The organism is Salmonella sp. SAL00670, assembly GCF_046552235.1.
Taxonomy (GTDB): domain Bacteria; phylum Pseudomonadota; class Gammaproteobacteria; order Enterobacterales; family Enterobacteriaceae; genus Salmonella; species Salmonella enterica.
This window is the reverse complement of record NZ_JBGDUO010000006.1, coordinates 1-57,671: the sequence shown is the minus strand read 5'-3', so window position 1 is coordinate 57,671 and position 57,671 is coordinate 1. Positions and strand designations below refer to the sequence as shown.

Annotated in this window: 49 protein-coding genes (1 of these 49 running past the window's edge); 28 read left to right on the top strand and 21 right to left on the bottom strand. The window is 52.4% G+C overall.

Annotation, left to right across the window (positions count from 1 at the left end; genetic code table 11):
* The 7 genes in view from arnF to arnB are tightly spaced (at most 2 nt apart) and all read right to left on the bottom strand, a layout consistent with a single transcriptional unit that may run on beyond the window.
* Window positions 1-97, bottom strand: partial view of a 4-amino-4-deoxy-L-arabinose-phosphoundecaprenol flippase subunit ArnF gene (arnF, locus tag ACLJRS_RS18360; RefSeq protein ID WP_000538694.1) — the beginning only. 281 nt of this gene lie to the left of the window's left edge; 97 of the gene's 378 nt are visible here — the first part of the coding sequence; its start codon is at window positions 95-97; the stop codon falls past the left edge of the window.
* The gene (gene arnE / locus ACLJRS_RS18355) at window positions 97-432 is read right to left on the bottom strand and encodes a 4-amino-4-deoxy-L-arabinose-phosphoundecaprenol flippase subunit ArnE (protein ID WP_000580578.1); all 336 of its coding nucleotides are present in this window, start codon (window positions 430-432) and stop codon (window positions 97-99) included. The genes arnF and arnE overlap by 1 nt, the downstream gene beginning before the upstream one ends.
* Window positions 429-2,075: a lipid IV(A) 4-amino-4-deoxy-L-arabinosyltransferase gene (gene arnT, locus ACLJRS_RS18350; RefSeq protein WP_000978062.1), complete on the bottom strand. Its 1,647-nt coding sequence runs from the start codon at window positions 2,073-2,075 to the stop codon at window positions 429-431. Before arnT ends, arnE begins: the two co-directional genes overlap by 4 nt.
* Window positions 2,072-2,971: a 4-deoxy-4-formamido-L-arabinose-phosphoundecaprenol deformylase gene (arnD, locus tag ACLJRS_RS18345; RefSeq protein ID WP_000169765.1), complete on the bottom strand. Its 900-nt coding sequence runs from the start codon at window positions 2,969-2,971 to the stop codon at window positions 2,072-2,074. The genes arnT and arnD overlap by 4 nt, the downstream gene beginning before the upstream one ends.
* A complete protein-coding gene (arnA, locus tag ACLJRS_RS18340; RefSeq protein ID WP_000648772.1) occupies window positions 2,968-4,950 on the bottom strand; it encodes a bifunctional UDP-4-amino-4-deoxy-L-arabinose formyltransferase/UDP-glucuronic acid oxidase ArnA in 1,983 nt (660 codons plus the stop codon). Before arnA ends, arnD begins: the two co-directional genes overlap by 4 nt.
* On the bottom strand, window positions 4,947-5,930 hold the full coding sequence (gene arnC / locus ACLJRS_RS18335) for an undecaprenyl-phosphate 4-deoxy-4-formamido-L-arabinose transferase (protein ID WP_000458894.1): 984 nt from the start codon (window positions 5,928-5,930) through the stop codon (window positions 4,947-4,949). Before arnC ends, arnA begins: the two co-directional genes overlap by 4 nt.
* Before the next feature lie 2 nt (window positions 5,931-5,932).
* Window positions 5,933-7,072 (bottom strand): UDP-4-amino-4-deoxy-L-arabinose aminotransferase, encoded by a 1,140-nt coding sequence (arnB, locus tag ACLJRS_RS18330; RefSeq protein ID WP_001279284.1) that lies wholly within the window; start codon window positions 7,070-7,072, stop codon window positions 5,933-5,935.
* Between the two features lie 297 nt (window positions 7,073-7,369).
* On the opposite strand from arnB, the gene pmrG reads away from it, so the two are divergent.
* Window positions 7,370-7,975, top strand: a complete 606-nt coding sequence (gene pmrG / locus ACLJRS_RS18325) for a lipopolysaccharide core heptose(II)-phosphate phosphatase PmrG (protein WP_000879258.1) — start codon at window positions 7,370-7,372, stop codon at window positions 7,973-7,975.
* Between the two features lie 44 nt (window positions 7,976-8,019).
* On the opposite strand, the gene nudI is transcribed toward pmrG, so the two are convergent.
* Entirely contained in the window at window positions 8,020-8,445 is a 426-nt protein-coding gene (nudI, locus tag ACLJRS_RS18320) for a nucleoside triphosphatase NudI (RefSeq protein WP_001249902.1), read from the bottom strand.
* Window positions 8,446-8,723: 278 nt separating this feature from the next.
* On the opposite strand from nudI, the gene ACLJRS_RS18315 reads away from it, so the two are divergent.
* The 7 genes from ACLJRS_RS18315 to ACLJRS_RS18285 all read left to right on the top strand — a co-directional run bounded on the left by ACLJRS_RS18315 (window position 8,724) and on the right by ACLJRS_RS18285 (window position 15,184).
* The gene (locus ACLJRS_RS18315; RefSeq protein WP_001670658.1) at window positions 8,724-9,266 is read left to right on the top strand and encodes a YfaZ family protein; all 543 of its coding nucleotides are present in this window, start codon (window positions 8,724-8,726) and stop codon (window positions 9,264-9,266) included.
* A gap of 114 nt (window positions 9,267-9,380) precedes the next feature.
* Window positions 9,381-10,577, top strand: a complete 1,197-nt coding sequence (locus ACLJRS_RS18310) for a nicotinamide mononucleotide deamidase-related protein YfaY (protein ID WP_000935689.1) — start codon at window positions 9,381-9,383, stop codon at window positions 10,575-10,577.
* Window positions 10,578-10,826: 249 nt separating this feature from the next.
* The gene (locus ACLJRS_RS18305; protein ID WP_000894173.1) at window positions 10,827-11,609 is read left to right on the top strand and encodes an IclR family transcriptional regulator; all 783 of its coding nucleotides are present in this window, start codon (window positions 10,827-10,829) and stop codon (window positions 11,607-11,609) included.
* Window positions 11,610-11,622: 13 nt separating this feature from the next.
* Complete coding sequence (gene rhmD / locus ACLJRS_RS18300; protein WP_001530644.1) at window positions 11,623-12,828, top strand: L-rhamnonate dehydratase; 1,206 nt, start codon at window positions 11,623-11,625, stop codon at window positions 12,826-12,828.
* A 55-nt stretch (window positions 12,829-12,883) separates the two neighbouring features.
* Window positions 12,884-14,173 carry an MFS transporter gene (locus ACLJRS_RS18295; protein ID WP_000028931.1) on the top strand — a complete coding sequence of 430 codons (1,290 nt, stop codon included), beginning with the start codon at window positions 12,884-12,886 and terminating at the stop codon, window positions 14,171-14,173.
* 25 nt (window positions 14,174-14,198) lie between these two features.
* On the top strand, window positions 14,199-15,002 hold the full coding sequence (yfaU, locus tag ACLJRS_RS18290; RefSeq protein WP_000992943.1) for a 2-keto-3-deoxy-L-rhamnonate aldolase: 804 nt from the start codon (window positions 14,199-14,201) through the stop codon (window positions 15,000-15,002).
* A 5-nt stretch (window positions 15,003-15,007) separates the two neighbouring features.
* The gene (locus ACLJRS_RS18285) at window positions 15,008-15,184 is read left to right on the top strand and encodes a hypothetical protein (protein WP_001112763.1); all 177 of its coding nucleotides are present in this window, start codon (window positions 15,008-15,010) and stop codon (window positions 15,182-15,184) included.
* 109 nt (window positions 15,185-15,293) lie between these two features.
* Here ACLJRS_RS18285 and sseL read toward each other — a convergent pair whose 3' ends face one another.
* The 4 genes from sseL to glpA form a co-directional block, all read right to left on the bottom strand.
* A complete protein-coding gene (gene sseL / locus ACLJRS_RS18280) occupies window positions 15,294-16,316 on the bottom strand; it encodes an SPI-2 type III secretion system effector deubiquitinase SseL (RefSeq protein ID WP_001017739.1) in 1,023 nt (340 codons plus the stop codon).
* Between the two features lie 425 nt (window positions 16,317-16,741).
* Window positions 16,742-17,932 carry an anaerobic glycerol-3-phosphate dehydrogenase subunit GlpC gene (glpC, locus tag ACLJRS_RS18275; protein ID WP_001285723.1) on the bottom strand — a complete coding sequence of 397 codons (1,191 nt, stop codon included), beginning with the start codon at window positions 17,930-17,932 and terminating at the stop codon, window positions 16,742-16,744.
* Window positions 17,929-19,188 (bottom strand): glycerol-3-phosphate dehydrogenase subunit GlpB, encoded by a 1,260-nt coding sequence (glpB, locus tag ACLJRS_RS18270; RefSeq protein WP_000667146.1) that lies wholly within the window; start codon window positions 19,186-19,188, stop codon window positions 17,929-17,931. Before glpB ends, glpC begins: the two co-directional genes overlap by 4 nt.
* Window positions 19,178-20,806: an anaerobic glycerol-3-phosphate dehydrogenase subunit A gene (gene glpA / locus ACLJRS_RS18265; RefSeq protein WP_000857295.1), complete on the bottom strand. Its 1,629-nt coding sequence runs from the start codon at window positions 20,804-20,806 to the stop codon at window positions 19,178-19,180. The genes glpB and glpA overlap by 11 nt, the downstream gene beginning before the upstream one ends.
* A 272-nt stretch (window positions 20,807-21,078) precedes the next feature.
* Between glpA and glpT the strand changes: the two genes are divergently transcribed.
* Both glpT and glpQ read left to right on the top strand, forming a co-directional pair.
* Window positions 21,079-22,437, top strand: a complete 1,359-nt coding sequence (glpT, locus tag ACLJRS_RS18260; RefSeq protein ID WP_000948739.1) for a glycerol-3-phosphate transporter — start codon at window positions 21,079-21,081, stop codon at window positions 22,435-22,437.
* A gap of 4 nt (window positions 22,438-22,441) precedes the next feature.
* The gene (glpQ, locus tag ACLJRS_RS18255) at window positions 22,442-23,512 is read left to right on the top strand and encodes a glycerophosphodiester phosphodiesterase (protein ID WP_000858952.1); all 1,071 of its coding nucleotides are present in this window, start codon (window positions 22,442-22,444) and stop codon (window positions 23,510-23,512) included.
* 114 nt (window positions 23,513-23,626) lie between these two features.
* Here glpQ and ACLJRS_RS18250 read toward each other — a convergent pair whose 3' ends face one another.
* Complete coding sequence (locus tag ACLJRS_RS18250) at window positions 23,627-24,505, bottom strand: LysR family transcriptional regulator (protein ID WP_000176719.1); 879 nt, start codon at window positions 24,503-24,505, stop codon at window positions 23,627-23,629.
* A gap of 161 nt (window positions 24,506-24,666) precedes the next feature.
* On the opposite strand from ACLJRS_RS18250, the gene ACLJRS_RS18245 reads away from it, so the two are divergent.
* Window positions 24,667-25,857 carry an MFS transporter gene (locus ACLJRS_RS18245; protein WP_000660245.1) on the top strand — a complete coding sequence of 397 codons (1,191 nt, stop codon included), beginning with the start codon at window positions 24,667-24,669 and terminating at the stop codon, window positions 25,855-25,857.
* Between the two features lies 1 nt (window position 25,858).
* Here ACLJRS_RS18245 and yfaE read toward each other — a convergent pair whose 3' ends face one another.
* From yfaE to ACLJRS_RS18220, 5 genes are all read right to left on the bottom strand, one after another.
* Window positions 25,859-26,113 carry a ferredoxin-like diferric-tyrosyl radical cofactor maintenance protein YfaE gene (gene yfaE / locus ACLJRS_RS18240; protein WP_000533921.1) on the bottom strand — a complete coding sequence of 85 codons (255 nt, stop codon included), beginning with the start codon at window positions 26,111-26,113 and terminating at the stop codon, window positions 25,859-25,861.
* A complete protein-coding gene (gene nrdB / locus ACLJRS_RS18235) occupies window positions 26,113-27,243 on the bottom strand; it encodes a class Ia ribonucleoside-diphosphate reductase subunit beta (RefSeq protein ID WP_000332026.1) in 1,131 nt (376 codons plus the stop codon). The genes yfaE and nrdB overlap by 1 nt, the downstream gene beginning before the upstream one ends.
* Before the next feature lie 112 nt (window positions 27,244-27,355).
* Entirely contained in the window at window positions 27,356-29,641 is a 2,286-nt protein-coding gene (nrdA, locus tag ACLJRS_RS18230; protein WP_001076499.1) for a class 1a ribonucleoside-diphosphate reductase subunit alpha, read from the bottom strand.
* A 355-nt stretch (window positions 29,642-29,996) separates the two neighbouring features.
* A complete protein-coding gene (gene ubiG, locus ACLJRS_RS18225) occupies window positions 29,997-30,725 on the bottom strand; it encodes a bifunctional 2-polyprenyl-6-hydroxyphenol methylase/3-demethylubiquinol 3-O-methyltransferase UbiG (RefSeq protein ID WP_001091009.1) in 729 nt (242 codons plus the stop codon).
* Between the two features lie 82 nt (window positions 30,726-30,807).
* Window positions 30,808-31,692 (bottom strand): GntR family transcriptional regulator, encoded by an 885-nt coding sequence (locus tag ACLJRS_RS18220; RefSeq protein WP_000944714.1) that lies wholly within the window; start codon window positions 31,690-31,692, stop codon window positions 30,808-30,810.
* Window positions 31,693-31,741: 49 nt separating this feature from the next.
* On the opposite strand from ACLJRS_RS18220, the gene ACLJRS_RS18215 reads away from it, so the two are divergent.
* From ACLJRS_RS18215 to rcsC, 4 genes are all read left to right on the top strand, one after another.
* Window positions 31,742-33,067 (top strand): MFS transporter, encoded by a 1,326-nt coding sequence (locus tag ACLJRS_RS18215; RefSeq protein ID WP_000098073.1) that lies wholly within the window; start codon window positions 31,742-31,744, stop codon window positions 33,065-33,067.
* Window positions 33,068-33,081: 14 nt separating this feature from the next.
* The gene (locus tag ACLJRS_RS18210) at window positions 33,082-34,284 is read left to right on the top strand and encodes a mandelate racemase/muconate lactonizing enzyme family protein (RefSeq protein ID WP_000705590.1); all 1,203 of its coding nucleotides are present in this window, start codon (window positions 33,082-33,084) and stop codon (window positions 34,282-34,284) included.
* A 409-nt stretch (window positions 34,285-34,693) separates the two neighbouring features.
* Complete coding sequence (gene gyrA / locus ACLJRS_RS18205; RefSeq protein WP_001281271.1) at window positions 34,694-37,330, top strand: DNA topoisomerase (ATP-hydrolyzing) subunit A; 2,637 nt, start codon at window positions 34,694-34,696, stop codon at window positions 37,328-37,330.
* A 117-nt stretch (window positions 37,331-37,447) separates the two neighbouring features.
* Window positions 37,448-40,294, top strand: a complete 2,847-nt coding sequence (gene rcsC, locus ACLJRS_RS18200; protein WP_000876086.1) for a two-component system sensor histidine kinase RcsC — start codon at window positions 37,448-37,450, stop codon at window positions 40,292-40,294.
* A gap of 102 nt (window positions 40,295-40,396) precedes the next feature.
* On the opposite strand, the gene rcsB is transcribed toward rcsC, so the two are convergent.
* Together rcsB and rcsD are read right to left on the bottom strand one after the other, a co-directional pair.
* On the bottom strand, window positions 40,397-41,047 hold the full coding sequence (rcsB, locus tag ACLJRS_RS18195; protein WP_001061919.1) for a response regulator transcription factor RcsB: 651 nt from the start codon (window positions 41,045-41,047) through the stop codon (window positions 40,397-40,399).
* A gap of 16 nt (window positions 41,048-41,063) precedes the next feature.
* Entirely contained in the window at window positions 41,064-43,733 is a 2,670-nt protein-coding gene (gene rcsD / locus ACLJRS_RS18190; RefSeq protein WP_000083201.1) for a phosphotransferase RcsD, read from the bottom strand.
* Between the two features lie 728 nt (window positions 43,734-44,461).
* Here rcsD and ACLJRS_RS18185 point away from each other — a divergent pair.
* From ACLJRS_RS18185 to ACLJRS_RS18165, 5 genes are all read left to right on the top strand, one after another.
* On the top strand, window positions 44,462-45,598 hold the full coding sequence (locus tag ACLJRS_RS18185) for a porin OmpC (RefSeq protein ID WP_000865526.1): 1,137 nt from the start codon (window positions 44,462-44,464) through the stop codon (window positions 45,596-45,598).
* Between the two features lie 114 nt (window positions 45,599-45,712).
* Window positions 45,713-46,765, top strand: coding sequence for an FAD:protein FMN transferase ApbE (gene apbE / locus ACLJRS_RS18180; protein ID WP_000784304.1), 1,053 nt, complete (start codon window positions 45,713-45,715; stop codon window positions 46,763-46,765).
* 80 nt (window positions 46,766-46,845) lie between these two features.
* Window positions 46,846-47,907 (top strand): bifunctional DNA-binding transcriptional regulator/O6-methylguanine-DNA methyltransferase Ada, encoded by a 1,062-nt coding sequence (ada, locus tag ACLJRS_RS18175; protein WP_000975968.1) that lies wholly within the window; start codon window positions 46,846-46,848, stop codon window positions 47,905-47,907.
* A 2-nt stretch (window positions 47,908-47,909) separates the two neighbouring features.
* The gene (alkB, locus tag ACLJRS_RS18170) at window positions 47,910-48,560 is read left to right on the top strand and encodes a DNA oxidative demethylase AlkB (RefSeq protein ID WP_410957876.1); all 651 of its coding nucleotides are present in this window, start codon (window positions 47,910-47,912) and stop codon (window positions 48,558-48,560) included.
* 75 nt (window positions 48,561-48,635) lie between these two features.
* Window positions 48,636-50,279, top strand: a complete 1,644-nt coding sequence (locus ACLJRS_RS18165) for a multidrug ABC transporter permease/ATP-binding protein (RefSeq protein WP_000421572.1) — start codon at window positions 48,636-48,638, stop codon at window positions 50,277-50,279.
* Window positions 50,280-50,478: 199 nt separating this feature from the next.
* On the opposite strand, the gene eco is transcribed toward ACLJRS_RS18165, so the two are convergent.
* Window positions 50,479-50,973 (bottom strand): serine protease inhibitor ecotin, encoded by a 495-nt coding sequence (eco, locus tag ACLJRS_RS18160; protein WP_001550295.1) that lies wholly within the window; start codon window positions 50,971-50,973, stop codon window positions 50,479-50,481.
* 413 nt (window positions 50,974-51,386) lie between these two features.
* On the opposite strand from eco, the gene napF reads away from it, so the two are divergent.
* From napF to ccmA, 8 genes are all read left to right on the top strand, one after another.
* Window positions 51,387-51,878, top strand: a complete 492-nt coding sequence (gene napF, locus ACLJRS_RS18155) for a ferredoxin-type protein NapF (RefSeq protein ID WP_000228064.1) — start codon at window positions 51,387-51,389, stop codon at window positions 51,876-51,878.
* Complete coding sequence (gene napD, locus ACLJRS_RS18150) at window positions 51,868-52,131, top strand: chaperone NapD (RefSeq protein ID WP_001260058.1); 264 nt, start codon at window positions 51,868-51,870, stop codon at window positions 52,129-52,131. Before napF ends, napD begins: the two co-directional genes overlap by 11 nt.
* On the top strand, window positions 52,128-54,614 hold the full coding sequence (gene napA, locus ACLJRS_RS18145) for a nitrate reductase catalytic subunit NapA (RefSeq protein WP_000778097.1): 2,487 nt from the start codon (window positions 52,128-52,130) through the stop codon (window positions 54,612-54,614). The genes napD and napA overlap by 4 nt, the downstream gene beginning before the upstream one ends.
* A 6-nt stretch (window positions 54,615-54,620) precedes the next feature.
* A complete protein-coding gene (gene napG, locus ACLJRS_RS18140) occupies window positions 54,621-55,316 on the top strand; it encodes a ferredoxin-type protein NapG (RefSeq protein WP_000091682.1) in 696 nt (231 codons plus the stop codon).
* The gene (gene napH, locus ACLJRS_RS18135) at window positions 55,303-56,172 is read left to right on the top strand and encodes a quinol dehydrogenase ferredoxin subunit NapH (protein WP_000013529.1); all 870 of its coding nucleotides are present in this window, start codon (window positions 55,303-55,305) and stop codon (window positions 56,170-56,172) included. The genes napG and napH overlap by 14 nt, the downstream gene beginning before the upstream one ends.
* A 115-nt stretch (window positions 56,173-56,287) precedes the next feature.
* Window positions 56,288-56,737, top strand: coding sequence for a nitrate reductase cytochrome c-type subunit (napB, locus tag ACLJRS_RS18130; protein ID WP_000835182.1), 450 nt, complete (start codon window positions 56,288-56,290; stop codon window positions 56,735-56,737).
* A 9-nt stretch (window positions 56,738-56,746) separates the two neighbouring features.
* Window positions 56,747-57,349: a cytochrome c-type protein NapC gene (napC, locus tag ACLJRS_RS18125; RefSeq protein ID WP_410957875.1), complete on the top strand. Its 603-nt coding sequence runs from the start codon at window positions 56,747-56,749 to the stop codon at window positions 57,347-57,349.
* Window positions 57,350-57,369: 20 nt separating this feature from the next.
* On the top strand, window positions 57,370-57,671 hold a 302-nt coding region (gene ccmA, locus ACLJRS_RS18120), incomplete at its 3' end, for a heme ABC exporter ATP-binding protein CcmA (RefSeq protein WP_143552038.1).

The window sequence follows — 57,671 nt, the reverse complement described above, 5'->3', positions numbered from 1 at the left end:
GATGCGCTATCGATGGCAGTCGCATCATGGCGAATCCTAAACTCAACTGGGCGAGGGAGGCAATCGCAACGCTTATCAGTCCCCACATTACGCCCATTATGCCGCACTCCCCAGAATGATAATGCCGCTGATAATCAATGCGACGCCCAACCAGTGGCGGGGCGGAACCTGTTCATGCCAGATTTTCCATGCCGCCAGCGTGACCCAGACAAAATTCAGACTCAACATCGGGTAAGCAATTCCCACCGGCAGGGTTTGTAGCACCAGCAGCCACAGCACCATCGCTGCGCCCATGCATATCAGCGCCAGGCCCAGCCACAGCATCAGGTGACGGCGGCGTCCGCCCGCCGTCAATGGCCGTGTCGCTTGCTTCTGGCAGAGCTGACCGCCAACGCTGAGCAGACTGGCAAGCACCAGAATGACGCCGATCATTTAGGCCGATACTGAATTAACACCAGACGCCCCTGATAATCAACATTGTCCGCAGGGGGAAGGGAAAGAGCGCTGATGTCTTCGTCTTTGTCTATTGAAAGTACTAGCGTAATAATGCCCTCCTGACGATGCTGGTTGAGCCAGGCGTTAAAATCGTCGGCTTTAACGAATTTATTCTGTACATCAGGATAGCTAAGACCATACCGGAGTTCGCCCGCGTGTCCGTAGAGCATAATATCGTCTCGTTTCAGACTCCAGGCCAGCCCGGCGGCGACGCCCACGCTGTCGGCAAGAATATAGCGGCTTGATGCCAAAGGCGCCTGGGTCATTTCGACAAAAAACTGTGGCTGTTTGGACTCCATCACCCTGTCGGGGACGGAAAAGCCGAACAGCAGCGCCAGTCCCAGCGGACAAAACGCGGGTAATAGGTATTTTGGGCTATGACAGAGGCTATACCAGCCCACAAACGCCCAAACAGTAAAGACGCCCCAGACGCAAAACACTTTATAGGTTTCGATATGCGTCCACACCGGCGATTTCAGCGGGCCCCATGAGGAGACGACAAACGCCGCGACGATCCCGATTATCCCGAACACCAGGTTGATCCCGCCGTTGACACGTAGCGCGGCGACGCCTTCTTTTACGTTATGCAGGACGAAGCGCGCCATGAGTATCGCTATCGGTGCGAAACAGGAAAGAACATAGGTGGGCAGTTTCCCTTTCGCAATGCTGAAAAAGAGAAGCGGCATGATCGTCCATCCGAGCAAATAGAATGCGCCGTTTCGCTCGTGCCAGCCCAGTTTAAGCGCGCCAGGCAGTAACCCCAGCCACGGTAAACTTCCCGCGAGCAGCACCGGCAGATAGTACCAGAAAGGGGCTTTATGCTGGGCATCGCTCATGGCGAATCTCTGGATATGCTCCACCCAGAAAAAGTAATGCCAGAAATCGGCTTCGCGTCGCGCAATGGCGATCGCCCAGGGAAGGACAACCACAAAGCAGCTCAAGACCGCCAGCCAGCCGTATAGCAAAAAGTCCTTCCAGCGTTTCTGAACAATAACCCACGGCAGCACGCTCACCACCGGTACGGCCAGGGCGAGGAACCCTTTAGTTAATACACCCAGACCGCAGGTTGCGCCCAGTAGCAAAAACATCCCAATCTTGCCCGTTCGGGTCGTGGCCTGCATCCCCTGCCAGAAACAACACATCCCGGCCGTAAGCCAAAGCGCGATCATCGGGTCGAGTACCGCATACGTCCCGATACTGTAAACGGCAAAGAGGGAGAGAAAGATCACGGAGGCGAGCAACGCGGTACGTTTATCCCGCCATAAGCGGAACGTCAGCCACGCCACCAGCGCTGCGGCCAGCAATGTCGTTAAAATAGCGCCAGCCCGCACGCCAAAATTGGTAGCGCCAAAAAGCCACTGACCCAGACTGTTTATCCAGTAACCGGCTATCGGTTTTTCAAAATAACGTAATCCCAGAAAATGCGGCACGATCCAGTCGCCAGACACCAGCATCTCCCGACTTATTTCGGCATAGCGCGTTTCATCCGGCTGCCAGAGCAGGCGGCTGTTGACAGGAATAACATAGTAGAGCGCGATAAACGCGGCGAAAGCCAGATAATAGCGTATCGATTTCATCATGAGGCGCTCGCTGCCTGTTGACACCCCAGCCAACCTTCACGGCCAGGGATGTGTCCACGTACAATTTGCCCCAACGGCAGAGACTCAGGCGATGCCGGCAGCAGTTCGCCCAGAGGACAAAAGGTGATCCCCGCATCGCGTGCACGAACGAGCAAATCTTCAAACAGCGGCTGATGGACAATACCTTCGACTTCCGCATGGATGGTATATACCGGCGTGCCTTTGTCCTGCAACATACGGGAAATAATCCAGGTATTGAACGACTGCGCCTGAACGGCGGGGCCGATAACCTCATCCCACGTGGGTAAGGTGACCGGGATTTGCGGCGTCCCTGTCTGGCCCGGCATCAGTAGCGGACGGAATAAGGTGGTTCCACGGCAATCGCTGTTATACCGCAGGTTGAACGGCTCCTTCGCACGAACAACGCGCCCATCCGCTCGCCAGCCGGCCGCGGCTGAGCAGGTGACGGGTTTTCCGATAATGGCCTCAAGCGCCGTTATGCCGCGCGCAATATCTTCTTCAAGCTGGCGGATACTCCAGTGGCCGCTGTGAGTCTGCCACGCATGGTGATCCCAGGCATGTAGTCCCGTCTCATGGTATGTTGCCGTTTCACGAATGATCCCGGCATTAGCGTTGCCGATATTTTTTCCCGGCCAGGCGGTTCCGGCCAGCAGGATATCCCAACCGTAGAGCGAGGCGGCGTTTGAACGTAGCATTTTCCATAAAAATCGCGGTCTTATCAGACGCCAAAGATGACGTCCCATATTGTCCGGCCCGACGCTGAAGAAAAAGCTGGCCTGAACGCCGTGGCGATGCAATGTCGCCAGCAGCCGGGGAACACCTTCACGTGTTCCTCGCAAGGTATCAACATCAATGCGTAAACCGACTTTCGTCATGATGCGCGTTCCGCGACATCTACGCTGCGCAGGAAGAAGTCCAGCGTTTCTTCAACCGTATCACGCATCGCAATAGACGGTTCCCAGCCCAGACAGCGCCTGGCATTGTCGATACTGGGTTTCCGGTGTGCGACATCCTGATAACCCTTGCCGTAATAACTACGGCTTTCGACGACCTGGAAACCGGCAAATGGTGGGAAATGGCAGCGCAGCGGATGCTTATCAAAACTGTCGAGCAACAGCGTCGCCAGTTCCTGAATACTGGCTTCGTTGTCAGGGTTGCCGATATTAATGATTTTGCCATCGCACCGATCGCCCTCATTCACAATAATGCGGAATAATGCTTCGATCCCATCGCGAATATCGGTAAAACAGCGCTTCTGCTGACCGCCGTCGATAAGCTTGATCGGCGTCCCTTCTACCAGGTTCAGAATCAACTGCGTTATCGCGCGTGAACTGCCGATACGCGCCGCGTTCAGGCTATCCAGCCGCGGCCCCATCCAGTTAAAGGGACGGAAAAGCGTGAAGCGCAATCCCTCTTTTTCGCCATAAGCCCAAATCACCCGGTCGAGAAGCTGTTTGGAAACGGAGTAAATCCAGCGCGGCTTATTCACCGGCCCGACGATCAGATTCGATTTGTCCTCGTCAAAAGAGGCGTCCGTACACATGCCGTACACTTCAGAGGTAGACGGAAAAACCACGCGTTTACGGTATTTTACGCAATAACGGATAATCCGCAGGTTTTCTTCAAAATCAAGTTCAAAGACGCGCAGCGGGTTGCGGGTGTATTCAATCGGGGTAGCAATTGCTACCAGCGGCAGTACGACATCGCATTTTTTGACATGATATTCGATCCATTCTGAGTGGATGCTGATATCTCCCTCCACGAAATGAAAGCGAGGGTGGAGCAGGAATCGGCTAATGGCGTTGCTGCCGATATCCATACCGTAGACCTCGTAATTCTCTTCATTCAGTAACCGTTCGGTCAAATGATTGCCGATAAAACCGTTGACGCCGAGGATGAGAACGCGAATGCGACGTTTACCGCTGGTCGCTGGTGGACGATTCAAACGCGCGCCCGCCACCAGACCAAGCGTCTGTGCAAGCTGCGAGCCCTGTACAGTAATACCGTCTCCGGCCTGGCCGGTAATAATCTCCAGCGCGCCATCGGCGCAGGCGACCCGCAGCGGAGAGACCGAAATTACCGAGCCGGGAAGCGCGCCCTGCGCATCCGGACAAATTCGGGAAGACCAGATAGTGAATTTTTGCGAGCCGTTATAGCTGAACGCGCCGGGCCAGGGGGCGGCTACCGCCCGCACCAGGTTATGCACCGTGGAAACCGGTTTGTGCCAGTCGATAAGGCCATCTTCCGGCCTGCGGCGACCATAATATGTAGCGTCAGACTCACGCTGGGGAACAGAAGGTATATCGCCGCATTTCATGGTGGGCAGGATGCTATTAAGCAACTGGCGCGCGGCCTGACATAGCTTATGATGCAGGGTAAGCGCAACATCGTCCTGCGCAATAGCAACGCGTTGACTGGCGACAATCTCTCCGGCGTCGGCACGTTTGACCATACGATGCAGCGTTACGCCCGTTTCGCTTTCGCCGTTAACCAGAACCCAGTTTAGCGGCGCACGGCCACGATAGGCAGGCAATAGAGAACCGTGCAGATTGAACGCGCCAGCCGGGGCGAGGTGCAGAATTTCTTCGCTTAACAGGTTGCGGTAATAGAACGAAAAAATAATATCCGGCGCAAGCTCAGCGATGCGGTCGACCCAGATAGGATGGTTTACGTTATCCGGCGCATAAACTGGAATCCCTAATCCTGCCGCCAGCCGGGAGACGGAGCCAAAAAAGGTGTTTTCCGCAGGATTGTCGGCATGAGTGAAAATCGCGGCAATCTCATATCCTGCATCCAGTACGGCCTGCACGCCCTGACATCCCATATCGTGATAGGCAAAAATAACGGCTTTCATTGGTGACTTTCCTCAGTAAACGACGTGCTTTCCGGGTAGATAACTTGTTGAACAAAATAGCGGGGGCGGGCGCGGACATCGTTATAAATGCGACCAATGTATTCGCCCAGCAGCCCCATACCGATGAATTGCGCACCGATGAAGGTAAACAGGACGGCAAAGAGCATAAATACGCCTTCCGCCGCCCACTGCGGCCCCAGCGCCAGGCGAAGTACAATAAGCAATACCGACAGGCTAAACCCGCCGATGGCGATAACGCTGCCCAGCAGGCTCAACAGGCGCAGCGGCGTCGTCGTCAGGCAGGTCACCAGGTCATACATCAGGTTAATGAGACGCATAAAACTGTATTTAGAGTCGCCAAATTCACGTTCAGCGTGATGCACCGGGATCTCGGTAGCCCGACGAGCGAAAATGTTGGCCAGAATAGGGATAAAGGTGCTGCGTTCATGGCAGCGCAACATGGTATCGATAATAGGGCGGCGATAGGCGCGTAACATGCAGCCGTAATCGCCCATCGCTTTGCCCGTTGTGCGCTGGATCAGCAGATTAATGATTTTTGACGCCGATTTGCGAAACAGGCTGTCCTGTCGGTTCTGGCGCACGGTGCCTACCACATCGAACCCTTCATCGGCTTTCGCCACCAGGCGCGGGATCTCTTCCGGCGGGTTTTGCAGATCGGCATCCAGCGTAATGATAAGATCGCCGCTTACATGGCTAAACCCCGCCATAATCGCTGCATGTTGACCGTAGTTACGGTTGAGTAAAATAGAGATGATATGGCTATCGGCCTCCTGGGACGCCTTAACCATCAGCTCCGCCGAGCTATCGCTGCTACCATCATCTATCAATAAAATCTCCCACGCTTTGCCCAGGCTCTCGCAGGCGGTGGTGGTGCGTCTTATCAATTCCGGCAGGCTTTCCTGTTCGTTATAGACAGGAATAACCACCGAGACTTTTTTTATGGGGGCGGCGTCAAACATGCTTATTGTCCTGCTATCTGATGAAGGGCGGTAATGACTCGATCAAAGTCACTCTCGGTCATGTCCGGGAAGAGCGGCAGTGAGCAGATCCGCTCGCTGTTCCACTCGGTGTCAGGCAGCGTGAGCGTTGGGAAACGTTCGCGATAATATTTTTGCGTATGCGCGGCGCGGAAATGCAGCCCTGTGCCGATGCCTTTCGTTTTCAGCGATGCCATCAGAGCATCCCGGGTAATACCGCAGCGGGCTTCATCGACCCGGATAATGAATAAATGCCAGGCGTGAATATGTTCCCACGACGGAAGGCTCAGAGGCTGAAAAGGCAGGTCTGCCATTGCCTGGTGGTACTGCGCTGCGATGGCGGCGCGGCGAGCGTTAAGCGCATCCAGTTTCTGTAACTGAGCAAGCGCGATAGCGGCGTTGAGGTCGGGCAAATTATATTTGTAGCCCGGCGCCAGGACTTCCGCTTGTGGCGCGCGTCCCCCGCTCTGTCGATCCCAGGCATCAACGCCAAGCCCGTGAAACTTGAGACTGCGCAGTTTATCGGCGAATTGCGGGTTATCCGTGACGACGATACCGCCTTCAGCGCAGGTAATGTTCTTAATGGCGTGGAAGGAGAAAATCGCGGTGCCCCGGGCGCCAATGTGGCGACCTTTGTAGCTGGTTCCTGTCGCGTGCGCCGCGTCTTCAATCACTGGAATGCCATAACGCTCGCCAAGAGCGTAAATAGCGTCCAGATCGGCGGGCGCGCCAGCGTAGTGGACGGGGATAATTGCTTTGGTTTGTGGCGTAATCGCGGCTTCGATATGTTCAGGCGTGACCATCAGCGTATCGCGATCGACATCGACCATGACGGGGTTCGCGCCGAGTAAAACGATCATATTTAGCGTAGAAACCCACGTCATTGACGGTGTAATGACCTCGTCGCCTTCACCAATGCCCAGCGCCATCAACGCGATGTGCATACCGGCAGTGGCTGAACTGACGGCAACGGCATATTGATTGCCAGTTAGCCGACAAAACGCCGCTTCCAGTTCCTGATTTTTCGGGCCGGTTGTTATCCAACCTGAGTCCAGTACGGTCTTAACGGCAGCAAGCTCTTCCGCGCCCATCGCCGGACGGGAGAAAGGCAAAAAGTCCGACATCATTTTTCCTTCAGCCATTGAAAGCCGCTTTTCAAATATTTCGGCAATAGAAAAGGGCTTATTTTTTAACGCATTTAGCTGAACCCTACTGGATGAATATTAAATTAACATTAAGAAATTAAGGTGAAGTAAAAAGATAATTTTTAACGGAATTATGCTTTGCTTTCGCCGAAAGTTTAAGGCATTTTATGCATGCCAAAAGCTGTTTTTATGTTTCTGGCCTGGTCTTCCGTTGCGGAATTTCATTTTAATCGTATTGCTATTAAGTTAGCTGCACTGTCTGCCTGAGAGGTTAATGTGCTGGCATTTACCCTACGCTTTATTAAAAACAAACGCTATCTCGCGACTCTGGCGGGGGCGTTGGTTATTATCGCCGGGTTGACCTCACAACATGCCTGGAGTGGTAACGGTCTACCGCAGATTAACGGTAAAGCGCTGGCGGCGCTGGCGAAGCAGCATCCGGTAGTCGTGTTATTCCGCCATGCCGAGCGGTGCGATCGTTCCGATAATACCTGCCTGTCAGACAGCACGGGGATTACGGTCAACGGTGCGCAAGATGCCAGAGCGCTGGGTAAAGCCTTCAGTGCCGATATACAAAATTACAATCTCTATTCCAGTAATACGGTGCGCACCATCCAGTCGGCAACCTGGTTTTCTGCGGGCAGGTCGCTTACGGTGGATAAAAAAATGATGGATTGCGGCAGCGGTATTTATGCTTCAATCAATACGTTACTGAAAAAGTCGCAGAATAAAAATATAGTCATTTTTACCCATAATCATTGTTTGACGTATATTGCAAAAAATAAGCGCGGCGTAAAGTTTGATCCGGACTATCTTAATGCGCTCGTTATGCATGCGGAAAACGGAAAACTCTTTTTAGATGGTGAATTTGTTCCCGGCTAGCCGCATGTTAAAAGCGTAAAGACAGCCTGAAGCGGCTGTCGTCATTATAATAACCCTTTCAATGCTAATGTGTGGCGTGTCGCTACATTCAAATCATACAGCGCCAGTTCTTCTGGCTTGACCCAGGCGTAGTCCTGAAATTCGTCGTTAATACATATATCGCGGTTAGCGGAAACACAGTCGAAGATGAGATAAATCATATAAATCTCTTCTTGTCTGCCATCAGCGTAGGTTTTAACGCGGATATCGTCGCGGAAGGTCCACGGCGTAATATCGCTCAGAATCAGTTGTTCGCCGAGTTCCTCCCGAATCTCCCGACGCAGCGCCTCTTCAATGCGTTCGCCTGGCTCGACCCCGCCGCCCGACAGCGCCCACTGACCGGGAAAGACGCCGCGGTTGTCGGCCATTTTGCACAGCAGATAACAGCCATCATTTTGAATTAATGGGCAAACTATAGTTCGTTGACGCATAAGTCGCTTCCTTAAACCACCAGGCCATCAGCTTAACAAATCATTCTGCGAAATTCTTTGTGAAAAATGGAAGCGATAACGCAGACTGCGTTTTTTGTTAATTTTGTTGATGCAGGCGTCGCCATGTGATGGCGCAATGATGCGTCATGGCGAAAGTAGTATTTCGTTACAATATGTTTTTGGAATGGTTTCTTAGTGCATTGATTCCTCAGCGTCTGGCAGTACAATTCTGCCGTTTTGGGGAGTTTTTCTTTATGTGCTTGCTGGAAAGGGTAAAAATGAAAAAAAGCATATTATTAGGTTTTGCCGGAATGCTGTTCGTTTCTGCATCGGCGCAGGCCATCAGTATTAGCGGCCAGGCGGGCGAAGATTACACCAACATTGGCGTGGGTTTTGGTACGGAATCGACGGGACTGGCGCTAAGCGGCAACTGGATGCACAACGATGATGATGGCGATGCTGCGGGCGTGGGTCTGGGGCTGAACATTCCGGTGGGACCGCTGCTGGCGACGGTAGGCGGTAAAGGTATTTATACCAATCCGAAAGACAGCGATGAAGGCTATGCGGCGGCTGTCGGCGGTGGGCTACAATGGAAAATCGGCAACAGCTTCCGTCTGTTTGGCGAGTATTATTATTCACCAGATTCGCTGTCCAGCGGTATCGACAGTTATGAAGAAGCGAATGCAGGCGCGCGTTTCACCATTATGCGCCCGCTGAGCATTGAAGCCGGTTATCGTTACCTGAACCTGGCGGGTAAAGACGGCAACCGCGATAATGCGATTGCTGACGGCCCTTATGTTGGCGTAAACGCCAGCTTTTGATGCTAACGGCGCGGCAATCGTCGCGCCATATTCCTCCTTTTCCCGTCATTCTTCTTTCCACGTCCTATTCCTCTTTGCGTTATAGTGTTTTCATCATAAGAGCAGGAGAACACAATGCTAAATGTGGAAATGCTATCCACCGGGGATGAGGTGTTGCACGGACAAATCGTTGACACCAATGCCGCCTGGCTGGCTGATTTTTTCTTTCATCAGGGCGTTCCGTTATCACGGCGAAATACGGTAGGCGATAATCTGGACAGTCTGGTCGCTATCTTGCGTGAACGCAGTCAACATGCTGATGTTTTGATTGTTAATGGCGGGTTAGGGCCGACCAGCGATGATTTAAGCGCGCTCGCCGCGGCAACGGCAAAAGGCGAAGGATTAGTACTGCACCAGGCGTGGCTGACCGAAATGGAACGTTACTTTCAGCAGCGTGGTCGCGTGATGGCGCCGAGCAACCGTAAACAGGCGGAACTGCCTGCCAGCGCGGAGTTTATTAATAATCCGGTCGGCACTGCCTGTGGATTTGCGCTACAGCTCAACCGCTGCCTGATGTTTTTCACCCCCGGCGTACCGTCGGAATTTAAGGTTATGGTGGAGAAGGAAATCTTACCGCGGTTACGCGCGCGTTTTTCGCTGCCGGAGCCGCCGCTTTGCCTGCGGTTAACGACTTTTGGACGTTCAGAAAGTGACCTCGCGCAGCGTCTCGATTCACTGCCGTTGCCGCCCGGCGTGACGATGGGGTATCGCTCATCAATGCCGATCATTGAACTGAAATTGACCGGCCCGGCGACGCAACGGGAGGCGATGCTGGCGTTATGGCCAGAGGTCAAACGGGTTGCCGGGCAGAGTCTGATTTTTGAAGGTACGGAAAATCTGCCGGCGCAAATAGCCCGCCGCCTGCAGGAAAGGCAGTTGAGTCTGACGTTGAGCGAGCAATACACCAGCGGCTTACTGGCACTACAGCTTTCCCGCGCCGGGGCGCCTGTTCTTGCCAGCGAAGTCGTTCCTTCTCAGGAAGAGACGCTGGCGCAAACGGCGCACTGGACGACAGAACGACGCAGCAATCATTATGCCGGTCTGGCGCTGGCCGTGTCGGGGCTGGAAAACGAACATCTTAATTTCGCGCTGGCGACGCCGGATGGCACGTATGCCTTACGCGTGCGTTTTAGCGCCAATCGGTATAGTCTGGCAATACGTCAGGAGGTCTGCGCGATGATGGCGCTAAATATGCTGCGCCGCTGGCTTAATGGCGAGGACATTATCAGCGAGCATGGCTGGATAGACGTGGTTGAATCATTGACATCATAATCCCTTTCTCTTATCTGCGATGGGAACGACATCGTGAGCCGGATAAGGCCGCTATGCCATTATCCGGCAATATCATCTGCTTTTTTGTCCAGCCAATTGTACTGAATACAAAGTAATACGTGCGTTAATTCACATTTATATGGTTAACCCTTCCACTCCGTTGGAAGGCGGATAAGCTTTGACGCGCTTCACAATTTTTTCCCTGCTGACCTTTCACACTGATTCCAGTGTCTCAGACTGGAGTCCAATATGTTGGAATCAAGTAAAGTCCCGGCTCTTACTCGCGCAATCGACATCCTCAATTTGATCGCGCGTATTGGCCCATGCAGCGCGGCAATCATTATTGAAACGTTGCGTATTCCAAAAAGCACCGCGTACCTGCTGTTGAATGAATTAAAACGTCAGCGATTTATTAGCCTCGATCATCAGGAGAACTACTGCCTGTGGACTAAGCTCGTTGAATTGTCGGGTCATGCGCTCAGCAAGATGGATCTGCGGGAGCTGGCGCGTCCTCGTCTAACACAACTGATGGATGAAACCGGGCTGCTGTGTCACTTGGGGATCATCGACCACGAAAATGCGTATTACATACTGAAAGTGGAATCCTCATCCACTATCAGCGTGCGCTCGCATGAGGGGAAAAGCCTCTCTCTTTATCGTTCCGGCATCGGCAAATGCCTGCTGGCATGGCAGCCGGCCGCCGTACGCAAAGCCATTATTGAAAAAATGGTATGGGAGCGAGCCACGCTGACCACCATCACCGAGCCGCAACAATTGAATGATGAGCTGGAACGCATTCGCCAGCGAGGATGGAGCTTTGATAACGGGGAGGATTATCCGGATGTCCGCTGCGTTGCCGCACCGGTATTTAATGCCAGAAACGAACTGACCGCGGCAATTTCAGTGGTCGGCACGCGCCTGCAAATCAACGAAGAGAATCTAGATTATTTGGCCGGTAAAGCTATTGCCTGTGCCAAAGATATTTCACGCCTGTTGGGATGGAAAAGTCCCTTCGACTCACTCGCATCTTAAAATGGAGAATATTATGACTCTTCCTAAAATTAAACACGTTCGAGCCTGGTTTATTGGGGGCGCTACCGCAGAGAAAGGGGCTGGCGGCGGGGATTATCACGACCAGGGAGGAAATCACTGGATTGATGACCATATCGCCACTCCCATGAGCAAATATCGCGACTATGAGCAGTCTCGTCAGTCTTTTGGGATCAACGTGTTAGGGACGCTGATTGTCGAAGTAGAGGCGGAAAATGGGCAGACGGGGTTCGCCGTTTCGACAGCAGGGGAGATGGGCTGTTTTATCGTAGAAAAACATCTTAACCGGTTTATTGAAGGCAAATGCGTAAGCGATATCAAACTTATTCACGATCAGATGCTCGGCGCGACCATGTACTACTCCGGTTCCGGCGGTCTGGTGATGAACACGATTTCCTGTGTGGATCTGGCGTTGTGGGATTTGTTTGGCAAGGTGGTTGGGCTGCCGGTTTATAAATTGCTGGGCGGAGCGGTGCGCGATGAAATTCAGTTTTACGCCACCGGCGCACGCCCGGATCTGGCTAAAGAAATGGGCTTTATCGGCGGTAAAATGCCGACTCACTGGGGACCGCACGATGGTGATGCGGGGATCCGTAAAGATGCCGCGATGGTGGCGGATATGCGTGAAAAGTGCGGGCCGGATTTCTGGCTGATGCTCGACTGCTGGATGAGTCAGGATGTGAACTATGCGACTAAACTGGCTCACGCCTGTGCGCCATTTAATCTCAAATGGATTGAAGAGTGTCTGCCGCCGCAGCAGTATGAAGGCTATCGCGAATTAAAACGCAACGCGCCTGCAGGGATGATGGTTACCAGCGGCGAACACCATGGTACGCTGCAATCCTTCCGCACTCTGGCAGAAACCGGCATTGATATTATGCAGCCGGATGTTGGCTGGTGCGGCGGATTAACCACGCTGGTTGAGATCGCCGCGCTTGCCAAATCGCGCGGGCAACTGGTGGTGCCGCACGGTTCGTCTGTCTATTCGCACCATGCAGTTATTACTTTCACTAATACCCCTTTCAGCGAGTTCCTGATGACCAGCCCGGACTGCTCCACTCTGCGTCCGCAATTTGACCCGATTCTCCTGGATGAGCCGGTGCCGGTGAATGGACGCATCCATAAATCAGTGTTGGATAAGCCGGGCTTCGGCGTCGAGCTTAACCGTGACTGTCACTTGAAACGCCCTTATAGCCACTAATAACTCGTGCGTTGCCTTTGTACGGCAACGCCCTCATCCTGTTGAGGATATTGCTATGAGCATCACTTTACTTGACGGCGTAGTGAAGAAAAACCGCGCACGTTTAATTCCTTTTATGTTGGCGCTGTATGTACTGGCGTTTCTGGATCGTTCAAATATTGGTTTTGCCAAAGAGACCTATCAGATAGATACCGGGCTAAGTAATGAAGCCTACGCGCTAGGGGCCGGTATTTTCTTTGTGGTTTACGCTTTCCTTGGCGTACCGGCTAACCTGCTGATGCGCAAATTTGGCGCAAGAACCTGGATCGGCACGACTACCCTGCTGTGGGGCTTTCTCTCTGCTGCGATGGCCTGGGCGGATAGTGAAGCAAAATTTCTGATAATCCGCACGCTATTGGGCGCGGCGGAGGCTGGATTTTTCCCCGGCATGATCTATCTAACTTCACAATGGTTCCCGCAGCGTAACCGTGCCAGCATTATGGGGCTATTTTATATGGGCGCGCCGCTGGCGTTAACGTTGGGTTCGCCGCTCTCCGGCGCTCTGCTGGAGATGCATGGTTTTATGGGGCACCCGGGATGGTTCTGGATGTTCGTTATCGAAGGCCTACTGGCGATTGGCGCAGGGATATTCACCTTTTTCTGGCTTGATGACACTCCGCAGCAGGCGCGTTTTCTTAGCCTGGAAGAAAAGAACGCGCTTATCAGGCAACTGGCGAGCGAAGAAGAGAAAAAGGTCACGTCAAGGCTTGCGGATGCGCTGCGTAATGGACGCGTCTGGCAACTGGCTATTATTTATCTGACGATTCAGGTGGCGGTATACGGACTCATCTTTTTCCTGCCGACCCAGGTTGCCGCGCTATTGGGCACTAAAGTGGGCTTTACCGCTTCGGTGGTAACAGCGGTTCCCTGGGTGGCGGCTTTGCTTGGCACATGGCTTATTCCTCGCTACTCCGACCGTACCGGCGATCGCCGTAACGTTGCGGCAGTGACGCTACTGGCTGCGGGCATTGGCATTGGCCTGTCAGGTCTGGTTTCTCCGGTGCTCGCTATTCTGGCGCTCTGTGTTGCAGCAGTAGGATTTATTGCCGTTCAGCCCGTATTCTGGACCATGCCAACGCAGCTACTTTCCGGTACGGCTCTGGCGGCAGGAATTGGTTTCGTTAATCTGTTTGGCGCTGTGGGCGGTTTTATTGCCCCAATTCTGCGCGTAAAAGCGGAAACGTTGTTTGCCAGCGATGCGGCGGGCCTGCTGACGCTGGCCGGAGTCGCCATCATTGGCTCATTAATTATCTTCACGCTGAGCGTTAATCGTCCGGTGGCGCAATCTGGCGCTGCGCATCATTAATCTTATCTACGTTGTAAGGATCGCTATGAACGCATTGTTATCAAATCCTTTTAAAGAAGGATTACGTAAAGGGGATACGCAAATTGGTTTGTGGCTCAGTTCAACCACCTCTTATATGGCGGAGATTGCGGCGACGTCGGGTTATGACTGGTTGTTAATAGATGGCGAGCACGCGCCTAATACGGTGCAGGACTTGTATCATCAGTTACAGGCCATCGCCCCATACGCCAGCCAGCCGGTGATTCGCCCGATCGAGGGAAGTAAAGCGCTCATTAAACAGGTACTGGACATCGGGGCGCAAACGCTACTGATCCCGATGGTTGACACCGCAGAACAGGCGCGCCAGGTCGTTTCCGCTACCCGATACCCGCCGTTGGGGCAACGAGGCGTTGGCGCGAGCGTGGCGCGTGCGGCTCGCTGGGGGAGAATCGACAACTATATGGCACAGGCCAATGAGTCGCTCTGCCTGTTGGTGCAGGTTGAAAGCAAAGTGGCGCTGGAAAACCTTGACGCGATTCTGGAGGTTGAAGGCATTGATGGCGTCTTTATCGGTCCGGCAGATCTCTCTGCTTCATTGGGTTACCCCGATAATGCCGGACACCCGGAAGTGCAGCGAATCATTGAATCGTGTATTTATCGTATTCGCGCCGCCGGAAAAGCGGCGGGTTTTTTGGCGGTCGATCCGGCAATGGCGCAGAAATGTCTGGCGTGGGGCGCGAATTTTGTCGCGGTCGGGGTAGATACGATGCTCTACACCGAGGCGCTGGACAGCAGGTTGGCGATGTTTAAATCTGTTCAGTCAGTAAGCACGGCAAAACGTAGTTATTGAGAAAAATGCCGGATGGCACGTATGCCTTACGCATGCGTTTTAGCGCCTATCGGTATAGTCTGGCAATACGTCAGGAGGTTTGTGCGGTGATGGCGCTAAATATGCTGCGCCGTTGGCTTAATGGCGAGGACATTACCAGCGAGCATGGCTGGATAGACGTGGTTGAATCATTGACGGCATAGAACTTTTAGTGGGAAGGCCTGGCCTTCCCACCCTTATATACTTATAAATTCTTCGCAGAGCATCATTTCAGGATAAGAGCCTAATGGGATAGGCTCTAAGTACTCACCATTACTGGAGACTGTATTCATATATTTGCCGCCGGGTTTGGGTGTTAAATAGTGCTTGTTCTTCTACTGAAAGCGTTAAGAATTTTTCCGCAAATTCTCGTAGTGTGGTAACAGGATCGTTTTGTCCGGCATTCGATAAGAGTTGAATTGTATGGTAACAAAATAGACCACAGCCGTTGGGTACATTGTTCTGTAAATTCATTTCAATAAAATTAACCTCATCGCTTTCTGATATGCCTGCAATTTTTGCTGCTTCTATAATCTCTTGCTTAGTATTTTCATTTAAATCATAATAAGTATTAAATATAAGGCATTTTATTTTTTCTGCAAGTTTATAAAATAAACAGAGAAGCCAGTGATCTCCTGTATTTACCAGGAAGACTTCATTGTGAGATAATCCTGATTGAGCAATCTTTTCAAGTAGCTGAGTGCTTAATATATTTTCTTTGGTGGTAGGATGAATCAGCCCAATAGGATAGTTTACCGAGAGAAAAGGTGATTCTTGAACCAGACCTTGCGTTGCAGCTGCCAGCTCATCTGACGACAACATTCGCGCACTACACCAAAGATTTTCAACTCCTACCTGTTCTTGATCTGTCTGAGCGAACTGGTCGCCCATAATTTTATGTGCTATTCCTATTTTTTTAGAAAGGTCGGTTGTCGCTGAACCGGCCATATAAAGTAATCTGGAAGGGGCATGTAGCTTTTTCCACTCAGTATTATTTTTTGTTATATCGTTATTGGCGATTTGATGTAATACAAGGCAAGCCTGATTGATTTTTTTGTCTATATCTGGTGATCCCGATCTTTTTCCGCTAAAGAGATCAAAAAGTAATTTCTCAACTTTATGTCCCAGGTCATCGTTGCGTAACGCAAGATTGCATAACAGATCAATACAATTCTGATTACCGTTCTCTACTTCGCCAATCAACAACGCAAGCGCCTCATCGCTCACATCTTCTGAATATAAACTGTGAAATTGCGGTGTGCTCAATCGGTAAAGTGAATTTACACATATATTCATTTTGCTCTGTTTCCTGGTAGGTGAAAGTAACGAATATGATGTCATGTATAATTATTTGTAAAAATATTATTGTTAGTGGGAGATATATTAAATCAGGCATAGACCTGATTTTATTATTATTCACATAACACTCAATTATTATTGGAGATATTCAGTTATCCCCCTCTTTAAAGGAGGCTGGTAACGCGGCGATACAAGAGATATTGCTCTATAAACAGTAACGTCGTTATCTGTCATGCCACCGTGGGTTAGCGGTCATGGTTAACCAAATAGGGCAGGTTATTGCAAAGAGACATCCGCGTTTATACCCAAAATAATCCGTAGCCAACACATAAGCAACTTGAAGTATGAAGGGTATATGTCTGATGGAAAATCGTCCCTGGTGAGTAGGGTAATAGCGCCGGAGGGGCTCCGGCGCTATTTACTTAGCCGAGCGCCTGGGCCAGTAGCGTAATGGGGTGTTCGCAGCGTTTGCTTGTAGACATCTCAATTTGCCACTTACAGGTTTCACAATCGGTGACGATAATGTCGGCGCCGCTCTCTTCAATCTGGCGGAACAGTGGCGCGCCGATGGACTGTGATGTCGGATAGTTTTCCTTTTTAAATCCATACGTACCGGCAATGCCGCAGCACTGTGAATCAAGTACCGTCAATTCAAGCCCCGGAATTTGCCGCAACAGTTCAAGCGTGTAAAGCGTCCAGCCCATTTTTTCCATATGACACGGCGTATGGTAGACCACTTTCAGCGGTAAAGGATTAAGCGGCAGCGTTTTCCCGGCATCCAGTTTGCGCCATAGCCAGCGGGTGGCCAGCTCGATATGTTCGCGCAGCCCGGCGTTGTCCACGTCCAGCACTTCAGGATATTCATCGCGCAACGCAAACGTACAGGTGGATGACGTGGCGATGACCGGAATACCTTTGACGGCAATCGCCTCGCGTAGCGACTCCACATTGCTGATAGCCTGTTTGCGAGCTTTATCCGTAAAACCGTTAGCGATCAGCGGTACGCCGCAACACTTCTCTTTACTCAGTAACTGTACGCCAGTACCCATTGCGTTCAGCACCTTAATCAGATCTTTTCCGAGCTGCGGATGGTTGTAATTCACAAAACAGCCATGGAAAAAGGCGACCTGATCTTTGTATTTAGCCTGCTGCGCCGCCACGCTACGATACCAGCGGCGGAAGGTGCCGAAAGAGTATTTTGGTAAGGTGCGGCGATGATCGATTTTGAGCGCGTAATCAAGCAACTGGCGCACTGGCTTTAATGCGGTGGCGGTATTGACCACCGGCGCGAACGGCGTTGAAACGCTGCCCATCAGATCGGTATGGCTGAGAATAAAATTACGCAATGACGGGCGCGTCGTATCGTATTTCGCGCGGGCGCGCTGGATGATATCGCCAATCTTCACGTCCGACGGACAGGCGACCTCACACCGTTTGCAGTTAATGCAATATTTCAGCGCCTCATCATACAGTGCGCCGTCTTTCAGACGCAGGCGCTCGCCATCCGGTCCGGCCTGTTTAGGGCCAGGGTAGCCAGGATTAACGCGGCTGACCGGGCACGCGGTGGTGCACACCGTACATTTAATACAACTTTCAAAACGTGTGTCGCTCATTGCTGTTCTCCTGCACGCTCAGCGATATGGTGCGCGGCCTGGAGGGCGCTGACTGCGCAGACACCGCCGCCGCATCCCTCAGCTATAGGATCGAATCCCGCCAGCACAGAACCTATTGCATACAGATTTTCTACCGTGTTGCCCGCAAGGGAGGGGCGGAAGGCGTCATCCGTCACGACGCCAAACTGCTGCCAGGGCTGTGGGTCGAAGAAATGTTGTTGATACCATTCGGCGCGGGTGGCCGTTTGCTGTACGTCGAGCCCTAAAATAGGTTCGCGGATCCCTTCGCGCTCGGCAACCAGACCGCTACTAAAGAAGCTACCGCTGGCAAGTACGGCAAAACGCGGGCGCAGTGGGATATCGGCATGGTTGCGGGTCCATATTTCGCTCACGGTACCGCGACGGCAGGTGACTTTCTTCACTTCATCGCCCGGCATCCAGATGCCGCCCTGACGGACAAACTGGCGCTGGAGCTGATTGTGCAGACGAATACCGAGCACCGATGGCGGCAGCGTCGGCAGCAGCGTGAGCGCGCAGGGCAGACGTTCGTTAAGCCAGCGCCACAGCGTATCGTTCGCCAGCCCGAAACAGGCGGGCATGATGATCATGTCGCAGTTTGTCGCTATTGGCGACAGCGCGTCGTACAGCAGTGGCCATTTTTCTTCGTTATCAAGCAGACGCGCAATATTGACCGCGCGAAATTCCGTCGGGTTATCACGCAGTACGTCCAGTTCCGGAAGGTCGATTTCTGCGGTTTCCACGTTGAGGTCGCGTTGGCGCAGCGACGCTGCCGCAAGGTGCGCCTGGAAATCCAGTAATCCGCTAACGCCGACGACGCAAATTCGCTGTGCGGATAACGGCCAGACCGGTACTTCCGGCGAGCTAAGCCAGGTTGAACGCAATGTGCCAAGCGGCGTGACACGCTGGTGCGCCTGCTGTACGTCACCGTATAACTGCGCGCCGCTGGCGTTAAGTAGCGTTTGCGCCTGTTGCGCCAGCGTAAGGACTTTTTGCGCGCCTAAACGCGAATAAGGATGTTCAGGCGCCTGGCGGCACAGCGCATCAAGCCCGGCGGTAATGTCAGTCACCGGTTGGCCGTCGGGCAGGGCGCTGAGTAGATCCAGCGAGCCGGAGGAAAAATGCAGCGCGCTTTGTCCGCGGGTGACGATGGCGCAGCGTAATCCATGCTGCTGGAGTTGCAGTCCGCATAGCAAACCGGCGAGACCGCCGCCCATAATAACCGTATCAAATTTCATCCTGGTGCTCCTTCTCCAGACCGCATAATCCCTGATAAACCCAGCGCGTGAATTCGCTTTCGCGCAGCGCGTCTCCCCAGGCGACAGGTTGTACGCCTTTCCAGCGCTCATTCAGAAATTCAGAGAGTTGCGTAATAGATTGCGCCGCGGTCGTCACATTAAAACGCTGCAATAGCCCGGCCGCGCGGCAGGCGCATAGCTCGCCCTGGCAAGTGCCCATCCCTACGCGGGTGCGACGGCGCAGATCCAGCAGGCTGTTCACGGTTAAGTTTTCGACGGCATACTGCACTTCCCCCGCCGTGACGGCCTCGCATTCACAGACCAGGCTACGGTGTTGGCGGCCTTCACTCAGCCACCCCGGCGTGCGATCGCCATGCCGATAAACCGCCGATCCGCGTAGCGGCGCGGGAAGCGAGATAATGCGTTTCAGCGTATGTTCCGTAGACTCTTTTGAGCCAGGCAACGGCGTATCCGCCGTGATGCAGGGGCGAGTATTGCCCAACTTGCGGCACACGGCGTCGGTCGCCCATTCCGCCATCAGGCGGTAAGTCATTAGCTTCCCGCCGGTAATGGTAATGAAGCCTTCAAGCCCGTCGCGTTCGGCGTGGTCGAACAACACAATACCGCGGCTGACGTTACGACCGCTGGGATCGTCATCGCTGGCCACCAGCGGGCGGACGCCGGAATACGCGCGCAGAATACGCGTCTTCGCCATGACAGGGGCCAGTTTTTCCCCTTCACGCAGCAGGATATCGACTTCATCTGCGGTGACGCGGTTGCTGTCTATCTCATTGTAATCAATATGGGTAGAGGTGGTGCCGATCAGTGAAATCGTATCGCCAGGTACCAGAATGTCGGCATCCGATGGTTTCCGGCAGCGGTTAATGACATGCTGGTTGATCCGATGGTCCATGATCAACAGCGAGCCTTTCGCCGGGAACATGCGAATACTCAGGTCGGCGTATTCGGCGATCCGTTGCCCCCAGATACCTGCCGCATTGACCACCACCGGCGCGTGAAGCGTCTGGGTTTCGCCAGTGAGATGGTTGCGCACATGGACGCCGCAGACCGTTGCGCCTTCACGAATGAGCCCGGTCACTTCATGCGCCGTTAACACGATTGCGCCATGTTCTCTGGCATCCAGCATATTGGCGGCGGTAAGGCGGAAAGGGTCCACGGTGCCATCCGGCACTTTTACCGCACCGATGAGCGCAGGGTTAACGGAAGGTTCGATGATGCGAGCCTGCTGCGGATCGATGGCTTCAGCGCGAATGCCTGCCGCTTCACAGGCGCGAATAAAGGTGGCCTGAAACGCAAGATCATCTTCCGGCAACGTAATAAACAGACCATCCGTCGGTTCGACGCAATGGCGGGCGATCCGTTTTAAAATCTGGTTTTCACTAATGCACTCGCGCGCGGATTCCGCGTCGGTAACCGCATAACGAGCGCCGCTGTGCAGCAGCCCGTGGTTACGCCCGGTCGCGCCGGTCGCTATATCATGCCGCTCCACCAGAATGACACGTAAACCTCGCAGCGCGCAGTCGCGGGCGATCCCTGCGCCTGTTGCTCCACCGCCAATGATAATCACGTCACTTGTTTGCGAGTCGCGAGTTTTCATTGTTTTTCCTCACAGTTCGTTTTTTATCATTTAGCCATACAAATCATATGGAATGTTTGATTTCGCGCATAATCGCTCACTATTCGAAAATGAAACGTGATTTCGTGCGCCTTTCTGAACATTAGTCATAAATCTGTAACAATATGTGCTGTAATTCACATTAACGTGACGTATCTTTACTTAACATCGCGGCCACACTGGGAGCAGCGGGGTTGTTTGAACGAACTGCGGTGTTTACCTCTAAATAAAATATGGGCCACGGAGGCTACAATATGTTGAGTATTTTTAAACCAGCGCCGCATAAAGCGCGCTTGCCAGCGGCGGAGATTGATCCGACCTATCGCCGATTACGCTGGCAGATTTTCCTGGGGATATTCTTTGGCTATGCCGCGTATTATCTGGTGCGCAAGAACTTTGCCCTCGCGATGCCCTACCTGGTAGAACAGGGTTTTTCACGCGGCGATCTGGGCTTTGCGCTGTCCGGGATTTCCATCGCTTATGGTTTTTCGAAATTTATAATGGGTTCGGTGTCCGATCGCTCGAATCCGCGCGTTTTTCTGCCGGCAGGGTTGATTCTGGCCGCAGCAGTCATGTTGTTTATGGGCTTTGTGCCGTGGGCGACATCCAGCATCGCCGTGATGTTTGTACTGTTGTTCCTTTGCGGCTGGTTCCAGGGGATGGGGTGGCCGCCGTGCGGTCGTACGATGGTTCACTGGTGGTCGCAGAAAGAACGCGGCGGCATTGTGTCGGTCTGGAACTGCGCGCATAACGTCGGCGGCGGGATCCCGCCACTGCTGTTCCTGCTGGGGATGGCTTGGTTTAACGACTGGAAAGCGGCGCTCTATATGCCAGCCTTTGGCGCGATTGTGGTGGCGCTGTTCGCTTTCGCAATGATGCGCGATACGCCGCAATCCTGCGGTCTGCCGCCTATCGAAGAGTATAAAAACGACTATCCGGACGACTACAACGAAAAAGCGGAAGAAGAGCTGACTGCGAAGCAGATCTTCATGCAGTACGTACTGCCAAACAAACTGTTGTGGTACATCGCTATCGCCAACGTGTTTGTTTATCTGCTGCGCTACGGTATTCTCGACTGGTCGCCGACCTACCTGAAAGAAGTGAAGCATTTCGCACTGGATAAATCCTCCTGGGCCTACTTCCTGTATGAATACGCGGGTATTCCGGGCACGCTGCTGTGTGGCTGGATGTCGGATAAAGTCTTCCGCGGCAACCGTGGCGCGACCGGCGTGTTCTTTATGACCCTGGTGACTATCGCGACCATCGTTTACTGGATGAACCCGGCAGGGAACCCGAACGTTGATATGGCTTGTATGATTATCATCGGCTTCCTGATCTACGGCCCGGTAATGTTGATCGGTCTGCACGCGCTGGAACTGGCGCCGAAAAAAGCGGCGGGTACGGCGGCGGGCTTTACCGGTCTGTTTGGTTACCTGGGCGGTTCTGTCGCTGCAAGCGCCATTGTGGGTTATACCGTTGACTTCTTCGGTTGGGATGGCGGCTTTATGGTGATGATTGGCGGCAGCATTCTGGCGGTAATCCTGCTGGTGGTCGTGATGATTGGTGAAAAACGCCATCATGATGAGCTGCAGTTAAAACGCAACGGAGGCTAATAACATGAAAACCACACTGAAAAACCTTAGCGTGGCGTTAATGTTGGCAGGAATGACCATCGGAAGCGGCGCCGTGGCGGCTGAAAAAGTCGTTATCGCCCACCGTGGCGCCAGCGGTTATCTGCCGGAGCATACGCTACCGGCGAAAGCGATGGCGTATGCGCAAGGGGCAGATTATCTGGAACAGGATTTAGTGATGACAAAGGACGACCATCTGGTCGTCCTCCATGACCACTACCTTGACCGGGTGACTGACGTCGCTGACCGTTTTCCGGACCGGGCGCGTAAAGATGGGCGCTATTACGCTATCGATTTTACGCTGGATGAAATTAAATCCCTGAAGTTTACCGAAGGGTTTGATATTGAAAACGGCAAAAAAGTACAAACTTATCCGGGCCGTTTCCCGATGGGAAAATCTGATTTCCGCATTCATACCTTTGAAGAGGAAATTGAATTCGTTCAGGGATTAAATCACTCTACCGGTAAAAATATCGGTATTTATCCGGAAATTAAAGCGCCGTGGTTCCATCATCAGGAAGGGAAAGATATTGCCGCGAAAACGCTGGAAGTGCTGAAGAAGTATGGTTACACCGGCAAGCAGGACAATGTCTATTTGCAGTGTTTTGATGTCGCTGAGCTGAAACGTATTAAGAATGAACTGGAACCCAAAATGGGGATGGATCTCAATCTGGTTCAACTTATTGCGTATACCGACTGGAATGAAACACAGCAGAAACAGCCGGACGGTCGTTGGGTAAATTACAACTACGACTGGATGTTTAAGCCGGGCGCTATGAAGCAGGTGGCGGAATATGCGGACGGTATTGGTCCGGATTACCATATGCTGGTCGCGGAAGGCTCAACGAAAGGGAATATCAAGCTGACTGGAATGGTGCAAGACGCGCATCAGAATAAGATGGTAGTGCATCCTTACACTGTGCGTGCCGATCAATTGCCGGACTATGCCACAGACGTCAATCAGTTGTACGACATCCTGTATAACAAGGCGGGCGTCGACGGGCTGTTCACTGACTTCCCGGATAAGGCGGTTATGTTCCTGCAAAAAAATGACTAAAGGTTTGCCATAGTCGAAGTGACGCGCCGGATGAGGGCATAAACGCCTCATCCGGCCTGGCGCAACGTTTGCCAGCGTAAGTCTGGTAAACGCAATGCCATAGGCGGGGTTGTTTTATAGCAACCCCTCATCGGTCAGTGTTTCCATACATTTTTGTAATAAAAATAACGGACTTCCTTCTACCGGCGGTTCTTTTGCTAACAGGGAAATTTGTCGATAAAAGGTGGGTTCCAGCGCCACGGAGCATAATTTTCCTGTCGTGGCTTTTAAGGTTAATTCTGGCAATAAGGCGATACCTAATCCCTGGCGAATAAAATTCAGCGCAGTATCGGGATGGTTAAATTCATATTTAAATATCGGCTCAATACCCTTTTCTTTAAACAACGCCATAATGCTTAATTCATAACGACCTTTACTGACAATAAGTGGTTCGTCCATCAGTTCTTCGACCGTTACCGTACTATTGGCCGCCAGGGGATGATTTTCAGGCACCACTACGGTGAATTTATCCCGGTAAATGGGGACGCAATACATACCGTTGACCGGAAAAGGAACGAAACCGGCATCAATACTTCCGTCCTGCAGCGAATCAATAATAGCCGTACTGTTCTCTTCATAAGGGATAATTTTTACATTTGGATGATGGCTTTCAAAATAGCGAATGACGCCGGGTAAAATGCAGGCGCAGGCGCTGGGAAAACAGCCAATCCGTAGCGTACGGGCCGGGTTCTTTTTTTCTTGTTCGGCAATCTCTTTTACCGCGTTGACGTCGCGCTGGATCGCGCGTAAGTGCCTGACGATGCGGCTACCGGCGGCGGTAAGCTCAATCTCTTTACGACGCTCACGAATCAATATGTCAACGCCGAGCTCCTCCTCAAGCGCGGAGATGGCCTGGCTGACGGCGGATTGCGTCATGTATAGCCGTTTGCTGGCTTCGGTAAATCCGCCGTACTCCAGTACGGCAAGCAGGGCGTGGATTTGGGTTAGTGTCATTAGTAAAACCTAATCAATATAATTAAAACGATTAATTTTTCTAATAGAGTGCACTTGTTTATACTGTGATTCTATCGAATACATCACATTTTGACGCACCTGATAGGTGTTCAGTTGAGCTGAGCGTTGCCTGCGTGCGCCATCTGAGCGGGTCGTTAAGAATGAAAGAAAAATTATGGACGAAGGATTTTTGGGCTATCACCATAGTAAGTTTTATTATCTTTTTTGTTTTTTATGTACTGCTAACCTTATTACCCATTTATATCGCTGACCGCCTGCATGCTTCTGCAGATAAGGCAGGATTGCTAGTGACATGTTTCCTGGCCGCGGCAATTGTTATTCGGCCGTTTGCCGGACAGTGGGTGGGAAAATATTCGAATAAAAAGATTCTGGTGCTCTCTTCTCTGGCTTTTTTGGTGATTACCGCGCTGTATCCGGTTTGCCATTCTATCGAGTCGCTGCTCTTTATCCGCGTACTTCATGGGATTACGTTTGGTGTTATTACCACGGTAAAAGGAACTATTTCAGCGCGGTTAATTCCGGCCTCCCGACGTGGAGAGGGCATCAGCTTTTTCTCTTTAGCGATGGGCCTGGCGATGGTCGTCGGACCGTGGATCGGTTTGAATATGGCCCGCTGGAACGCGTTCACTGCCGCATTCTGGCTTTGTTCCGCTGTAGCGGCGTTAGGGATTGTACTTTCCCTGATTGTGACGGTCCCTCCGGTAATTCGTCATGCCGATGGTTCGAAACCGAATCTGGGTTTTGCCGCGATGTTTGACCGCGCCGCCTTGCCTTTTGCGCTGGTCACCTTTTTTATGACTTTCTCCTATGCCGGCGTATCGGCTTTCCTGGCGCTGTATGCGCGTGAGCTGGATTTAATGGCGGCGGCCAGTAATTTCCTGCTGTGCTACGCGATTTTCCTGATGATATGCCGTACCTTCACCGGGAATATTTGTGATAAAAAAGGGCCGAAATATGTTGTTTTCCCATGCCTGTTGGCTTTTACCATCGGTCTGGTGGCGCTGGGCTACACCAATGGCAGCATCATAATGATTATTTCCGGCGGTCTCATCGGTATCGGCTACGGTTCGGTCACGCCGGTTTTCCAGACGCAAATTATCAGCTCGGTTGAACCGCATAAAATCGGCGTGGCGAATTCACTGTTCTTTAACGCGATGGACGCCGGAATGGCGATTGGCGCCTTTATCATGGGAATGATGGTTGAGTCGGTTGGCTATCGTATGATTTATGTCGCTGGCGCGGTGCTGGTGGTACTCGCTGGCGCACTGTATGCCGTGCAGATGAAAAAACGTGGCGTGATGCCTTTGGTTTCCACCAGCGAGTTGCACTGAGTTACATCTCGATTTCGATATCGCCTTTTGCCCTGCAGCAGCAGGGCAAAATCTCTCCCGGCTGGATAAACGCTAAAGGTTCCGTAATCCAGTCAACCTGACCGGCAACCAGCCGGGTACGACAGGAGCCGCAATAACCTTCGCGGCACTGATACTCCACCTCAACGTTATGCGATTCCAGCGCGGCCAGCAGAGAAGGGTGTTCATCCTGGCACAGCAGCTGTGTGCCAGTGATACGCAGCGTGACGCGTCCCATCAGAGCTGGAAATTACTCAGATCGTCGGTATCGACTTCCGAATCGATTTGTCCGACCAGATAAGAGCTAACTTCTACTTCCTGTGGAGCGACCTGAACGTTATCGGACACCAGCCAGGTATTGATCCACGGGATTGGGTTGGAGCGGGTCTGGAACGGCAGATCTAGTCCTACCGCCTGCATACGAATATTAGTAATATATTCAACGTATTGACACAGGATATCTTTATTCAGGCCGATCATCGAACCGTCGCGGAACAGATAGTCTGCCCACTCTTTTTCCTGCTGCGCCGCCTGCACGAACAGGTCATAACATTCCTGTTTACACTCTTCGGCGATTTCCGCCATCTCCGGGTCGTCCACGCCGCTACGCAACAGGTTCAGCATATGTTGCGTGCCGGTCAGATGCAGAGCTTCGTCACGGGCGATCAGACGGATAATTTTGGCGTTGCCTTCCATCAGTTCACGCTCGGCAAATGCGAAAGAGCAGGCGAAGCTGACGTAGAAGCGGATGGCTTCCAGCGCGTTCACGCTCATCAGGCACAGATACAGTTTTTTCTTCAGCTCACGCAGATTCACGACAACCGTTTTGCCATTAACGGTATGGGTGCCTTCACCGAGCAGGTGCCAGTAACTGGTCATCTCAATAAGTTCGTCGTAGTAGGCGGAGATACCTTCGGCGCGCTTCTGAATTTGCTCATTGGTCACGATATCGTCAAAAACGACAGCCGGATCGTTGACGATGTTACGAATAATGTGGGTGTAGGATCGTGAGTGAATCGTCTCAGAAAACGCCCAGGTCTCTACCCACGTCTCCAGCTCCGGGATGGAAATGAGCGGCAGCAGGGCGACGTTCGGGCTACGTCCCTGAATGGAATCCAGCAGCGTCTGGTATTTGAGGTTGCTGATGAAGATATGTTTTTCGTGCTCCGGCAACGCCTGATAATCGATACGATCGCGGGAGACGTCGACCTCTTCCGGACGCCAGAAGAAAGAGAGCTGTTTTTCGATCAGTTTTTCGAAGATGTCATATTTCTGCTGGTCATAGCGTGCAACGTTGACCGGCTGGCCAAAGAACATGGGTTCCTTGAGCTGATCGTTTTTCGTCTGTGAAAAAGTGGTGTATGCCATTGAAGTGAATCCTTTATGGGATGAGCGCCGGATGGCGGCGCAAGCGCCTTATCCGGCCTACAAACCGTACAATCGTAGGCCGGGTAAGCATAGCGCTACCCGGCACTATTCATCAGATCTTACAAGCGCCGCTTTCGCAGCCATCGTCCTGAATAGAAGGCGCCAAATCGTCCTGCGCATCTTCCGCGCCGTCGCGGGTATTTTGATAGTACAGAGTTTTCACGCCAAACTTATACGCGGTGAGCAAATCTTTCAGCAGTTGCTGCATCGGCACTTTTCCTGACGGGAAACGTGACGGATCGTAGTTGGTATTGGCGGAAATCGACTGATCGATAAACTTCTGCATGATACCCACCAGTTGCAGATAACCGTCGTTGTTCGGCATCTCCCACAACAGTTCGTAAGCGTCTTTCAGATGCTCATAATCCGGCACGACCTGACGCAAAATACCGTCTTTCGAGGCCTTGATGCTGACGTAGCCGCGCGGTGGTTCGATACCGTTGGTGGCGTTGGAGATCTGGGATGACGTTTCCGACGGCATTAGCGCCGATAGCGTGGAGTTACGCAGACCGTGGGTTTTGATCGACTCACGCAGCTGTTCCCAGTCGTAGTGCAGCGGTTCGTTGACGATCGCATCCAGATCTTTTTTGTAGGTGTCGATCGGCAAAATGCCTTTTGCATAGGTGGTTTCGTTGAACCATGGGCAGGCGCCTTGCTCTTTCGCCAGTTCGTTGGACGCTTTAAGCAGATAGTACTGAATGGCTTCGAAGGTTTTATGCGTCAGATTATTGGCGCTGCCGTCGGAATAACGCTTACCGTTTTTCGCCAGCCAGTAGGCGAAGTTAATCACGCCAATGCCCAGCGTACGACGACCCATTGCGCCGCGTTTGGCAGCCGGAATCGGGTAATCCTGATAATCGAGCAGAGCATCCAAAGCGCGTACTGCCAGAATAGCCAGTTCTTCCAGCTCGTCCAGAGTTTTAATGGCGCCCAGGTTGAATGCAGACAGCGTACACAACGCAATTTCGCCGTTTTCATCGTTGACATCGTTCAGCGGTTTGGTCGGCAGGGCAATCTCCAGACACAGGTTAGACTGGCGTACCGGGGCGACAACCGGATCGAACGGACTGTGAGTATTGCAGTGGTCAACGTTCTGGATATAGATACGACCGGTAGAGGCGCGTTCCTGCATCATCAGCGAGAACAGTTCGACCGCTTTCACACGCTGTTTGCGGATGCTGTCGTCGTTTTCATATTTCACGTACAGGCGTTCGAATTCGTCCTGGTCGGCGAAGAACGCATCGTATAGCCCGGGTACATCGGACGGACTGAACAGCGTAATGTCGCCGCCCTTCAGCAGGCGGGTATACATCAGTTTGTTGATCTGTACGCCGTAGTCCATGTGACGTACGCGGTTACCTTCCACGCCGCGGTTGTTTTTCAGCACCAGCAGGCTTTCCACTTCCAGATGCCACATTGGGTAGAAGAGGGTTGCCGCGCCGCCGCGCACGCCGCCCTGCGAACAGGATTTCACCGCCGTCTGGAAGTGCTTGTAGAACGGGATGCAGCCGGTGTGGAAGGCTTCACCGCCGCGAATCGGGCTACCCAGCGCACGAATGCGTCCTGCGTTGATGCCGATACCGGCGCGCTGGGAAACGTATTTCACAATCGCGCTGGAGGTGGCGTTGATGGAGTCCAGGCTGTCGCCGCACTCGATTAGTACGCAGGAGCTGAACTGACGGGTTGGGGTACGCACGCCGGACATAATCGGCGTCGGCAGCGAAATTTTGAAGGTGGAAACCGCATCGTAGAAGCGCTTCACGTAGCTCAGACGGGTTTCACGCGGGTAGTTAGAGAACAGGCATGCCGCTACCAGAATGTAGAGGAACTGTGCGCTTTCATAGATTTCGCCGGTCACGCGGTTCTGGACCAGGTATTTGCCTTCCAGCTGCTTAACGGCAGCGTAGGAGAAGGTCATATCGCGATCGTGAACGATAAACGAATCCATCTGCTTGAACTCTTCTTCCGTGTAGTCTTCCAGCAGATGATTGTCGTATTTGCCAAGCTCAACCATTTTTACCACATGGTGGTAAAGTGCGGGCGGCTCAAACTGGCCGAAGGCTTTCTTACGCAGGTGGAAAATCGCCAGACGCGCAGCCAGGTATTGATAATCCGGCGCATCGCGAGAGATCAGGTCTGCGGCGGCCTTAATGATAGTTTCATGGATATCGGAGGTCTTAATCCCATCATAAAACTGAATATGCGAGCGTAGCTCGACCTGAGAAACCGATACGTTATTCAGTCCTTCTGCCGCCCAATCAAGCACGCGATGAATTTTGTCGAGATTGATGCGCTCAGTACGGCCGTCACGCTTTGTCACCAGCAGACTCTGATTCATGTGGTTTTCTACCTGTTTACCTGTCCGTGAAAGAAAAATATCCCCCCGCTTATCCACAACGCCACGTTGTGACTAACTCTGTGGATAAATACTATATATAGGGGGTAATCGATAAGTGAAACGCTATATGGTGAGTATTCTAGTAGGGATTCTTTTGAGTACAAGAGTTGATTTTGGCGTTAAATTGCGGTTGTAAAAGAGTAAGAATCGCTAAATGCGCGTCTGATAAGGCCTGGAGAGGATGTCAACAATTCATAAAAAAAAATCAAAATTTGATCGAATGCTGATTTCTTCATCGAAGAGAAAGGTTGCGCCCGATGATCTAACGCAACCCTTATAGGAAAATTCTTTGATGTCAGGCTTTTTTAGCGCGGGTATGCAACATGTAGTTAACGTCTACTCCGGGACCGAGTTTGAAAGTATTGGTTATCGGGTTGTAGTGCAGCCCGGTGATATGTTGCTCTTTCAGGACGGTTTCATCTACCCAGCTTAACAGTTCAGCAGGCTTAATGAATTTCTTCACGTCGTGCGTGCCTTTTGGCACCATGCGCAGAATATACTCAGCGCCGACGACCGCCATCAGCCAGGATTTCCCATTGCGGTTCAACGTTGAGAAGAACACCTCGCCGCCGGGTTTAACCAGTTGGGCGCAGGCGTGGACGACCGATTGCGGATCGGGAACGTGCTCCAGCATTTCCATACAGGTGACGACGTCGTATTGCTGGGCGTGTTTTGCCGCATGTTCCTCAACCGTCTCCTGCACGTACTCTACCTCGATGCCGCTTTCCAGCGCATGCAGTTTGGCGACCTGCAAAGGCTCAAAGCCCATATCCAGCCCGGTGACGGTTGCGCCTTCGCGCGCCATGCTCTCCGCCAGAATACCGCCGCCGCAGCCGACGTCGAGCACCTTTTTACCAAACAGGCCGCCTGAGCGCTCAGTAATGTAGCCAAGGCGTAGGGGGTTGATACGATGCAATGGCTTGAATTCGCCCTCCAGATCCCACCAGCGCGACGCGACGGCTTCGAATTTGGCGATTTCATTATGGTCAACGTTGTGAGCTACCGACGGTTTTTCAGTGTTCATGAGTACATGAGATTCCGCTATTGATCTATCGGGGCAGTATAGCAGGTGCAAAGTCGCTGCGTTATATCTACTGCCGTCTTTATTACGCTTTCAGCGCAAGAAGTTTTCTTGCGCGTTCTGTAAAACCGCTACCGATGTGGTGCGTGATAAAATTACAGACGCCCTCGACGTTGTTGTTTTTTAACATATCCAAAATAGTGGCATGTCCACGGTTAGAGCTGGTGATATATTCAGCGGTAAAATCCAGTCTGTAGCGAATTGCCAATAAACGTGCTGAGATCAACAGGTGTGCTTGTGAAATGTATTTATTATCGGCATATTTCACAAAAACATAATGAAAATCATGATCCAGTTTGAGGTAAGCTTGCGTATCTCGCTCTGCATTAATTTTTGCTGACTTCGATAAAATATTGCTTAATTCGACTATGACATTGTTAGCATTTTTCTCCATCGCTTCACGAATTGCGCCCTGTTCAAGGATAACCCTCATTTTGATGAGATCATTGATATCCTCGTCGGTGACAGAAAAAACAAATGTCCCACTGCGGGGAATGATGTTGACTAAGTTTTCATTATAGCTCAGCCAAATAAAAGCTTCACGAATTGGTGTTTTACTTACCATCAGAATATTTGATAGTTCATTTTCACTGATCGCTTGCCCAAGATCGAAATCGCCATGGATAATCATCTCCCTTATTTTCTCTTTAATCACCTGGGTGATGGATTTGGGTATTTCAATTGATATGTGACTAAAGTCACGCTTTAATCTATTTTTCATTTTCTTCTCCTCCATGGTTAAACCCGGCTCCATTGTAATTAATTTATTCAAAATTAACGGATCTAATATATCAGATATAAGAAAATTTACATACTTTATTGTTGTTATTGTATATTTCATTAAGTTTGCTTGCTGATATATCAGATATGACACATTAGCTTTTGAATTGTATTGTTTTTTACGTAACATCGATTCCGGTCAATACCCTTATTCATTGAATCATAAAAGGTGATGCAAAATGAGTAGTCCACAAGAAAATTTATACGATGCAATTCGTATTGTAAAAAGGAAAATCATTCCTTTGGCCTTTATTCTTTACTTTTTTAACTATATGGATCGTGTCAATATTGGGTTTGCTGCATTACGCATGAATGAATCTCTCGGTATTACGCCTGAGGATTTCGCTAATATTTCTTCTATATTCTTCATATCATATTTAATCTTTCAAATTCCGAGTAGCATTGGCTTGCAAAAGCTTGGTGCAAGAAAATGGATTAGTTCCATTATTATCGGCTGGGGAGCGGTAACAGGGCTGATTTTTTTTGCTAAAGATACTCAACATATTTTGCTGGCTCGCATTTTTTTGGGGGTATTTGAAGCTGGCTTTTTCCCGGGCATGGTTTATTATCTTGCATGCTGGTTCCCGGCTCGTGAACGCGGAAAAGTCAATAGTTTCTTCATGTTATCTATTGCTGTTGCATCGGTATTGGCTGCGCCGATGTCTGGTTGGATCATCGAGCATTTGAATACCCCGGATTATGAAGGCTGGCGCTGGCTTTTTGCTATTGAAGGTATCCCTACCGTATTCCTTGGCATCCTGACATTTTATTTACTGCCTGACAGTCCAGAAAAGGCTAAATGGCTTACGCCACAGCAGATATCGGCCTTAGTTAATAAATTACGTACTGACAATGAAACCGCAGCTGCATTAAATAAAAATACCAACTCATCCTTTCTTTCCGTAATCAAAAATCCAGTTTTGCTTCAGCTTTCTTTCGCCTACATGTTGATTCAGGCGGCTGCTCTGGCGGCAAACTACTGGTTGCCGGGGTTGGTGAAGGGATTTTCAGCTGATTTTACGGATACTGACGTTGGTTTAATCATGAGTATTCCGTTTATTTTCGCTATGTTCAGCATGCCCTGGTGGGGCTGGCATTCCGATAAAAAGAATGAACGAAAATGGCATGCTGCATTACCCATGTTTCTGGCAGGCTGTGGTTTTCTGATGATTGCTCTTGTCCCCTCAATGTCGCTGAGAATGCTGGGGCTAACGTTCTATGGTGTTGGGATCCTCAGCTATTACGGACCTTACTGGGCGCTGCCTTCTGCATTATTGTCGCCGTCAGGGTTGGCTATCAGCATTGCGTTTATTAACTCATGTTCAAGTCTTGGCGGATTCCTGATTAATAAGTCACTGGGATTTTTTTCTACTCATTATGGTGCGACAGGAATATTTATTGTAGAGGCAATACTTTGCTTCGCTGCGGTAGCCGTTTTGGCGTTAATGAAAATTGATGTGAAAAAAGAAAAAAGCCAACAAACAAATGTTGTATCACGAACCTGATAAATGGAGAAATTATGAAAATTACATCTATTGAAGTTTTTGACTGTGAATTAAAAAAAAGAGATCAAACGATGTCATCCTATAATCCAGTACTTATCCGGGTGAATACCGACTCAGGATTAAGTGGTATTGGCGAAGTAGGACTGGCCTATGGCGCAGGCGCTAAAGCTGGCGTAGGGATCATCAGAGATCTGGCGCCATTGGTTGTGGGTGAAGATCCATTAAATATCGAAAAAATTTGGGAGTTCTTTTTCAGAAAGACTTTTTGGGGGATGGGGGGCGGAAACGTTTTTTATGCCGGAATGAGCGCTATTGATATTGCTCTTTGGGATATCAAAGGTAAATATTTAGGTGTACCTGTTTATCAGCTCCTTGGCGGGAAAACTAATGAAAAATTAAGAACCTATGCTAGTCAGTTACAATTTGGTTGGGGGGATAAACGCCAGATATTAGTGACACCTGAGGAATATGCTGAGGCGGCGCGTGCGGCTCTTGACGATGGATATGATGCGATTAAAGTGGATCCACTCGAAATCGATCGTAATGGCGATGACTGTGTTTTTCAGAATAAAAATCGTAACTATTCAGGATTGTTACTGGCCGATCAATTAAAAATGGGGGAAGCGCGAATTGCCGCTATGCGTGAAGCAATGGGAGATGATGCTGATATTATCGTGGAAATCCATTCTCTTCTCGGTACAAACTCAGCTATTCAATTTGCGAAGGCGATAGAAAAGTATCGTATCTTTCTTTATGAAGAACCGATTCATCCATTAAATTCTGATAATATGCAGAAAGTTTCCCGTTCAACAACGATTCCAATCGCCACTGGCGAGCGTTCCTACACAAGATGGGGATACAGGGAATTACTGGAGAAGCAGTCTATTGCCGTAGCGCAACCTGATTTGTGTCTCTGCGGCGGAATTACCGAAGGAAAGAAAATCTGTGACTATGCTAATATTTATGACACCACTGTACAGGTGCATGTTTGCGGCGGTCCTGTTTCCACGGTAGCCGCGCTGCATATGGAAACAGCAATTCCCAACTTTATTATTCATGAGCATCATACCAATGCGATGAAAGCATCTATTCGGGAACTTTGTACCCACGATTATCAGCCGGAAAATGGCTATTATGTCGCGCCGGAACAGCCCGGATTGGGTCAGGAATTAAACGATGAGGTAGTGAAAGAATATCTGGCCTATGTGATTAAATAGCATCTGGTGATACTGATTATGGTTTATGCCTCCCGGCATATCCCCTAAATAATTCGAGTTGCAGGATAAAATGGTTAACCGTCTTGAACAGCGCTTGCGCTAACCGCGACGGGGCGAGGCCCAGGGATGGGCCGAGTAACTCGCCGCTAACGCACATGAAACTTGAAGTATGACGGGTATACACGGGAGGTATTGATTTTCTAACCTCTTCCTGGCCAGGCCCCGATCTCCCCTGTGTCGCCTCTGAAGCCGATCGCCAATAAACGCCGAGACCACGCTTATAAATGAAGAGAGCATGCGGCACCCGAATAAAGCATTGTCTGGCTGCATTCCGTTTACCAGTACGTGGGCGAATGTGTTATAATTTGCGACCTTTGAATCCGGGATACAGTAGAGGGATAGCGGTTAGATGAGCGACCTTGCGAGAGAAATTACACCGGTCAACATTGAGGAGGAGCTGAAGAGCTCCTATCTGGATTATGCGATGTCGGTCATTGTTGGCCGTGCGCTGCCGGATGTCCGAGATGGCCTGAAGCCGGTACACCGTCGCGTACTTTACGCCATGAACGTATTGGGCAATGACTGGAACAAAGCCTATAAAAAATCTGCCCGTGTCGTTGGTGACGTAATCGGTAAATACCATCCCCACGGCGATTCCGCAGTGTATGACACCATCGTTCGTATGGCGCAGCCATTCTCGCTGCGTTACATGCTGGTGGATGGTCAGGGTAACTTCGGTTCTATTGACGGCGACTCCGCGGCGGCAATGCGTTATACGGAGATCCGTCTGGCGAAAATCGCCCACGAACTGATGGCCGATCTCGAAAAAGAGACGGTGGATTTCGTGGATAACTATGACGGTACGGAAAAAATTCCGGACGTCATGCCGACCAAAATTCCGAATCTGCTGGTGAACGGTTCTTCCGGTATCGCAGTAGGTATGGCGACGAATATCCCGCCGCACAACCTGACGGAAGTGATTAACGGCTGCCTGGCGTATATCGACAACGAAGACATCAGCATTGAAGGGCTGATGGAACATATTCCGGGGCCGGACTTCCCGACCGCCGCGATCATCAACGGTCGTCGTGGTATCGAAGAAGCCTACCGTACCGGTCGTGGCAAAGTGTACATTCGCGCCCGCGCGGAAGTTGAAGCTGACGCGAAAACGGGCCGTGAAACCATCATCGTCCATGAAATTCCCTATCAGGTGAACAAAGCGCGCCTGATCGAGAAAATCGCCGAGCTGGTGAAAGATAAACGCGTGGAAGGCATCAGCGCGCTGCGTGACGAATCCGATAAAGACGGGATGCGCATCGTGATTGAAGTGAAACGCGATGCGGTGGGTGAGGTGGTGCTTAATAATCTCTACTCCCAGACCCAGCTACAGGTTTCCTTCGGTATTAACATGGTGGCGCTGCATCATGGCCAGCCGAAGATCATGAACCTGAAAGATATTATTTCAGCGTTCGTGCGCCACCGCCGTGAAGTGGTGACGCGTCGGACTATTTTTGAACTGCGTAAAGCCCGTGACCGCGCGCATATCCTTGAAGCTCTGGCGATTGCGCTGGCCAACATCGATCCGATTATCGAACTGATTCGCCGTGCGCCAACGCCGGCGGAAGCGAAAGCGGCGCTGATTTCGCGTCCGTGGGATCTGGGCAACGTTGCTGCGATGCTGGAGCGCGCCGGTGACGACGCCGCGCGTCCGGAATGGCTGGAGCCAGAATTTGGCGTGCGTGACGGTCAGTACTACCTGACTGAACAGCAGGCGCAGGCGATTCTGGATCTGCGTTTGCAGAAACTGACCGGCCTGGAGCATGAAAAACTGCTCGACGAATACAAAGAGTTGCTGGAGCAGATTGCTGAACTGCTGCACATTCTGGGCAGCGCCGATCGCCTGATGGAAGTGATCCGCGAAGAGATGGAGTTAATTCGCGATCAGTTCGGCGATGAGCGTCGTACCGAAATCACCGCCAACAGCGCCGATATTAATATCGAAGATCTGATTAGCCAGGAAGATGTTGTCGTAACCTTGTCTCATCAGGGCTATGTGAAATATCAGCCGTTAACCGATTACGAAGCACAGCGTCGTGGCGGTAAAGGCAAATCTGCCGCGCGTATTAAAGAAGAAGACTTTATCGACCGTCTGCTGGTGGCCAACACCCATGACACCATCCTCTGCTTCTCCAGCCGGGGCCGTCTGTACTGGATGAAGGTCTATCAGTTGCCGGAAGCCAGCCGTGGCGCGCGCGGTCGTCCGATCGTTAACCTGCTGCCGCTGGAAGCCAACGAACGTATCACCGCGATTCTGCCGGTTCGTGAATACGAAGAAGGCGTCAACGTCTTTATGGCGACCGCCAGCGGTACCGTGAAGAAAACGGCGCTGACCGAATTCAGCCGTCCGCGTTCCGCCGGTATTATCGCGGTGAACCTCAACGACGGCGACGAGCTGATTGGCGTTGACCTGACTTCTGGTTCTGACGAAGTCATGCTGTTCTCGGCCGCGGGTAAAGTGGTGCGCTTCAAAGAAGACGCCGTCCGTGCGATGGGGCGTACCGCGACCGGTGTGCGCGGTATTAAGCTGGCGGGAGACGATAAAGTCGTCTCTCTGATCATCCCACGCGGCGAAGGCGCTATTCTGACCGTAACGCAAAACGGCTACGGGAAGCGTACCGCAGCGGACGAGTACCCGACCAAGTCTCGTGCGACGCAGGGCGTTATCTCTATCAAAGTGACCGAGCGCAACGGTTCCGTTGTCGGTGCGGTACAGGTAGACGATTGCGACCAGATCATGATGATCACGGATGCCGGTACTCTGGTGCGTACCCGAGTGTCTGAGATCAGCGTAGTGGGACGTAATACCCAGGGCGTTATCCTTATCCGCACGGCGGAAGACGAAAACGTGGTGGGTCTGCAACGCGTTGCTGAACCGGTAGATGACGAAGAACTCGACGCTATCGACGGCAGCGTGGCGGAAGGGGATGAGGATATCGCCCCGGAAGCGGAAAGCGATGACGACGTTGCGGATGACGCTGACGAGTAATGTTATTGCTGTGCGAGGGCCGGATATCCGGCCCTTTTTCTTTGCCGTTGCGGGCTACGTCATTTACCGCTACCTTAGTCACACTCTATTTACATCCTGAGGCGGAGCTTCGCCCCTTTGAAATACCTTGCTTCCTTTCGAACTACGCTGAAAGTCTCGCGCTACTTATTCAGAGCGTTAGCGTTACTCATTTGGCTCTTAATCGCCTTTGTTTCGGTGTTTTACATCGTCAATGCCCTGCACCAGCGGGAATCTGAAATTCGTCAGGAGTTCAACCTTAGCTCCGATCAGGCGCAGCGTTTTATCCAGCGCACGTCGGACGTGATGAAAGAGCTCAAATATATCGCCGAGAACCGTTTAACGGCGGAAAACGGCGTCATGTCGTCGCGTGCGCGTGATGACAAAATGGTGGTGCCGGACTTTGAACCGCTATTCGCCGACTCAGACTGTGCGGCGATGGGCTCCGCCTGGCGCGGTTCGCTGGAGTCGCTGGCCTGGTTTATGCGTTACTGGCGCGACAACTTTTCAGCGGCGTATGATCTTAACCGCGTTTTCCTGATTGGCAGCGATAACCTCTGTATGGCGAATTTCGGCCTGCGTGAAATGCCCGTGGAGCGCGATGATGCGTTAAAAGCGTTACATGAGCGGATTATGAAATACCGCAACGCGCCGCAGGAAGAAAGTGGGAATAACCTTTTCTGGATAAGCCAGGGCGCGCGTCAGGGCGTGGGCTACTTTTATGCGCTGACGCCGGTGTATCTGGCCAATCGTCTGCAGGCGCTGCTGGGCGTTGAGCAGTCCATCCGTATGGAAAATTTTTTCACGCCCGGCAGTTTGCCGATGGGCGTCACTATTATTGATGAGAACGGCCATTCGCTGATTTCGTTGACCGGTCCTGACGGCAATATTAAAGCGGAGCCGCGCTGGATGCAGGAGCGCTCCTGGTTTGGTTATACGCCAGGTTTTCGCGAACTGGTACTCAAAAAAAGCCTGCCGCCATCCTCGCTCAGTATTGTCTATTCTGTGCCTGTAGATTTAGTCCTGGAGCGTATTCGTATTCTTATCCTGAATGCTATCCTGCTGAACGTGCTGGTGGGCGCAGGGCTGTTTACGCTTGCGCGGATGTATGAGCGGCGAATTTTCATTCCGGCGGAGAGCGATGCCCAGCGTCTAGAAGAGCATGAACAGTTCAACCGTAAAATCGTTGCCTCCGCGCCGGTGGGGATCTGTATTCTGCGCACTATTGATGGTGTCAATATTCTGAGTAACGAACTGGCGCACACCTACCTGAACATGCTCACGCATGAAGACAGACAGCGCCTGACGCAAATCATTTGCGGCCAGCAGGTCAACTTTGTTGATGTATTGACCAGCAATAATACCAATTTGCAAATTAGCTTCGTCCATTCCCGCTATCGTAATGAAAACGTCGCGATTTGCGTGTTGGTAGATGTGAGTACGCGCGTCAAAATGGAAGAGTCGCTGCAAGAGATGGCGCAGGCGGCGGAGCAGGCAAGCCAGTCTAAATCCATGTTCCTTGCAACGGTCAGCCATGAATTGCGCACACCGCTGTACGGTATCATTGGCAATCTCGATCTGCTGCAAACCAAAGAGCTGCCAAAAGGCGTGGAACGTCTGGTCACGGCGATGAATAACTCCTCCAGTCTGTTGCTGAAAATTATCAGCGACATTCTCGACTTCTCGAAAATTGAGTCGGAACAGCTAAAGATTGAGCCGCGCGAATTTTCACCGCGAGAGGTGATGAACCATATCACCGCCAATTATCTGCCGCTGGTGGTGCGTAAGCAGCTCGGCCTGTATTGTTTTATTGAGCCTGACGTGCCGGTATCGCTGAACGGTGACCCGATGCGTTTACAGCAGGTTATTTCAAACCTGTTGAGCAACGCCATTAAGTTTACCGATATTGGCTGCATCGTGCTGCATGTGCGCTGTGATGGGGATTATCTCAGCATTCGCGTGCGGGATACCGGCGTCGGTATTCCGGCAAAAGAGGTGGTTCGCCTGTTCGATCCCTTCTTCCAGGTGGGAACCGGCGTACAGCGTAACTTTCAGGGGACCGGTCTGGGGCTGGCGATTTGCGAAAAATTGATCAGCATGATGGACGGCGATATTTCCGTCGATTCGGAGCCGGGCATGGGGAGCCAGTTTACGCTGCGCATCCCGCTTTATGGCGCGCAATACCCTGTGAAAAAGAGCGTGGAAGGACTCGCCGGAACCTGCTGTTGGCTGGCGGTGCGCAATACTTCTTTGTGCCAGTTTATTGAGACCAGTCTGGCGCGTAGCGGCGTTCATACGCAGCGTTATGAAGGGCAAGAACCCGCCGCGGACGATATTTTGATTGTCGATGACGCGCTGGAGCATACCTGGCAGGGGAGGGCGGCGGTCGTCTTTTGCCGCCGTCATATCGGGATTCCGTTGGAAAGAGCGCCGGGCGAGTGGGTGCATAGTGTGGCGTCGGTGCATGAGTTGCCCGCGCTGTTGGCGCGTATCTATAGTATTGAGCTGGATAGTGAAGCGCTTTCCAGCGCATTGCCGACGACGGATAAAACTGCAGATTCAAATGACGACATGATGATTCTGGTCGTTGACGATCATCCGATCAATCGCCGCTTGCTGGCCGATCAATTGGGATCGCTGGGGTATCAGTGTAAGACAGCCAATGATGGCGTAGACGCTCTGAATGTGCTGAGTAAAAATGCTATCGATATTGTTCTGAGCGATGTGAACATGCCGAACATGGACGGCTATCGCCTGACGCAGCGTATCCGTCAGCTTGGGCTGACGCTGCCTGTCGTCGGCGTGACGGCGAACGCGCTGGCGGAAGAGAAACAACGTTGCCTGGAGTCCGGTATGGACAGCTGTTTGTCGAAGCCTGTGACGCTGGATGTGTTGAAACAGACGCTGGCGGTGTATGCCGAGCGGGTACGTAAAACGCGGGCATAAAAAATGCCGGATGGCGGCGTCGCCTGTCCGGCCTGTAAAAGATGAGTCGACTGGTAGGCCTGATAAGCGTAGCGCCATCAGGCTGGGTAACATAAAAGCGATTTATTCTTTGTCTGTCGGACTCAGGGTGACGGAAGAGAGATAGTTGAGCAGCGCGATATCATTCTCTACGCCCAGTTTCATCATCGCCGATTTCTTCTGGCTGCTGATGGTCTTAATGCTGCGGTTGAGCTTCTTGGCGATTTCGGTGACCAGGAAACCCTCGGCGAACAGGCGTAATACTTCGCTCTCTTTTGGCGACAGACGCTTATCGCCGTAACCGCCTGCGCTGATTTTCTCCAGCAGACGAGAAACGCTTTCTGGGGTGAATTTTTTGCCTTTTTGCAGCGCGGCCAGCGCCTTAGGCAGATCGGTTGGCGCACCCTGTTTGAGTACGATCCCTTCAATATCAAGATCCAACACGGCGCTCAGGATCGCCGGGTTGTTGTTCATGGTCAGAACGATAATAGACAGGCTCGGAAAATGACGCTTGATGTACTTGATCAAGGTGATCCCATCGCCGTATTTATCTCCCGGCATGGAGAGGTCAGTGATCAACACATGCGCATCTAATTTCGGCAGGTTGTTGATCAATGCTGTGGAATCTTCAAATTCGCCGACAACATTCACCCACTCGATTTGTTCAAGTGATTTGCGAATACCGAACAGTACAATCGGGTGGTCATCGGCAATAATTACGTTCATATTGTTCATGTATTGGGCTACCTTGCTACAGCAAGCTTTTGACGTAGGCGTCAATGTCGCTGATATATTTTTCTATACCTGGAGCATCTTTCTCACGAATCAGATGTTCCAGCGTTTCACATAACTGCTTGCCGGGTACCAGATTAAGCATGGCAAACACCCCTTTCAGGCGGTGGGCCGTTTGGGCCAGCGCAGCGAAATCGCTGGTTGCCGCCTCAGTATACAACCTCTTAACATCATCCGGTACTGTGTCTACAAATAGCGCATAATAGCCGCTGGCATGAAGCTCGGCATTTTCATCTCCGCCGAGCGGGGAGGCGGGAATCTCTTCCTGCGCCAGCTGCTCTTCGATAAGTTGTAGTACAGCTTCCTGCATAGCATTGCTCATATTAAAGTTGACGCGCAACTGACCCGGGCCAATTTTCCGCACGCCTGACTCATCATCGCTTAAAAGCAAGCCCGAGGCAGTAAGATTAGACGGATTATCCGTTAAAAAGAGATCATATTCTTGACTTATCTGCCTTTCATCCGGCGTGATGCAGGTGGCGCCCCAGTTTTCTAACTGACGCAGCACAATCGCGCGAACCTCGTTGGACGTCACATCAACCATCACGCTCACGTCGTCCAGCAGGCGCTCTTCGACCTGAGTATGCTGATCGTGAGGAAGCATTTTGACATGAACGGTATAGCGCGTGCCCAGCGTTTCTCGCGCTTTAATGTTGAGATGACCGCCCAGTTTGCGCGCCAGTTGATTGCACAGCCAGAAGGTGAGCGGATTCGCTTTGCCGTAACGATCGCCCTGCGTTTCATTCATATACGGGAAATGCAGATTATCAATCTCGTTTAACGTTACGCCTTCGCCCGTATCCAGAATACGGAAAGTCAGACGCTCCGCGATAGATTCATCCTGCTCGACTTCAAGCGTAATTTTACCCATAGCGGTCGTTGTGACGGCATACTGAATCAACAGCAGCAAAATCCGACGCAGGGCGTCGCGATCGCCCCAGCGTTCATCGTTGCCGCTAAGATGGTTATTAATCAGCAGTTGCAGCCCTTTACGCTTAATGGCGGGCAGCACTTCCGGCACGACTTCGTCAATAAGATCCTGCAGGGAGAACAGCGTTGCTTCGCTTTTCCATGCGTCATTTTCCAGCATATTCGCCAGTTGGATTTCATCGATCATACGTACCAATACATCCGCCTGATCCGCCAGTTTCAGGCTTTCCGGCGTGGTGACTGCCGCGGCGTTAACCGCCAGTTGGCGTACGGGCTCTTTAAGCGTGTTGCTGATATTTTGCATAAAGGCGGCGCGGCCCTGCTGATTCTTCTCATACAAACGCTGCGCCTGTTTAAGCTTCTTATTCACCAGCACTTCCCGGTCCTGATCGCGAATAATAAAGATCTGCGTGCGGGGAGCGATCTGGCTGCGAAACAGACGGATCTCATACAGTTCGTTATTAATTGTCGCCTGAATCACGCCCTGATGCTGTTCCGCCATGCTGGTAATATTTTGCAGGTTAAGATGCGGCAACAGGTGATCGGCGATTTTATTGCTGATCACGGTGCGGTTGCCTTCCTGATCGTAGACCAGCAGACCCAGCGGCAGCAGAGAAACGATCTCTTCATTAATGGCGCGTAAGACGCGAAGCTCATTATTCGCCGCGTTGCCGGATGTCGATTCCGTCGACCGTCCCGGCTGATGACGGAACGTGGCGTAGCCAAATAACGCCAACGCCAGCAGCCCGATGTTCAGCAGTAAAGGCAGCAAAATATTTTGCAGCGTATCAAGCAAAAGCGTACCGAACGGTACCTGCCAGATCAGGCGCATTCCGGTAGAGTTAAGCGCTGAGGAGATCTCAATTTTTGAACCGTTAAAGCTAATCGTGACGCTATCAGGCGCTTCCTTTTCACTGCTTCGCCCCGTCGCCTGGGTTGCGTCAGGCTCTATCCGAAAACTGTCCAGCGGCATTCCCGGCGGGATTAAATCATTAATGGGCAGATCAAACGCCACCACGGTCGCCAGATGTCCTGGCTGATTGAAGGTCGTGCGCAGCGTAAAATAGTGACCGTTTTGCCAGGCCAGTTTTCGCAATGAGGAGAAACTTTCGCGCTCATCCAGCGCATTCGCCTGCTGCAACATCTCTGCCCGGCGGGAATCGACGATATTGCCAATAGTGGACTCTTTAAAGCCGGAAGAGAGATCTTTCAACGGTAGGGTAGAGATAAGAATCAGGCTGTTATCCTGTCCGTTGAGGTAATACATTGACCATGGCACGTTTTCCGCGCCCCACAGCGTATCCAGATAGGTTGACATACGCTGCGTCATTTCCAGCGTGGCGCTGTCATGGGAACCGAAAATCAGCGCTTCAGTTTTACGTCGCGGCTTTTCAAGATAATACACATCCTGCTTCAGACGCGTTTCCTGAAGTCCTTCACCTGTCGATGGCGTAGTGGTCGCGGCGATGTTGTCATAAATTTGCCAGGTAACATACCGCCAGGTATCCACGCGTTTATGAATAGCGTGGGTGATATCGACAATTTGATAGCTTTTGTCTTTCAACCAGGCGTTGACGGCGCTCTGTACCATAACGCCCATCGTTACCAGCAGCACAATGATCAGCAATAAGAAGAAACGGGTAATGCTTCCCGGTAGAAGGGAGAATCGGGTAGAGACCGTTGTGTCAGACTGACTCATTTATGTTTACGACCTGTAAAAGCAACGCTGAAGGTGAAGGGCAGTATAAAGGGTAATGAATGAATTTCCAGACTCTTACGTCATGCCGGGCAACTTAACACGCGCTCCGTCGGCGGGACGGGAAAAGCGTACAACCTTCGCAGAACGGTACAAATATAAAGACTACTTATAAATGTTTAGCACTAAATATCAAGAAATTATTTGCTAATGTCTTACGAACGGTCGAGCAGGGGAGTGTAGTGAATAACCGTGATAGTTTTAGGCAGGTAGCATAAATCAGCCAGGTGTGCCTGAAAAAGGGTAAAAAAAACCGAATGCGAAGCATCCGGTTGAAATAGGGGTAAACAGACATTCAGAAGTGAATGACGGTAATAAATAAAGTTAATGATGATAGCGGTCACTATTTTAGTTGCGAATGAAGATTCTGTTTTATCATTCAGTGCTATGAATTTCATCAATTTAACCCATTGATTTTAAAAGTCTCGTGAATATATTTTGTCTATTTGTGCTTATTTTTACTTGATTTTTGCTTTAAAAAAGTTCCGTAAAATTCATATTTTGAAACATCTATGTAGATAACTGTAACATCTTAAAAGTTTTAGTATCATATTCGTGTTGGATTATTCTGTATTTTTGCGGAGAATGGACTTGCCGACTGGTTAATGAGGGTTAACCAGTAAGCAGTGGCATAAAAAAGCAATAAAGGCATATAACAGAGGGTTAATAACATGAAAGTTAAAGTACTGTCCCTCCTGGTACCAGCTCTGCTGGTGGCGGGCGCAGCGAATGCGGCTGAAATTTATAATAAAGACGGCAACAAATTAGACCTGTTTGGTAAAGTTGATGGCCTGCACTACTTCTCTGACGACAAAGGCAGCGACGGCGACCAGACCTACATGCGTATCGGCTTCAAAGGCGAAACGCAGGTTAACGATCAGCTGACCGGTTATGGCCAGTGGGAATATCAGATTCAGGGCAACCAGACTGAAGGCAGCAACGACTCCTGGACGCGTGTGGCGTTTGCGGGTCTGAAATTCGCTGACGCAGGTTCCTTCGATTATGGTCGTAACTACGGCGTAACCTATGATGTGACCTCCTGGACCGACGTTCTGCCGGAGTTCGGCGGCGACACCTACGGCGCTGACAACTTTATGCAGCAGCGTGGTAACGGCTATGCCACCTACCGTAACACCGACTTCTTCGGCCTGGTGGATGGTCTGGACTTCGCGTTGCAGTATCAGGGCAAAAACGGCAGCGTGAGCGGTGAAAACACCAACGGTCGCAGCCTGCTGAACCAGAACGGTGACGGTTACGGCGGATCGCTGACTTATGCAATCGGCGAAGGCTTCTCTGTCGGTGGCGCTATCACCACGTCTAAACGTACTGCCGATCAGAACAACACCGCTAACGCTCGCCTGTATGGTAACGGCGATCGCGCCACGGTTTACACCGGTGGCCTGAAATACGATGCGAACAACATCTATCTGGCAGCGCAGTATTCTCAGACCTATAATGCAACCCGTTTTGGTACCTCTAACGGTAGCAACCCGTCCACCTCTTACGGTTTTGCCAACAAAGCGCAGAACTTTGAAGTGGTTGCTCAGTACCAGTTCGACTTTGGTCTGCGTCCGTCTGTGGCTTACCTGCAGTCTAAAGGTAAGGACATCAGCAACGGCTACGGCGCCAGCTATGGCGACCAGGACATCGTAAAATACGTTGATGTCGGCGCGACTTACTACTTCAACAAAAACATGTCCACCTATGTTGATTACAAAATCAACCTGCTGGATAAAAACGACTTTACCCGCGATGCGGGCATCAACACCGACGACATCGTAGCGCTGGGTCTGGTTTACCAGTTCTAATCAGCAAAAGATGTTGCTAAAGGGCCTGCGGGCCCTTTTTTCATGCCTTATTCCGGCGTACAAATACGACGTTTTGATATACGCTTGCGTCCATTCGAATGAGGATAAACAGCGATGAAAATGACTTTTTGCCGGGCCGTGTGTCTGGCGGCGGCTTTTTTACTTATGGGCTGCGATGAGGCTCCCGAAACGACAACAGCGTCACCTGCCGCTCAGGTGCTGGAAGGTAAAACGATGGGGACCCTCTGGCGGGTGAGCGTGGTTGGTATCGATGCGAAACGCGCCGCAGAGTTACAGACTAAAATCCAGACTCAGCTTGATGCTGATGATTGGTTGCTTTCTACCTATAAAAATGACTCCGCGTTGATGCGTTTTAACCATTCACGCAGTCTTGCGCCCTGGCCGGTCAGCGAAGCCATGGCGGATATCGTGACCTCGGCGCTGCGTATTGGCGCGAAGACGGACGGCGCGATGGATATCACCGTGGGCCCGCTGGTCAATCTGTGGGGGTTTGGGCCGGATCGGCAGCCGCTGCATATCCCAACACCAGCACAAATCGATGCGGCAAAAGCGAAAACAGGCCTGCAACATTTGCAGGTTATCGACAGGGCTGGACATCAGTTTTTGCAAAAAGATCTGCCGGATCTTTATGTTGATCTCTCCACGGTCGGGGAGGGCTATGCGGCGGATCACCTGGCGCGTCTGATGGAGCAGGAGGGCATTGCGCGTTATCTGGTCTCGGTGGGCGGCGCATTAAGCAGTCGCGGGATGAATGCGCAAGGGCTGCCGTGGCGCGTCGCGATTCAGAAGCCGACCGACCGGGAAAACGCGGTGCAGGCGATTGTGGATATCAACGGGCATGGCATCAGCACCTCCGGCAGCTACCGTAACTATTATGAGCTGGATGGCAAGCGCGTATCGCACGTTATCGATCCGCAAACGGGGCGCCCCATTGAACACAACCTGGTATCGGTTACGGTCATCGCGCCAACGGCGCTGGAAGCGGACGGCTGGGACACCGGCCTGATGGTGCTTGGTACGCAAAAGGCGCAAGAGGTCGTGCGGCGGGAAGGGCTGGCGGTCTTTATGATCATGAAAGAAGGTGAAGGCTTTAAAACCTGGATGTCGCCGCAGTTCAAAACGTTCCTGGTGAGCGATAAGAATTAAAACGCAAGATTACGGGTTTTTGTGGGCGGATTTACGGACACACTGCATGTAAGCAAGCACTATGCTTAATGAAGGAGTCTATGATGAAAAAAGCGTTACTTACCGATGATGAATGCTGGCTGCGGGTGCAGGCGCGCGATGCCAGCGCGGATGGGCGTTTCGTTTTTGCGGTGCGAACCACCGGCGTTTTTTGCCGCCCTTCTTGTCGCTCGAAGCGGGCGTTACGTAAAAATGTTCGCTTTTTTGCCAACGCGCAGCAGGCGCTGGACGCCGGTTTTCGCCCCTGCAAGCGCTGTCAGCCGGATAATGCGCGCGCGCAGCAACGGCGGTTGGATAAGATTGCCTGCGCCTGCCGTTTACTTGAGCAGGAGACGCCGGTAACGCTGGCGTCTCTGGCGCAGGCGGTGGCGATGAGCCCGTTTCATCTGCACCGTTTGTTTAAAGCGAGCACCGGTATGACGCCGAAAGGGTGGCAGCAGGCGTGGCGCGCCCGGCGGCTGCGTGAGGCGTTGGCGAAAGGAGAGCCGATCACGGCGGCTATTTATCGCGCCGGCTTCCCGGATAGCAGTAGCTACTACCGTCATGCCGACCAGACGCTGGGCATGACGGCAAAACAGTTTCGCAAAGGCGGCGATAATGTCTCCGTTCGCTATGCGCTGACGGACTGGGTTTACGGACGGTGCCTGGTGGCGGAGAGCGAGCGGGGGATTTGCGCGATTCTCCCCGGTGATAGCGACGACGCGCTACTGGCTGAATTACACACCCTGTTCCCGGCGGCCCGCCACGAACCTGCTGACGCGCTTTTTCAGCAACGGGTGCGGCAGGTTGTCGCGGCTATCAACACACGCGATGTGCTGCTCTCGTTGCCGCTGGATATCCAGGGAACCGCGTTTCAACAGCAGGTCTGGCAGGCGTTATGCGCGATTCCCTGCGGCGAAACCGTAAGCTATCAACAGCTTGCCGCGACTATCGGCAAACCCACGGCAGTACGCGCGGTCGCCAGCGCGTGCGGCGCGAATAAACTGGCGATGGTGATCCCGTGTCATCGGGTCGTGCGTCGCGATGGCGCGCTCTCCGGTTATCGTTGGGGCGTGCGTCGAAAAGCGCAGCTATTAAAGCGAGAAGCACAAAAAGAGGAGTAGCAATGCTGGATCTGTTTGCTGATGAAGCGCCCTGGCAAGAGCCCCTGGCGCCTGGCGCGGTGGTGTTGCGCCGCTTTGCGTTTCGCGCGGCGCAGTCGCTATTAGACGATATCGGGTTTGTCGCCAGTCAGTCACCGTTTCGTCAGATGATGACGCCGGGCGGCTACACCATGTCGGTGGCGATGACCAACTGCGGCGCGTTAGGGTGGACCACCGATCGTCACGGTTATTGTTATGCCGTGCGCGATCCGTTGACCGATAAACCCTGGCCTGCGCTGCCGTTATCGTTTGCCAGCGTATGTCGTCAGGCGGCAATCGCGGCAGGGTATGCGAGCTTCCAACCGGACGCCTGCCTGATCAATCGCTACGCGCCCGGCGCAAAACTGTCGCTGCATCAGGATAAAGACGAGCCGGATCTGCGCGCGCCTATTATCTCAGTTTCGTTGGGGGTGCCGGCGGTTTTTCAGTTTGGCGGTCTGCGTCGCAGCGACCCGATCCAGCGGATCTTACTGGAGCATGGCGATATCGTGGTCTGGGGCGGCGAGTCCCGGCTGTTTTATCATGGTATCCAGCCGCTTAAAGCGGGCTTTCATCCCATGACCGGTGAATTTCGTTACAATCTCACCTTCCGTCAGGCAGCTGAAAAAGAATAAAAATAAGAATTATTATTGCTGTGCAGGTGGAGTTAGTTAAACTGCGGGCTGTTATTATCGGTCCGGGTTGTAAGCATGGAACTTCTTATTCTTGTCTGGCGGCAGTACCGCTGGCCATTTATTAGCGTGATGGCGCTGAGCCTCGCCAGCGCGGCGCTGGGGATTGGCCTGATCGCGTTTATCAATCAGCGCCTGATTGAAACGGTGGACACCAACGTCATGGTGCTGCCGGAATTTCTCGGCCTGCTCCTGTTGCTAATGGTCGTCACATTAGGTTCCCAACTGGCGCTCACCACTCTGGGACACCATTTCGTTTACCGCCTGCGCAGCGAATTTATCAAACGCATTCTGGATACGCACGTTGAACGCATTGAGCAACTGGGCAGCGCCTCTTTACTGGCCGGTCTGACCAGCGATATTCGCAATATTACTATCGCCTTTGTGCGTCTGCCTGAGCTGGTGCAGGGCATTATCCTCACCGTCGGCTCGGCGGCGTATCTGGCGATGCTATCGACAAAAATGCTGCTGGTTACGGCTATCTGGATGGCGGCCACTATCTGGGGCGGATTTGTGCTGGTGGCGCGGGTTTACCAGCATATGGCGACCCTGCGCGAGACCGAAGATAAGCTGTACAACGACTATCAGACGGTGTTGGAAGGACGCAAAGAGCTGACGCTAAACCGCGAGCGTGCGGAGCAGATTTTTCAGCAATGCTATATCCCGGACGCCAAAGAGTACCGTCATCACATTATCCGTGCCGATACTTTTCACCTGAGCGCCGTCAACTGGTCGAATATCATGATGCTGGGGGCGATAGGCCTGGTCTTCTGGATGGCGAATAGTCTCGGCTGGGCGGATACCAACGTCGCGGCGACTTATTCACTGACGTTGCTGTTCCTGCGCACGCCGCTGCTGTCTGCGGTGGGGGCGTTGCCAACGCTACTGACCGCCCAGGTGGCGTTTAATAAACTGAATAAATTCGCGCTCGCCCCGTATAAGCCTGATTTTCCGCAGCCGAAAGCCTTTCCCGACTGGAAGACGCTGGAGCTGCGCAACGTGGTTTTCCACTATCAGGATAACGCGTTTTCCGTGGGGCCCATCAACCTGACGATTCACCGCGGCGAACTGCTGTTTTTAATTGGCGGCAACGGTAGCGGGAAATCGACGCTGGCCATGTTATTGACCGGATTATACCAGCCGCAATCGGGAACGATTTTACTTGATGGTCAACCTATTGCCGCCGGGCAGCCGGAAGATTATCGCAAACTGTTTTCTGCGGTGTTCACCGATGTGTGGTTATTCGACCGCCTGCTGGGGCCGCAGGGGAAACCCGCCAATCCCGCTCTGGTCGAAAAGTGGCTTGAGCACCTGAAAATGACGCACAAGCTGGAGCTAAACGACGGGCGCATTTTGAATCTTAAACTGTCGAAAGGGCAAAAAAAGCGCATTGCGCTGCTGCTGGCGCTGGCGGAAGAGCGCGATATTATTTTGCTGGATGAGTGGGCCGCCGATCAGGACCCGCATTTCCGCCGGGAGTTTTATCAGGTACTGTTGCCGTTAATGCAGGAAATGGGCAAAACCATTTTCGCCATCAGCCATGATGATCACTATTTTATTCACGCCGATCGTCTGCTTGAAATGCGTAACGGACAGCTAACCGAACTCACCGGCGACGAACGTGACGCCGCCTCGCGTGATGCGGTTGCGCGTACTGCGTAATGGCCGGATGAACCGCCTGATGGCAGCCCTACGTCCGCACGCGGGTAGGCCTGATAAGATGCCACGCGTCGCCACCAGGCATCGGGGTATTTTTTGCGGTGGACGAGCGGGGCTCCAGACGTGTTTTAAAAAGAACCCCGGAGCGCTGCGTGAGTCGGCGTGTTCAGATGCCCGGTAAGTGTGACCGGGCAGCGTAACATTATCGCGCGACGGCGTTCTGTACGTTAGCGTCCGCTTTCCAGATGCGGTATTTCACGTCCACATTCGCTGGGGTATACACCACGATCGGCAGCTTGCTGTTGTAGCGCAGCATCCCGTCTTCACCCAGCCAGGCGGTGACGAATTTTTGCTCTTTCTTACCTTCAGGGCAGGCCATCATGGTTGATACCGGAGAGGTGACGTTATCAAAGACATAATAGTCATAGCCCCAGCCTTCCAGCGTTTTTGTTTCCAGCGTGCCGCCGAGGCGATGCTGGTTACAATCCACATTCAGCGTTTGACCAATCAACAGTTCCACTTTGAGGGTAGATTCATCCTGCTGAGGGGTAAGGGTTATCACTTGCCGCTTCATTCCTTTTTCCGCCTGCGGATAGGGGGCGATTTTCTCCAGCGGCTGGGCGGTATCGCTATTGTTAGCCCAGGCAGAGGCGCTGGCGAGGGCGGCGAAGACGACGGCAGGGACAAACATCTTCATTTGATTGTTCACAGTATTTCCTTTCTGCTGTTTTCGGTATGCATGGGAGACAGATTAACATATTCACTTTATCTATTAATCTGTATTTACTCATATTTTCAAGATTATTAATAAAATAGCATCTTTTTATATAGTGGAATATTCTGATATTGATAATGTAAATGAAATTATCAGCTATTAGTGGTTTTCGCTATATAAATATCTATACAACTCATTGAAATGTGAGAAAAAGCACGTTTACGGGTCTTTACCCGGCACTCTTTTGATCCGGCAACAGCATTTACCTCTATCGGGGTATGCATCTCTTACACATCCTGAAATATCTTATTTACAAAAATAACTACTCATAAATTGTACGGTTTTTATTGGCATTCACTCCCTATGGAAGCGTGTCGTTATGGAAGGGCGATATCATGGTTGATTTATCCCGTCGAAGCATGTTGACCGGCAGTTGGCGCAACGCCAGCAATGGGATTCTTCCGCCGTGGGCCAGAGAAACGACCTATTTTCTCGCACATTGTCTGCGTTGCGACGCCTGTATCCAGGCGTGTGAGGCCGACATCCTGCAGCGAGGGGCGGGGGGATATCCGAGCGTAGATTTCAAACGGGGCGAGTGCAGCTTTTGTTATGCCTGTGCGCAGGCCTGTCCCGAATCTCTCTTTCTTCCGCGCCACACCAGGGCCTGGGATTTAATTTTTACACTCACGGAAAACTGCCTCGCCAGGCAATCGGTTGAATGCCATCGTTGCCAGGACAGTTGTGAACCTATGGCCATTACCTTTCGCCCCACGTTATCCGGTATTTACCAGCCGCAGCTTGACTCGCAGGCTTGTAACGGATGCGGGGCGTGTGTGGCTATCTGTCCCGTGTCAGCCATCAAAGCGGAGAACCACCATGCGCACTAACTGGCAGGTCTGTAGCCTGGTCGTGCAGGCCAAAAGTCAGAATATCGCCGCCATTGGCACACAGTTGAACACGTTGCCGGGTTGCGAAGTCGCGTTAAGCGACGTTGAAAGCGGGCAGCTGATCGTGGTGGCGGAAGCAGATCAGAGTGAAACGCTGATGCAAACAATTGAGTCAGTACGCAATGTCGAGGGCGTACTGGCGGTGTCGCTGGTTTATCACCAGCAGGATGAGCAAGGTGAGGAAACACCATGAAACTCAGTCGTCGTAGCTTTATGAAAGCTAACGCCGTTGCGGCCGCTGCGGCGGCTGCCGGTCTGAGCGTGCCGGGCGTCGCCCGCGCCGTTGTCGGGCAGCAGGAAGCCATCAAATGGGATAAAGCGCCGTGCCGTTTTTGCGGAACGGGGTGCGGTGTGTTGGTGGGAACGCAGCAGGGCCGTGTGGTCGCCTGCCAGGGCGACCCCGACGCGCCGGTCAACCGTGGTCTGAACTGCATTAAAGGCTACTTCCTGCCCAAAATCATGTACGGTAAAGATCGTCTGACGCAGCCGATGCTTCGCATGAAAGACGGCAGCTATCACAAAGACGGCGAGTTTACTCCGGTGAGCTGGGAACAGGCCTTCGATGTGATGGAGGAGAAGTTTAAAACCTCCCTGAAAGAGAAAGGGCCAGAAGCGATCGGCATGTTTGGGTCGGGTCAATGGACCATCTGGGAAGGCTATGCCGCCGCGAAACTGTTCAAGGCTGGTTTCCGCTCTAACAACATTGACCCGAACGCGCGTCACTGCATGGCCTCGGCGGTGGTGGGCTTTATGCGTACCTTTGGCATGGATGAACCGATGGGCTGCTACGACGATATTGAGCAGGCCGATGCGTTTGTGCTGTGGGGTTCCAACATGGCGGAGATGCACCCGATTTTATGGTCGCGCATCACTAACCGCCGTTTGTCCGACCCGAATGTGAAAGTCGCTGTCCTCTCCACCTTCCAGCACCGTAGCTTTGAGCTGGCGGACAACGGTATTGTCTTTACCCCGCAAAGCGATCTGGTGATCCTTAACTATATCGCGAATTACATTATTCAGAACAACGCGGTAAATCAGGATTTCTTCACAAAGCATGTGAATCTGCGTAAAGGGGCGACGGATATCGGCTACGGCTTACGCCCGACGCACCCGCTGGAAAAAGCGGCGAAGAATCCGGGCTCCGACGCTTCCGAGCCGATGAGCTTCGACGAGTATAAAGCCTTCGTGGCGGAATATACGTTGGACAAGACTGCTGAAATGACCGGCGTGCCGAAAGATCAACTGGAACAGTTGGCACAGCTCTACGCCGATCCGAATAAGCGCGTGATCTCTTACTGGACGATGGGTTTTAACCAGCATACCCGCGGCGTGTGGGCGAATAACCTGGTTTACAACCTCCATCTGCTGACCGGAAAAATCTCCCAGCCTGGCTGCGGTCCTTTCTCGCTGACCGGCCAGCCTTCCGCCTGCGGTACGGCGCGTGAAGTGGGAACCTTCTCACACCGTCTGCCCGCAGACATGGTCGTGACGAACGAAAAACACCGTGATATCTGCGAAAAACACTGGCAGATCCCCGCTGGCACTATTCCGGCAAAAGTGGGTTTACACGCGGTGGCGCAGGATCGCGCGTTGAAAGACGGCAAGCTGAACGTCTACTGGGTAATGTGTAATAACAATATGCAGGCCGGGCCGAACATCAATGAAGATCGGATGCCGGGCTGGCGCGATCCGCGTAACTTTATCATTGTCTCCGATCCTTACCCGACGGTAAGCGCGCTGTCTGCGGATCTGATCCTGCCGACCGCCATGTGGGTTGAGAAAGAAGGCGCTTACGGCAACGCCGAACGCCGCACGCAGTTCTGGCGTCAGCAAATTAAAGCGCCGGGCGAAGCCAAATCCGACCTCTGGCAACTGGTGCAGTTCTCCCGTCGTTTTAAAACCGAGGAGGTCTGGCCGGAGGCGTTGTTGGCCCAGAAGCCGGAGCTGCGCGGCAAAACGCTGTATGACGTTCTGTTCGCCACGCCTGCGGTCAGCAAATTCCCGCTGAGCGAGCTGAAAGAAGATCAGTTAAACGATGAGTCTCGTGAGCTGGGCTTCTATCTGCAAAAAGGGCTATTTGAAGAATACGCCTGGTTTGGACGTGGTCACGGTCACGATCTGGCGCCGTTCGACGATTACCACAACGCGCGCGGTCTGCGCTGGCCAGTCGTCGAAGGCAAAGAGACGCAATGGCGTTACAGCGAAGGCAACGACCCGTATGTAAAAGCGGGGGAAGGGTACAAATTCTACGGTAAACCGGATGGCAAAGCGGTGATCTTCGCGCTGCCATTTGAACCCGCGGCGGAGTCGCCGGACAACGAGTACGATCTGTGGCTTTCCACCGGTCGCGTGCTGGAACACTGGCATACCGGCAGTATGACGCGCCGCGTGCCTGAATTGCATCGCGCCTTCCCGGAAGCGGTGGTCTTTATTCACCCGCTGGATGCGAAAGCGCGCGATCTGCGTCGTGGGGATAAGGTTAAAGTGTCGTCCCGCCGCGGCGAAGTGATTTCGATTGTCGAAACACGTGGACGTAACCGTCCGCCGCAGGGACTGGTGTATATGCCGTTCTTCGATGCCGCTCAGCTAGTGAACAACCTGACGCTGGATGCGACGGACCCGCTCTCTAAAGAGACGGACTTCAAGAAGTGCGCCGTTAAGCTGGCGAAGGTGTAACGCGTTATGTCCCGTACAGCGAAACCCCAAAATGGCCGCCGCCGCTTTCTGCGTGATGTTGTGCGCACTGTGGGCGGGCTGGCGGCGGTTGGCGTGGCGCTGGGCTTGCAACAGCAAACCGCGCGCGCAACGGGCGTGCGGCTGCGTCCGCCTGGCGCGCTGAATGAAAATGTCTTCGCCAGCGCCTGTGTGCGCTGCGGGCAGTGCGTTCAGGCGTGTCCATACGACACGCTAAAACTGGCGACGCTGGCCTCCGGGCTATCGGCAGGTACGCCCTATTTCGTCGCTCGCGACATCCCCTGCGAAATGTGTGAAGACATTCCGTGCGCCAAAGTCTGCCCCAGCGGGGCGCTGAATAAAGATATCGCCTCCATTGATGACTCGCGCATGGGGCTGGCGGTGCTGCTGGATCAGGAAAACTGCCTCAACTTTCAGGGGCTGCGCTGCGACGTTTGTTACCGCGAATGCCCGAAAATCGATGAGGCCATCACGCTGGAGCTGGATCGCAACATGCGCACCGGCAAACATGCGCGCTTTCTGCCCACCGTACACAGCGACGCCTGTACCGGCTGCGGCAAATGCGAAAAAGTCTGCGTACTGGAGCAACCAGCGATAAAAGTGTTGCCGTTGTCATTGGCGAAAGGGGAGTTAGGACACCATTACCGCTTCGGCTGGCTGGAGGGGAAAGATGGCAAATCGTAAACGCGATGCCGGGCGAGAAGCGCGGGCGAAAAAAGGCTGGTGGCGTAGCCACCGCTGGCTGGTGTTACGCCGTATCAGCCAGTTTATGGTGCTGGGGATGTTTCTCAGCGGCCCGTGGCTGGGCTTTTGGGTTTTGCATGGCAACTACAGCAGTAGTTTGCTGTTCGATACCCTCCCGTTGACCGATCCGCTGATTACCCTGGAAAGTCTCGCCAGTGGACATCTTCCCGCTACCGTGGCGCTGACGGGAGCAGTGATTATCGCTGTGCTGTATGCGCTGGCGGGAAAGCGACTATTTTGCAGTTGGGTTTGCCCGCTAAACCCCGTTACCGATTTGGCTAACTGGATGCGCAGGAAATTTGACCTGAACCAGTCTGCGACGATTCCACGCCATATACGGTACGTCCTTCTGGTGGTGGTGTTAATCGGTTCGGCGTTGACCGGCACGCTGCTGTGGGAATGGATTAATCCCGTGTCGCTGTTAGGTCGTAGTCTGATTATGGGATTTAGTAGCGGCGCGTTGCTGATTATTGCTTTGTTTTTATTTGATTTATTAGTCGTTGAGCACGGTTGGTGCGGGCATATTTGCCCGATGGGCGCGCTGTATGGCGTGTTGGGCAGTAAAGGCGTAGTGACCGTGACGGCCAAAAAACGTGAGAAATGTAATCGCTGTATGGATTGTTTTCATGTTTGCCCGGAACCGCATGTGCTACGTGCGCCGGTGCTGGATGAGCAAAGCCCGGCGCAGGTCACTCACCGCGACTGCATGACCTGCGGTCGCTGCGTGGATGTCTGTTCTGAGGATGTTTTTACAATAACGATACGCAACATCATTCGGGATGCATCGCGGCGGTAAGCGAGGAAATCCCCGGGAGCATAGATAACGATGTGACTGGGATTTTCGAGCGCAGCCAACAAAGAGGCAGCTCGAAGGATGAAGTGTAAATGCGATGGAGTTCGGGAGCGAAACAATGAAAAGCCATGACCTGATGAAAGCGCTGTGTCAATGGATGGCCACGCTTGCCCTGGTGGTAAGTGGTGCGGTTTGGGCGGCAAACGGAGTGGATCTGAGCCAGTCGCCGGAAGTATCCGGGACGCAGGAAGGGGCGATTCGTATGCCGAAAGAGCAGGAGCGTATGCCGCTAAATTACGTCAACCAGCCGCCGATGATCCCGCACAGCGTCGAGGGCTACCAGGTGACGACCAATACCAACCGCTGTCTGCAATGCCACGGCGTGGAAAGTTATCGTACGACGGGCGCGCCGCGTATCAGCCCGACGCACTTTATGGACAGTGACGGTAAAGTGTCGGGCAACGTCGCGCCGCGTCGTTATTTCTGCCTGCAGTGCCACGTACCGCAGTCTGATACCGCGCCGATTATCGACAATACCTTTACCCCCTCGCAAGGTTACGGGAAATAAGAGGTCATTATGGAAAATTCTAACCGTAAACCCTGCTGGATAAAGCGCGTCTGGCGATGGTGGCGCAGCCCCAGCCGCCTGGCGTTGGGGACGCTGCTGTTAATCGGTTTTATCGGCGGCATCATCTTCTGGGGCGGCTTCAATACCGGGATGGAAAAGGCTAACACCGAAGAGTTTTGTATTAGCTGCCATGAAATGCGCAACACGGTGTATGAGGAGTATATGGAAACCGTCCATTACAACAACCGTAGCGGCGTTCGTGCCACCTGTCCTGACTGCCATGTGCCGCATGAGTGGGGGCCGAAGATGATCCGTAAGATCAAAGCCAGTAAAGAGCTGTATGCGAAGGTATTTGGGCTGATAGATACACCGCAGAAATTTGAAGCTCATCGCCTGACAATGGCACAAAATGAGTGGCGGCGCATGAAAGACAACAACTCGCAGGAATGCCGTAACTGCCACAATTTCGACTTTATGGATCTGACCGCGCAAAAAGGCGTCGCGGCGAAAATGCACGATCAGGCGGTAAAAGATGGACAGACCTGTATCGATTGCCACAAAGGGATCGCGCATAAACTGCCGGATATGCGTGATGTTAAACCAGGTTTCTGACAGGACGTTGATGAGTGGGAATGCTTGAAGCCAGAGATCTGTACTGCGAGCGGGACGAGAGGACGCTGTTTCGCGGGCTGTCGTTCACCGTGGAGGCCGGGGAGTGGGTGCAGGTCACCGGCGGCAACGGCGCCGGAAAAACCACCCTGCTGCGCCTGCTGACCGGGCTGGCGCGCCCGGACGGCGGCGAGGTGTACTGGCAGGGCGAGCCCCTGCGCCGCGTGCGCGACAGCTTCCATCGCAGCCTGCTGTGGATAGGGCACCAGCCGGGGATCAAAACCCGCCTGACGGCGCGGGAGAACCTGCACTTCTTCCACCCCGG

Coding starts and splice junctions, on each gene's coding strand:
- ACLJRS_RS18250 (WP_000176719.1), bottom strand. CDS start 24,505: ATGACACTAACCCAAATCCACGCCCTGCTTGCCGTACTGGAGTACGGC.
- arnC (WP_000458894.1), bottom strand. CDS start 5,930: ATGTTTGACGCCGCCCCCATAAAAAAAGTCTCGGTGGTTATTCCTGTC.
- yfaE (WP_000533921.1), bottom strand. CDS start 26,113: ATGGGACGCGTCACGCTGCGTATCACTGGCACACAGCTGCTGTGCCAG.
- ACLJRS_RS18315 (WP_001670658.1), top strand. CDS start 8,724: ATGAAAAAAAGCATATTATTAGGTTTTGCCGGAATGCTGTTCGTTTCT.
- napB (WP_000835182.1), top strand. CDS start 56,288: ATGAAAAGCCATGACCTGATGAAAGCGCTGTGTCAATGGATGGCCACG.
- ACLJRS_RS18185 (WP_000865526.1), top strand. CDS start 44,462: ATGAAAGTTAAAGTACTGTCCCTCCTGGTACCAGCTCTGCTGGTGGCG.
- arnB (WP_001279284.1), bottom strand. CDS start 7,072: ATGTCGGACTTTTTGCCTTTCTCCCGTCCGGCGATGGGCGCGGAAGAG.
- napC (WP_410957875.1), top strand. CDS start 56,747: ATGGAAAATTCTAACCGTAAACCCTGCTGGATAAAGCGCGTCTGGCGA.
- glpB (WP_000667146.1), bottom strand. CDS start 19,188: ATGAAATTTGATACGGTTATTATGGGCGGCGGTCTCGCCGGTTTGCTA.
- ACLJRS_RS18310 (WP_000935689.1), top strand. CDS start 9,381: ATGCTAAATGTGGAAATGCTATCCACCGGGGATGAGGTGTTGCACGGA.
- ada (WP_000975968.1), top strand. CDS start 46,846: ATGATGAAAAAAGCGTTACTTACCGATGATGAATGCTGGCTGCGGGTG.
- ACLJRS_RS18305 (WP_000894173.1), top strand. CDS start 10,827: ATGTTGGAATCAAGTAAAGTCCCGGCTCTTACTCGCGCAATCGACATC.
- rcsB (WP_001061919.1), bottom strand. CDS start 41,047: ATGAACAATATGAACGTAATTATTGCCGATGACCACCCGATTGTACTG.
- glpQ (WP_000858952.1), top strand. CDS start 22,442: ATGAAAACCACACTGAAAAACCTTAGCGTGGCGTTAATGTTGGCAGGA.
- rcsD (WP_000083201.1), bottom strand. CDS start 43,733: ATGAGTCAGTCTGACACAACGGTCTCTACCCGATTCTCCCTTCTACCG.
- ACLJRS_RS18245 (WP_000660245.1), top strand. CDS start 24,667: ATGAAAGAAAAATTATGGACGAAGGATTTTTGGGCTATCACCATAGTA.
- nudI (WP_001249902.1), bottom strand. CDS start 8,445: ATGCGTCAACGAACTATAGTTTGCCCATTAATTCAAAATGATGGCTGT.
- ACLJRS_RS18295 (WP_000028931.1), top strand. CDS start 12,884: ATGAGCATCACTTTACTTGACGGCGTAGTGAAGAAAAACCGCGCACGT.
- nrdA (WP_001076499.1), bottom strand. CDS start 29,641: ATGAATCAGAGTCTGCTGGTGACAAAGCGTGACGGCCGTACTGAGCGC.
- napD (WP_001260058.1), top strand. CDS start 51,868: ATGCGCACTAACTGGCAGGTCTGTAGCCTGGTCGTGCAGGCCAAAAGT.
- glpT (WP_000948739.1), top strand. CDS start 21,079: ATGTTGAGTATTTTTAAACCAGCGCCGCATAAAGCGCGCTTGCCAGCG.
- napA (WP_000778097.1), top strand. CDS start 52,128: ATGAAACTCAGTCGTCGTAGCTTTATGAAAGCTAACGCCGTTGCGGCC.
- rhmD (WP_001530644.1), top strand. CDS start 11,623: ATGACTCTTCCTAAAATTAAACACGTTCGAGCCTGGTTTATTGGGGGC.
- arnA (WP_000648772.1), bottom strand. CDS start 4,950: ATGAAAGCCGTTATTTTTGCCTATCACGATATGGGATGTCAGGGCGTG.
- napG (WP_000091682.1), top strand. CDS start 54,621: ATGTCCCGTACAGCGAAACCCCAAAATGGCCGCCGCCGCTTTCTGCGT.
- gyrA (WP_001281271.1), top strand. CDS start 34,694: ATGAGCGACCTTGCGAGAGAAATTACACCGGTCAACATTGAGGAGGAG.
- napF (WP_000228064.1), top strand. CDS start 51,387: ATGGTTGATTTATCCCGTCGAAGCATGTTGACCGGCAGTTGGCGCAAC.
- ubiG (WP_001091009.1), bottom strand. CDS start 30,725: ATGAACACTGAAAAACCGTCGGTAGCTCACAACGTTGACCATAATGAA.
- nrdB (WP_000332026.1), bottom strand. CDS start 27,243: ATGGCATACACCACTTTTTCACAGACGAAAAACGATCAGCTCAAGGAA.
- arnT (WP_000978062.1), bottom strand. CDS start 2,075: ATGATGAAATCGATACGCTATTATCTGGCTTTCGCCGCGTTTATCGCG.
- napH (WP_000013529.1), top strand. CDS start 55,303: ATGGCAAATCGTAAACGCGATGCCGGGCGAGAAGCGCGGGCGAAAAAA.
- eco (WP_001550295.1), bottom strand. CDS start 50,973: ATGAAGATGTTTGTCCCTGCCGTCGTCTTCGCCGCCCTCGCCAGCGCC.
- ACLJRS_RS18215 (WP_000098073.1), top strand. CDS start 31,742: ATGAGTAGTCCACAAGAAAATTTATACGATGCAATTCGTATTGTAAAA.
- arnD (WP_000169765.1), bottom strand. CDS start 2,971: ATGACGAAAGTCGGTTTACGCATTGATGTTGATACCTTGCGAGGAACA.
- sseL (WP_001017739.1), bottom strand. CDS start 16,316: ATGAATATATGTGTAAATTCACTTTACCGATTGAGCACACCGCAATTT.
- apbE (WP_000784304.1), top strand. CDS start 45,713: ATGAAAATGACTTTTTGCCGGGCCGTGTGTCTGGCGGCGGCTTTTTTA.
- ACLJRS_RS18285 (WP_001112763.1), top strand. CDS start 15,008: ATGCCGGATGGCACGTATGCCTTACGCATGCGTTTTAGCGCCTATCGG.
- ACLJRS_RS18220 (WP_000944714.1), bottom strand. CDS start 31,692: ATGTTACGTAAAAAACAATACAATTCAAAAGCTAATGTGTCATATCTG.
- yfaU (WP_000992943.1), top strand. CDS start 14,199: ATGAACGCATTGTTATCAAATCCTTTTAAAGAAGGATTACGTAAAGGG.
- glpC (WP_001285723.1), bottom strand. CDS start 17,932: ATGAGCGACACACGTTTTGAAAGTTGTATTAAATGTACGGTGTGCACC.
- glpA (WP_000857295.1), bottom strand. CDS start 20,806: ATGAAAACTCGCGACTCGCAAACAAGTGACGTGATTATCATTGGCGGT.
- alkB (WP_410957876.1), top strand. CDS start 47,910: ATGCTGGATCTGTTTGCTGATGAAGCGCCCTGGCAAGAGCCCCTGGCG.
- ACLJRS_RS18210 (WP_000705590.1), top strand. CDS start 33,082: ATGAAAATTACATCTATTGAAGTTTTTGACTGTGAATTAAAAAAAAGA.
- arnE (WP_000580578.1), bottom strand. CDS start 432: ATGATCGGCGTCATTCTGGTGCTTGCCAGTCTGCTCAGCGTTGGCGGT.
- ACLJRS_RS18165 (WP_000421572.1), top strand. CDS start 48,636: ATGGAACTTCTTATTCTTGTCTGGCGGCAGTACCGCTGGCCATTTATT.